Here is a 51,952-nt window from a genome sequence, read left to right on the forward strand (position 1 = left end):
ATCTTCTTCCGCAGCGGCTGCGGGTCGACGCCGTGCTCCTCGTTGTACGCGATCTGCTTCGCGCGCCGCCGGTTGGTCTCGTCGATCGCCAACTCCATCGACGGCGTGATCTTGTCGGCATACATGAACACCTGGCCGGACACGTTCCGCGCGGCCCGTCCGATGGTCTGGATCAGCGACCGGCCCGACCGCAGGAAGCCTTCCTTGTCCGCGTCCAGGATCGCGACCAGCGACACCTCGGGCAGGTCGAGGCCCTCCCGGAGCAGGTTGATGCCGACGAGCACGTCGAACTCGCCCATCCGCAGCTCCCGCAGCAGCTCGACCCGGCGGAGCGTGTCGACCTCGCTGTGCAGATACCTGGTCCGGATGCCCATCTCCAGCAGGTAGTCGGTCAGGTCCTCGGACATCTTCTTGGTCAGCGTCGTGACCAGCACCCGCTCGTTGCGCTCGACCCGGACCCGGATCTCGTGGATCAGGTCGTCGATCTGGCCCTTGGTCGGCTTCACGATCACCTCGGGGTCGACCAGACCGGTCGGCCGGATGATCTGCTCGACGAACCCGTCGGACTTGTCCTGCTCGTACTGCCCCGGGGTGGCGGACAGGTAGACGGTCTGGCCGATCCGCTCCAGGAACTCCTCCCAGCGCAGCGGCCGGTTGTCCATCGCCGACGGCAGCCGGAACCCGTGCTCGACGAGCGTCCGCTTCCGCGACATGTCGCCCTCGTACATCCCGCCGATCTGCGGGACGGTCACGTGCGACTCATCGATGACGAGGACGAAGTCCTCCGGGAAGTAGTCCAGCAGGCAGTGCGGCGCCGACCCCGGCTCCCGGCCGTCGGTGTGCCGCGAGTAGTTCTCGATCCCGGAGCAGGTGCCGATCTGCCGCATCATCTCGATGTCGTAGGTCGTGCGCATCCGCAGCCGCTGCGCCTCCAGCAGCTGCCCGTTGCGCTCGAGCTCGGTCAGCCGCTCCGCGAGCTCGGCCTCGATCGAGGTGATCGCCCGCTCCATCTTCTCCGGCGCGGTCACGTAGTGCGTGGCGGCGCCGATGTAGACCTCGTCCTCCTCGGACAGCACCTCGCCGGTCAGCGGGTGCAGCGTCATCACCCGCTCGATCTCGTCGCCGAAGAACTCCACCCGGACGGCGAGCTCCTGGTAGACCGGGAACACCTCGAGCGTGTCGCCGCGGACCCGGAACGTGCCGCGGGTGCCGGCCAGGTCGTTGCGTGCGTACTGCACGCCGACGAGCTTGCGGAGCAGGCCGTCGCGGTCCATCTCGGTGCCGACCTTCACGTGGATCATGCGGTTCAGGTACTCGTCGGCGGAGCCCAGGCCGTAGATGCAGGAGACGGTCGCGACCACGATCACGTCGCGGCGGGTCAGCAGCGACCAGGTCGCCGAGTGCCGCAGCCGCTCGACCTCCTCGTTGATCGAGGAGTCCTTCTCGATGTAGGTGTCCGTCTGCGGGACATACGCCTCGGGCTGGTAGTAGTCGTAGTACGACACGAAGTACTCGACGGCGTTGTCGGGGAAGAACTGGCGCAGCTCGTTCGCGAACTGGGCGGCGAGGGTCTTGTTCGGCTGCAGGATCAGCATCGGGCGCTGGATCCGCTCCGCCAGCCAGGCGATGGTCGCGGTCTTGCCCGTGCCGGTAGCGCCGAGCAGGACGACGTCCTGCTCGCCGGCGTTGACACGTCGCTCGAGGTCCGCGATCGCCGCGGGCTGGTCACCCGCCGGGTCGAAGTCCGACACCACTTTCAGCGGGGCGACCATCCGCTGGAGATCCGAGACCTGTCTCATGCCCCCCACCGTACGGCCGCCCGCCGACAGTTTCTAAAACCCCAGGTCAGAAGCTCTTGACGACGCTGTTGTTCATGTAGACGAGCTCGTTCACACGCCGTGCGTAAACGCGGGTCTCGAGGGCCGCGTCGGTGGCGGTGGTGCGGTCGAACTGGTCCTGGTAGGCGGTGACGAAGCCCTGCATCGCGATCTTCTTGCCGTTCTTCGCGACCCACACGCCGGTGTAGGTGACCGCGTAGCACGCCTTGATGTTCGGGTTCGCCGGCTTGCACGCGGTGCCCTTGCCGATCTTGACGCCCTCCATGCCGTTCGACTCGACGTCGACCAGGTGCTCGGCGAAGCCCTTCGCGTCGTACAGCTCGGTCTGCCGGACCCAGTAGTACCCGTCGATCAGGCCGCGCGCGTTGAACTGCTGGAGGATGTAGTTCTTCCCGCTCCTGGACTTGTCCGGGTCCGGCAGCCAGCCCTTGGACGGCGTGAACCAGACACCCCAGCCGACCTCGACGCCGACGTCGTTCGCGCCCTTGGAGTCGTTCGGGGTCGGCGTCGGCGAGGGCGTGTACATGGTGCGACCCACGCCCGACGACGGCTCGGCGGTGGGCTGGTCGCCCTTGTCCTTGCCGTTCACCAGCAGCACGACCCCGACCGCGACCAGCAGCACCGCCACGATCGCCCCGGCCATGATGATCCACGGCGTCTTGCTCGACCGCTGCGGGTGGTTCGGCCGCTTCGGTCCGGGACCCCAGCCGCCACCGGCGGGACCCTGCGGACCCCGGGGGCCCAGCGGGCCCTGGGGCGCCTGCGGCCCTGGGCCCCAACCGCCGGGAGCGGGGGCCGGCGGCGGGCCCGGGGGTGGACCGTACTGCTGACTCATAGTTGTTCCTCGCGGTAGTTCCGGGGATCCGTCACAGGCTGTCGATCACGGACTTCTTCATGGTCGCCGCGTCCGCCTCGGCCTTCGGGGCGAAGTCGGCCATGGTCCGGAAGTCCAGCGCGGTGACCACGTTGTCCTTGCGCCGGTACACCTCGACCCACCCCTTGATCTTCGACTCCGTGCCGTCGGCGGCCTTGTAGCTCGAGCTGTAGTCGATCGCGACGCACTCCACCAAGACGTCCTTCGGGCACGGCAGGTTCCGTACGTTGCCCAGCTGCGCGATCTCCTTGTCGACCTCGCCCTCGACGATGCCGAGCAGGTACGCGTTCGCGGTGACGTTCTGCTTCTGCCGCACCCAGAAGAACGTCCGTGCGGCGGCGTCCGGGGCCGGCTTCGTGCCCGGCGGGAAGATCGCCACCTGCTTTCCGCTCTTCTCCCAGGTGACCACCGCCCAGCCCTGGACCGGGACCAGCGAGACCCCGAAGCCGACCGGAAGCGCGTTCGGCGGCGGCTGGTACGACGACTGCGGCGCGGTCGGCGTCGCGGGCGGCGGACTCGGCGACCGGCCCGGATCGGCCTTCTTGTCACCGCCGGACAGCGCCACCAGCACGACCGCGACCAGCGCGACCACCAGCAGCCCGGCGCCGATCGGGATCAGCAGCGGCGGGAACGAGGGCCGCTTCTTCTCCGGCGGCGGCCGCCGCAGCGACGGCGGCCCGACCTTGTCGCCCCACGCCGACGACGTCTGCGTCGCCGGACCGGAACCAGGTCCGGGCCCCGCCCCCGGTCCGGCACCTGGACCGGCGCCGGGCGTACCGCCGTCGCCCCACGGCGACGGCGGCGGTGGCACCTCCAGGTCCCACGGTGACGGCGGGAGCTGTTCTTCCTGCTCGTCGGTGTCCGGCTCCGGTCCGGGCTTGGCCACCCAGGGGTTACCGGCGGAGCCCTTGTCGCGCTTTCCGCTCACTGACTCTTGACCACCGACCGCAGCATCGCCGTGGAGTCGCTCTGGATCGAGGACATCTTGTCCTTGCGTCCGTACACCCGGATGATCGTGATCACGCCGTCGTTGCGCTCGATCACGCCGACGAAGCCGACCACCGGCATGCTGCCGTTCTGGGTGGTCGCGACACCGCCGAAGCTCTGGGTGGTGACGACCTTCACCGGGGTGTCGTCGTCCGGACCGGGCTTGGTCTCCTTCGGCGTGCCCTTCTGCACCGACGACAGCTGCTTCGTCTCGGCCGTCAGCAGCTTGGGCAGCACACTGGCGGTGTTCTCACCGGCCCCGGCCTTCCAGCTGGCCACCATGAAGTACGCCTCGCCCTGCTTCAGCAGGTACACGCCGCTGAAGCCGTCGATGCTCTTGCGGACGTAGCCCGGCTGGGGCTTCACGTACACGCCCTCGGCGACCTCGATGCCCTCGTCGCCGCCGCTGTTCGACGGCTCGGTGCTCGGACTCGGGCTCGTGCTCGGCTCACTGCTCGGCTCGGAGCTGGGCTCGGAACTCGGCTCGCTGGTCGGTTGCGAGGTCGTCGGCGTCGGGTCCGGCCCTGCCTTGTCGTCGTCGCCGCCCTTGAAGACCAGTGCCAGGACCACGCCGATGATCGCGACCACCGCGAAGGCGCCGCCGGCGATCAGCAGCGTCTTGCCGCCACCACCGCCACCACCGCCGCCGCGGCGCTGCGGCTGCTGGCTGTACTGGCCGCCCCACTGCTGCTGGCCGCCGCCGTACTGCTGCTGCTGTCCCTGGTAGCCCTGCTGGTATTGCTGCTGGCCGGGATACCCCTGCTGCGGCTGCTGACCGGGGAAGGTCTGCTGCTGCTGCTGCGGGTACGGCGACTGCTGGCCGTACCCCGGCTGCTGCCCGTATCCAGGCTGCTGACCGGGCTGCTGCCCGTACCCAGGCTGCTGCCCCGGCTGCGGTCCAGGCTGTTGTCCATACCCGGGCTGCTGCCCGTAGCCCGGCTGCTGCCCTTGCTGACCAGGCTGCTGGCCCGGCTGACCAGGCGGCTGGCCGTACGGCTGCTGTCCACCACCGTACGGCGGCTGCTGGTTGCTCATGCCTGGGTCTCTCCAGTCGTCGCTTCGTACCTACTGGCGCCGGTCGGTGCTGCCACTCCGCGGGCGGACTTCGGTACGGACCGCACCGAGTTGCCGCAGGCCGAACAGAAGTCGGAGTGCGGGAGCAGCGGCATCTCACAGCGCGAGCAGAACGCCAGGTCGCCGGACGCGTGGTTGGACCCGCCCCGGGCGGCCGACTCCAGCGCCGCCTCGAGCAGACCCTTGTGGAGCACCGTCCGGACCCTGATGATCAGCGCGCCGAGCAGCAGCAGGCCCCAGACCACACCGAGGACCGCGCCGATCGTCGAGCCGTGACCGCCGACGAAACCGAGCAGGTAGACGCCGCCCTGGAACAGCGCGTTCACAGCCATCGCCTGGATCAGACCGGCCACCCAGCGCGGCGTGAAGCCGTCGTACCCCTCGCCGAGGCCGGAGAACTCCGCCCCCGCGAGACCGGTCGCCGAGCCGTACACCAGCGGCTTGATGAAGCCGTGCAGCAGCACGATCGAGATCCACGTCCCGGCACTGCTGCCCGGACCGGCGAAGCCGCCGCTGATCCAGCCCCAGTGCAGCACCAGCGTCTCGAAGCACGCGTAGCCGACACCGGCCACCACGCCGAACGTGAAGCCGTCCATCAGGTCGTCGTAGCGCGGCCGCGAGGCCAGGTAGAGCGGGCCGATCTGACGGATCAGCTCGGACACCACCGGCACCAGCAGGAGCAGGATCAGCAGGTCGCGGCCGGACGGCCCGGCGCTGTTGGCGCCGATCGTGTCCAGCGACAGCGCCAGCTTGTCCTTCCACAGCCAGGTGAAGACGGCCGCGAGGACGCCGGTCAGCACGAAGGCCGCGGCGACCACCGGGATCGGCTCGTCCTCCCAGAGGTTCACGTCGTACAGGTAGATGATGTAGACGATCGGGATGGCGAAGGCCGCGATCATGATCGCCACCGGCAGCGCGCCGAGCGCGGCCGTCACCACGGTCAGCAGCAGGGCGATGCCGAGCGCGACCTTGTAGGTGTACGGCTGCTTGCCGGATCCCTGCGGCATGATCGTCGAGACCAGTTTGAACGACGCCACCGGCTCATCGGGCCTGGCGGCGTACGCGTTCTTCCGCTCGGCGTCCCCGGTACGCATGTCGTTGCCACAGTGGTGGCAGTAGTGCGAGACCTCGGGGACGTCAGAGCTGCAGCGCGGACAGACCACGCCATCCTCCCAACCTCGGACGTCCGGACCGGCGCGGGTCGCGCCGTCGGTGGCCGGCCCCGGATCGACCGGGCCGGACCGGGACAGATTCTCGTACAGCCGGTCCCGGGATCATCATTTACCGCGCAGGGGTCACCTTTTCGTGTCCGGACCGTGCCCTGAACGCCGTTCGAGTGTGGCCCACACCTCGTCCAGGCGGCGCTCCAGGTCGGCGAGCGTGCCCGCGTTGTCGACCACGACGTCGGCGGCCGCGAGCCGGTCCTCCCGCGACGCCTGGCTGGCGATCCGCCGCTGGGCTTCCTCGGCAGCCATTCCGCGCTGCGCGGTCAGCCGCTCGACCTGGACCTCGACCGGTACGTCGACCACCAGCACCACGTCGAAGCCGCCCGCCTGCCCGGTCTCGACCAGCAGCGGGATGTCGTGCACCACGATCGCGTCCGCGGCCGCTCCGGCCTCGATCTGCGCGGCCCGCGCCCGGACCCGGGGATGGATGATCGCCTCCAGCCGGCGCCGGGCGGCCTCGTCGCCGAACACGATCTTCCCGAGCGCCGGCCGGTCCAGCTCACCGTCGGCCGTCAGCACGCCGGGGCCGAAGGCCGCGACCACCTCGCCCAGTCCGTCGGTCCCGCGCGCGACCACTTCCCGCGCGAGCACGTCGGAGTCGATCACCACGGCGCCGCGCGCGGCCAGCCGCGACGACACCGCGCTCTTCCCGGCACCGATTCCGCCCGTCAGTCCCACTCTCAGCACCGTCGCAGCCTACCGACCCACCTCCGGAGAGCTGGTGAGCCCACGGCGGCGGACATCTGGAACGCCCGCCCCCGACCCAGCTGCAGCCCGGCTGAACAGCGACTGAACAGACGAGACCCCCGCACCCAGTCGGGTGCGGGGGTCTCGGGTGCTACGGCTACCGGGTCAGGATCAGCCCTGGCCGGTCAGCTTCTCGCGGAGCGCCTGCAGCGCCTCGTCGGAAGCGAGCGCGCCCTCGGCGGGAGCGTCGTCCTTCGGGGCAGCGGCCGAGGAGTACGACGAAGCCTCGCCGGCCTCGACGTCCGCCGTCTTGGCGTCCTCGATCTGCTTCTTGTGGGCCTCCCAGCGCGTGTGGGCCTCGGCGTACTGCCGCTCCCACTCCTCGCGCTGCGCGTCGAAGCCCTCGAGCCACTCGCCGGTCTCCGGGTCGAAGCCCTCCGGGTAGATGTAGTTGCCCTGGTCGTCGTACGTCGCCGTCATGCCGTAGAGCGTCGGGTCGAAGTCGTCCGAGACCGGGTCGACACCCTCGTTGGCCTGCTTGAGCGACAGCGAGATCCGGCGCCGCTCGAGGTCGATGTCGATGATCTTGACCATGACGTCGTCGTTGACCTGGACGACCTGCTCCGGGATCTCGACGTGCCGCTCGGCCAGCTCGGAGATGTGCACCAGACCCTCGATGCCCTCCTCCACGCGGACGAACGCACCGAACGGAACCAGCTTGGTGACCTTGCCGGGCACGATCTGGCCCATCTGGTGGGTCCGGGCGAACTGCTGCCACGGGTCTTCCTGGGTCGCCTTCAGCGACAGCGAGACGCGCTCGCGGTCCATGTCGACGTCCAGCACCTCGACGGTGACCTCCTGGCCGACCTCGACGACCTCGGTCGGGTGGTCGATGTGCTTCCAGGACAGCTCCGAGACGTGCACCAGACCGTCGACGCCGCCGAGGTCCACGAACGCACCGAAGTTGACGATCGAGGAGACGACACCCTTGCGGATCTGGCCCTTCTGCAGCTGGGTGAGGAAGTTCATCCGCACCTCGGACTGCGTCTGCTCCAGCCACGCCCGGCGGGACAGGACCACGTTGTTGCGGTTCTTGTCCAGCTCGATGATCTTGGCCTCGATCTCCTGGCCGACGTACGGCTGGAGGTCGCGGACCCGGCGCATCTCGACGAGCGAGGCCGGCAGGAAGCCGCGGAGGCCGATGTCCAGGATGAGACCACCCTTGACGACCTCGATGACGGTGCCGGTGACGACGCCGTCCTCTTCCTTGATCTTCTCGATCGTGCCCCACGCCTTCTCGTACTGAGCGCGCTTCTTGGACAGGATCAGGCGGCCTTCCTTGTCCTCCTTCTGGAGAACCAGGGCCTCGACGTGGTCGCCGACGTTGACGACCTCGTTCGGGTCGACGTCGTGCTTGATCGACAGCTCGCGGGAGGGGATCACGCCTTCGGTCTTGTAACCGATGTCGAGCAGGACCTCGTCCCGGTCGACCTTGACGATGGTGCCCTCGACGATGTCGCCGTCGTTGAAGTACTTGATGGTCTGATCGATCGCCGCGAGGAAGTCTTCCTCCGACCCGATGTCATTGACCGCTACCTGCGGGGTGTTGCGCACTGCGGGGTCGAGGGGAGCCTCGATGCTGGCCGTCATGTGGTGGGTTGCTCCGTGGACTGGTGGTGTCGTGCGGTTGCGCATGGTCCTTTGGATCGCACCAAACCGCGGGATTGCCTGACGACGACAGATTCACCACCGACTGCTGCGAGCACGAGCCTGCTCCGTCCGAGGTCGCGCGGGCCCATAGCGCATCTGACAGAATACCGGTCTTCACGAAGACAGCACAACCTGGGGCGCCCGGTGCCTACCGGGCGCCCGCCGAGGTCTCCCGACGTGCCATTGCTCTCAATGTACGACGCCGAGGCCGGAACGGCCGCCGGCCAGCGTGCCGGTGTCCGCCATCCGGGAGACCAGGCGGTGCGCGGCGGCCGCGATCTCGTGCTCGGCGGCCCGCTGCGCGAGGTCCAGCAGCGCCCACAGATCGGCCGCCCGGCCCAGCTCGACCAGGCGCTCCCCGAGGCCCATCCCCCGCAGCGGCTCCAGCACCGCCGCGGCCAGGACCGGGTCCTCGGCGAAGCGGAGCAGATTGCCGAGGTCGGTGTACGGCGATCCGGCGTGGGCGAACTCCCAGTCGATCAGCCCCGTGATCCGCGCAGTGTCCGGGTCGACCAGCAGATTCTTCGGGTTGAAGTCGCTGTGCACCAGGCAGACCCGGTCGGCGCCGCCTGCCAGCAGCTCCTCGGCCTCGTCGATCACGGCCGCGAACCCGTCGCCCAGCTCCAGGTCCAGGCCCCCGACGTACTCCGTGAGGTCGCCGAGGCCGAACGGCTCCACGGCCAGTTCGCCGCCCCGGAACATCCCGGCCTGCAGGAACGGCATCCCGCTCAGCCGCGCCAGCACCTCCCCCAGCTGGGTTCCGGCCGTACGGCGCTGGTCGTCCCCCGCGGTGTCCAGGAACACCTGCAGATTGACGCCGGGCAGCCGCTCGGTCAGCAGGTACGGCGGGTCCTCGTACGACCCTTCGCGCTTGAGGTCGAGCACCCGCGGCACCGGCAGCAGCCCGCGCACCAGCTCGAGCAGTGCGGCGTCCACGGGGGCCCGCTCCGGGTCCTTCGCGTAGAACTTGATGACCGCGTCCTCGCCTCCGGCGCTCACCGCGAAGGTCTGCCCGCCGTACCCGCCTGTCAACGGAACGGCACTGGCCGCGAAGTCAGTCATACGCCTGACACTAGAGTGTCCGGCGTGAACAGGCCGGTACGGGAAGAGCTCACCGAGGCTCAGACGTCACGTGCCAGCCGGACGTACTGGGACTCGGCGGCCCCGGAGTACCTGGCCGAGCACGGTGACTTCCTCGGGGACGACCGGTTCGTCTGGTGCCCGGAGGGTGTCGACGAGGAAGCTGCCCAGCTGCTCGGACCGGTCCGCGGCAAGCGGGTCCTGGAGGTCGGCTGTGGCGCGGCGCAGTGCTCACGCTGGCTCGTCGGCCAGGGCGCCGACGTGGTTGCCTTCGACATCTCGACCGAGCAGCTCCGGATCGCGCAGCAGCTCGACGTACGCACCGGCACCGCGGTCCGCACGGTGGCGGCCGACGCCGTCGCGCTCCCCTACCGTGACACGACCTTCGACATCGCCTGCTCGGCGTTCGGCGCGCTGCCGTTCGTGGCCCATGCCGGTACGGCGTTCCGCGAGCTGGCGCGCGTCCTGAAGCCGGGAGGTCTGCTGGTGTTCTCGGTGACGCACCCGTTCCGCTGGACGATGCCTGACGATCCGTCGGCCGCCGGCTTGCGGATCACCCACTCCTATTTCGACCGGACGCCGTACGTCGAGGTCGACGCCGCCGGTACGCCGGTTTACGCCGAGCACCACCGCACCACCGGCGACTGGATCCGCGAGCTCACCGGCGCCGGCTTCGTCGTCGACGACCTGCTCGAACCGGAATGGCCTGCCGGTCACGAGCTCGTCTGGGGCGGCTGGGGACCCGAACGCGGCCCTCTCGTCCCCGGCACCGCCATCTGGACCGCTCACAAGGGACAGCGCGCATGACCCGGTTCCCGGCAGTGGACGGGCTGCGGGTCATCGCCGCGCTCGCGGTGGTCGTGTCGCAGGTCGGGCTGCACACGCAGGCGCCGTTCGCCGGTGTCGTCTCCCGGCTGGATGTCGGCTGGGCGATCTTCTGTGCGCTGTCCGGGTTCCTGCTCTATCGGCCGCACGTGCTCGCCTGGTTCTCCGGCACCCTGCCGCCGCTGACCCTGCCGTACCTGCGCGGCCGGGCACTGCGCATCCTCCCGGTGCTGCTGGTCGCCGTGGTGCTGTCGATCGTTCTCGTCCCGGACCCGGCGTCCACTTACCTTCGCTGGGCCGTGCTGACGCCGCTCCCCTTCTACCTCCTGCTGCCCGGGCTAGGACGGCTGCTGACCGGGTACGAACGTCCCACCCGCCGCAGTGTCCGCTGGCGGCTCCTCGTCCTGGTCGGTCTGACCGCGCTGGGACCGGTCTGGATGGCTGCCGTCATGGCAACTGGTCACCCCGAAGCGGGCCTCTGGCTGCCCGGGTACCTCGGCTGGTTCGCGGTCGGCATGGGGATGGCGCTGTGGCAGGTCGCCCGCGCTACAGGTCGGCTCGGCGCGTCGACACTCGACACGCTGACCAGGGTCCCGGCAACGCTCTGGGGCATCGCCGCTGCGCTCCTGTTGATCACAGCAACCCCGCTCGCGGGACCGTACGACCACTCTGTGCCGACACCGGCGCAGGCGCTCCTCAAGAACCTGATCTACACCGTGGTCGTCGCCTGTGTGCTCTTTCCGGTCCTAACACCCACAGCAAGGACGGTCCGCGTGCTGGGCGGCCGGCCGGCGCGGCTCGCCGCACCGCTCTCATACGGCGTGGTGGCCTACCAGTTCGTCGTACTAGGGCTGATCGACGGCCCGTTCGCCGTACAACTGCTAGTGACGCTGCTGGCCTCCGTTGTGCTGGCGGCTCTGAGCTACCGCCTGGTCGAGCGCCCGGTCGTGCGCTTCGGGAAGAAGACCGCGACGGCCAAGACCCCGAGCAGGGCGACCAGTCCGAGCAGCAGCCCGGCGCGGTAGGTCCGGTCCGGCATGAAGCGAGCCGTGACGACCTGCTCCGGCCCAGCCGGCAGTACCCAGCCCTGCTGCCAGCCGCCGATCCGGATCGGCGTGAGCTTCTGGCCGCTGCCGTCGTACGCCTCCCAGCCCTCGTTGTAGTTCTGCGCGACCGCCAGCACGGACGGCCCCTCCGCATCCGGCACCTCGACCGTCAGCTCGGCCGGGTTCGGGCGCCACACGTCCACGCCTTGCACCGGCATCACGGACACGTCCCCGAATCCTGCCTTCGCCAGGGTGGTCTCGATCGGCACCACACCGCCGTTCGGCCGCACCTCCACCTGGTGGAGGCCGGACCGCAGCGGGATGGCCGACATCTGACCGCACAAGCTGAACGCGACCGGCCGTCGCCGCAGCAGGTCCTGCAAGGTCGGGGCGATCTGCGTCCGCGCCGGTACGCCGTCGATGCGCACCGCCGGCCCGTTCCCGCAGTACGCCGGGACCCGGCGCTGTGGATCGACCGCCTTCCGCAGCTCGTCCGCTCCCAGCACCTCGACCTCGGTCACACGGACCGGACTGGTCCGGGCGTCCTGCAGCGGCTTCGTCGCGGTGAAGTCGATCTTGAGGGTCCGCGCGTGCCTCGCCGCGAACCGGACGTACCCGGCGGCGTCGACCGTGGCCGGCAGCGGTGCGCCGCCGTCGAAGTGCAGGACGACGTCGGCGGGCCGCGAACCGTCCAGATACGCGTCGGCCCGGAACCGCAGACCCCGCACCTCCCATGCCATGGGCAACTTCAGGGTCAGGCTCGGCGCCGGGTCGTCCGGCGCCGCCAGCCAACCGGTTCCGAGGTCGCGGTCGACCGCGGCATCCGGCCGCCCCTCCGGCGCCGCCACCGCCCGGGACGACGCCGTCGCGGTGATCGCGCCCGGCGCCGAGAACAGACGCTCGAGCGCCTCACCCTCCTGCGACAGGGCTGTCCCCCGCAGTTGGTACGTCGCCGCTTGCGGGAGCTGGACACTCCGGGACAGGCCGTTCGGCTCGGCCGAGTCCTTGGCCTGATCCTGGCTGCACACGGCCCGCGAGCCGACGTGGAGGCAGGCCGACCGCCCGACCTGCGCGTTCCGGAGGACGATCGCACTCGGCTGCCGCTCTGTCTGCTGACCGCTGGTCGAGATGAGCGGCAGGCCGTCCAGCTTGCCCGTCGCGTCTGCGCTGAGCACCGCCGCGCCCTCGCCGCCGAGCGCGGTAACGACGGCCGGTACGTCGTCGGCGCTACCTCCGACCGCTACGAGCCGGGACCGCGGGATCAGCCGCCCCGGCGTGGTCGCTCCGACGTCGTAGATCTCCACACCCGGGTACGGCAGGCGGGTCGGTCCGGCGGGGCCGAAGTACGCGACCCGTCCGATGCCGGCGTCGGCCAGGCTCTCGTGGATCGCCAGCGCGGGCGTACGGTCCTGCCGGTCGTTGCGCACCACGACATAGCGGACGCCGTCGCGGCTCAGTTCCTGCTGCAGCGCCTGGTCGGCGACACCGGAGTCGATACGGTTCCGAGTGTCGTCCGTGAGCGCAGCCAAAGGACGCTTCACCAGAGCGGCGAGCGGCTCGTTGGAGTCGGACAGGACAAGGACACTGCCCGGCGCGGTCTGCTCGTCGAGCCAGCTGGCCGCGTCCTCCCAATGCGCCGGGATCGCAGGGAACGCCCCGTCCGGTCGTGAGAGCACCACGGGCAGCGCAGCAGCCACCGCGAGACAGGTGGCCAGCACAGGTACGACGCGGCGGTGGACGCCCCGCGACACGCTCACGTTGGTCAGACGACGCAGATAGTGCGCAACAGTGAGGGCAAGCGGTACGCCGACCACTATGCCGGCCACCGGCGCCCAGCGCGGTCCTGGCGGCGTAGCGCCGTACCGGAGCAGCATCAGCAGCGGGACCAGCCACCAGATCGACACAGCGACGACGAAGCCCAGCCAGACAGCGGCCAGCCTCACCCTGACGCGGACCAGCAGCCAGATCGCAGGTGCGACGAGCGTCGCGGCGCTCGCGACCGGATTGGCCGCACCGATCAGTGCGAACGCGACAGCCGACCAGCTGGCGCGCCACCAACCGGAGCGGGCTCGTGGTGAGACGAGCGGCAGGAGTATCCACGGAGCCATGGCCATCGGCCACGCCTCGGTGGGGAGCTCACCGAACGCCCGCAGCACCAGGGCGTACAGCAGGGCGACAGCGAGACGCGTCCACGGCACGCCGTACTGCAGGACGTTGCACAGCTTCCAGATGCCGAGGAAGGCAACGCACAGGACCAGCGACCACCACAGGCGCTGGGTGACCCAGTCCGGCACCGACAGCGCCTTCAGCAGCCAGTGAAACGGGCCGATCGGAAACAGGTAGCCGTAAGCGTCGGTCTGCAGCTGACCGAACGGACTGTGCGGATCCCACAGGTGCAGCGCCCGCGACAGGAACCCGCCAGGCCCGGCGGTCAGCTCCAGCCTGCGATCCGGAACGATCTGGCCGGGAGCATGCTGGAAGCACAGAGCGATCAGACCCAGGCATCCCAGGACGAGCCGTGCCCGCCAGACGACCTGCTCCGAACTACCCGCCCTCAGCCTCCTCACCGGCGGGACATTAACGGATCCTGCGGCCTCGAACCGACATCGTTACCTCTCGGTGATGCTTCGGTCTGAGGCGCGGATCACCCGGTTCCGACGGCGAAGACGTGGATGCGCCCGAACCCGCCGCTCGGAGGCGGAAGCTCGATCCCTGTCGGGGTCTTTCCCGGCAGCAACGCCCAGGTCGTCGCGTAGACATAAGTCACAACCTGCTCGCGGCCGACCGGGGTCCAGTTGCGGTACGGCATCTGGGCCACCACCGTGTTCCCGTGACCGATGGCCTGTGCGCCGCCGCCGCGGGTCCAGTCGGTGAATCCGAGCGTGACCGGCTGGCTGGTCCCGTCGCTGTAGGTGATGGTCGCCGCGCCGGACGCACCGGTCGGCCAGCCCTCGGCGGCGCCCAGGACGCCGAGCTTCGTCGCGCCCGGCGCCGCGGTCACCTTGATCGGCTGTCCCTGAGCGACGAAGTTGTCTCGTTCGCCTGCCGCCGTCGACGGCCACCGGTACGTGACGCCGCCGTGCAGGACCTGCGCTCCCGCAGTCAGTCCCGCCGCGGCCAGCGCCTGCCGCGAGTAGCTTGCGGCACCGTTGTCGAAGTCCGCCGTACCGATCTGGTTGTCGTCGCTCACGCCGGCGTTCGCGCGGTGCCCGGAGAAGCCGATGTCGAAGATGTGCAGCCGCCCCGAACCGGTGGTGACCGGCAGTGTGACGCCGACGACCGTCTTCGCCGGATCCACCGCGAACGATGCCGAGAACAGATAGGTCTGGACCTGCTCCGGCCCGCCCGCCCAGTAGTTGTTGCGGTAGGGCATCTGGGCAGCCACGACGTTGTCGGCCCGCTTGCCCACGGCTCCGCCCGCGAGTGTCCAGTCGCTGAATCCCAGCTGGACCTGCTGCTGCGTACCGTCGGCGAAGTTGACGGTCGCCGTTCCTATGACGCTGTCGAAGCCGCCCTCGCTGCTGCCGAGGAACCCGATCCGGTCTGCTCCCGGCGGGCTCGCGACCGTGACCTGCTGGCCCGCGGCGGCCACGTTGTCCGGACGACCGGCCCGGACGTTCGGCCATGTGTAGTCGACGCCGTCGGCAACCAGTTTGCTGCCCGGTACGACGCCCGCGGCCTGCAGAGCCTCGACGGAGTACCCGGAGCCGATCCCGTCGTAGTTCGCCTCGCCGGGGAGTGCGTCGTGGCTCGTGCCGTTGCTGTTGGCGGCTGCCACGGCATCGGCTGAATACGACGGCGGCGCCGCGTCCACCGCCGACCCCCACGCGGTGTTCGCGGCCGCCCCGAGCACCACGCTGACCGTGCCGCCCGACGTCAGCAGGCTCGGAGGAAGGAAGGACTTGTTCCAGTCCCCGCCGTTCACGGTCATGCTCTGGACGTACGGCGATCCGGCTGCCGCGGCAGGTGCGCTCACGGTGAGCGTCTTGCCGCCCTGAAGACGAATGACGGCCTCCGGGAAGACAGGGCTGCCGAGCACCAGGTCAGCGGTCCCCGGCACCGCGGGGTAGAAGCCCAGCGCGGACCAGACGTACCAGGACGACAACGAGCCCAGGTCGTCGTTGCCCGCCAGCCCGTCCGGCCGGTTGCCGAACAGCTCGGTCTGGATCCGGCGCACGACCTGCTGTGTCTTGTACGGCTGGCCGATGTAGTTGTAGAGCCACGGCGTTCCGAAGCTGGGCTCGTTCCCCATCCAGGCGTGCGGGCCGGCGATCTCGTTCACCTGCTGAAGGTGTGTGTCGAGGTAGTCGCCCATCGCGGCCGGTCCGCCCTTCGCGGCGACCAGCCCGGCCGCGTTGAACGGAACCATCGGCGTGTACTTCCAGGAGTTGCCTTCGGCCCAGTCGCCGTACGAGAAGTCGGTGGGGTCGAAATTCTCCTTCCATGCGCCGCTCGAGCGTCGCGGCTGGACGAAGCCGCTCTGCGGGTTCAGCAGGTACTGCCAGCCTTGTGCCCGCTCGAGGAACCTCGCCTGGTTCGCGGTGTCACCGCGGGCGCCGGCGAACGCCGCCAGCGCGAAGTCGGCGATGTTGTACTCCAGCGAGGTCGACACCGTCCCGGTGTGCTCGCAGCAGTCGTAGCCGCCGTCCGTCGGCAAATAGCCGTGCGTATCGAGGTAACCGTTGCCCGGTCGGATGTCAGAACGCCCGGTGGCCTGGTCGGCCATCGCCGTCAGGGCCTTGGCCGCGTCGAAGTTGCGCGCGCCGAACGCGTACGCCGACGCGATAATCGGCAGCGCCGGATCGCCGACCATCATGTAGGTCTCGCCGTTGGCGACCGGCCACTTCGGAAGCCTGCCCGACTGGTCGTAGGCGAGCAGCAAGGACCGGACCATGTCCGAGGTCTGGGCCGGTGCGACCAACGCACTCAACTGGATCTGCGACAGGTAGGTGTCCCAGCCCGAGAAGTTGGCGTACACCGCCGACTGCCCGGCCGGAACCGTCCGGACGACCTTGTCGAAGCCGATGTACTGGCCGTTGGAGTCGCTGAACACGTTCGGATGCAGCAAGGAGTGGTACAGCGCGGTGTAGAAGGTCTTCTGGGCGTCGAGCGTGCCCCCGCCGATCTGTACGCCGGTGAGCAACCCGTTCCACGCCGACTTGGCGGCTTGCTCGACCACCGCGAGATCCCAACTGGCCAGGGTGTCCCGGTTGGCCTGGGCGTTCGCGACACTGACGAACGAGATGCCGACCTTCGCCTTCACCACCGAGCCGGCCGGGAAGGTGAGCGCGATCCCGCCGTCGCCGGTGACCCACGGCCACTGCCCGGTCCACTTGGACGACGCCGTGAACGCCTTGTCGAACTTCACCGCGTAGTAGAGCCGGTAATGGTTGCCCCGGGCGCAGAACGCCCCGGCACCCGTCCAGCCCGTCACCTCGGTGGTGCTGACCGCGGAGATACCCGCTTCGGATGCCGCGGCACCTCCGGCGGCCTTGATCAGCAGGGTGGATGCCGTCCCCGCCGGGAACGCGAACTTGCCGAGGCCCGCCCGCAGGCCGGTCGTCAGTTCGACGCGGACGTTGTTGGCCAGCGTCAGGCCGTAGAAGCCGGTTCGCGCGGTTTCCGTTGCATGTGTGAAACCGACCGTCGCGTTGTTCTTGTCCGCGGGCACCGTACCGGTGACGGGCAGGAACGGCAGATCGCCGTACGCACCGCAGCCCGCGCCGCTCATACGTGTCATCCCGAAGCCGGCCAGGGCAGTCGCCCCGTAGTCGTAGTCACCTCCCGGCCAGCGCGGCGAGGTGTCCGGGCCCCACTGCACCATGCCGAACGGCATCGTCGGCCCCGGGAACGTGTTTCCGGCGTTGCCCTCCTGCCCCGCCAGCTGCTTGGTCCCGATCAGCGGATTGACCAGCGCGGCCGGATCGGTCACCAGCGTCGCAGCCTGGGCAGGAGCGGCGTACACGTCGACGCCCGGGACCAGTCCGGCCAGGACGGCCGCCAACACGGTGAGCAGCGTCAGCCCGGCGATGGACCGACGGCGCGGCGCCATCATCGGCGCCGGACGCAGGTGTCGGGAAGCTCCGGGTCCGTGACGTAGCCGCCCCACCAGAGGTTCGCGTCCACCTCGAACTTGTTCGGCCCGCCGTACTTGTTCGCGATCAACTGCGCGGCCCCGTACATGGCCGCGAACGTCTTCCACCCCCATCTTGCCCACTGCTCGGAATGCACGGCCTCGTGTTGTGGAAGATGCGGTCCGTACTGGATACCGGCCGCTGAACCTCTCAGCTGCGCAAGCCCCGCGGCGTCCTGGGCATCACACTTCAACTGGTAGTCCCACGTACCCTCGCCCCACGGATAGCCGAGGAAGTCGCCCAACGTCATCGGCCGCTGCTGGTGGTTGGTCAGATCGGTGTTGAAGCAGACGATCTGCCGTGAGGACGTCTTGCACTGCCGGCCGCTGACGAGGTCCAGGGCGATCGCGTTCACCTCGTAGTTGCCTGGACGTTGGAACCAATAATTCGGGAACCAGCGCGTCTTCGAGACCGCCTTCTTCGGCGCCGACCACGGGCCCCAGCCGCGCGAGTTCCGGCTCCGCACCAGGATCTCGTACTCCTCGACCGGCGTGCTGTACTTCGCCCGTTTCTCCATCAAGGACCACCCACTGGTGATCTCTCCGGTCAGGCGATTCTTGTAGCGGATCTCCCACAGGTTCGGCTCGACCGTCGCATCATTCCAGTAGAACTCGAAGTAGCCGTTGTACTCCGTCACCCAGGAGATCGCCGGCGCCACCGGAACGGGCGGGATCGGAGTCACCGCCGCGACCGGCGACGGAGCCGAGACCCCGGACTCGTTCGCCGCCCTGATCCGGAACTCGTAGCGCTTGTTGTTGATCAGCGGCCCGTAGTTGATCCACGTCTGGCCGACGATCGGCCACCCGGCACGGGTCCACTGCTGTCCGGACAGCCGGTACTCGAGCCAGTAGTACACGCCGGACACGCTGCTCGCCGACCAGTCGAGCTTGACCGTCCGGTCGCCTGCCGTTGCGACCAACGACGCCGGAGCGGTCGGGAACGGCGGCATCGGGCGGGCACTGGCCACCGGCGACATCGCCGAGTTTCCGGTCATGTTGTTGGCGTAGACGCGGAACTCGTACCTGACCGTGTTACGCAGCCAGTACACCTGCAGCGAGGTACCACTGACCGGGTACGGCATCCGGCTCCAGTTTCCGCCCGCGGGGCGCATCTCGACGAAGTAGAAGACGTCCGACGGGGTGCTCGCGGACCAGTCGAGGAACGCCGTGCCGTTGCCCGCGGTCGCCGTCAGGGTCGCCGGTGCTGTCGGCAGCGGCGGCATCGGCCGGGCCTGCACGGTGTTCGTCCCACCGCTCTCACCGATCCCGTTCTGTGCGGTGACGCGGAACGCGTAGGTGTGACCGTTGACCAGATAGCCGGCCGTCATCGAGGTTGTGGTGATCGGCAACGGCAAGCGGTCCCACGGATCCCCGGACGTCATGTCGCGCTGGTAGACGATGTACTGCACACCTGCCGTCGCGCTCGCGCTCCAGGTCAACTTCACCTTGCCGTCCTGCGCCACTGCCGACAGGTTCGTCGGCGCCGCCGGCAGACCGCCGTACGACGTTGCGGAGGCCACGTTCGAGAACGGGCTGGTACCGCCCTGGTTCTGGGCCGCGATCTTGAACTCGTACTTGTGCCCGGCCTTCATCAGCCCGAGCTCCGCGGTCTTGTCCAGGCTCGGCAGACCGAGCTTGGTGAAGGTCGCCTCCCCGGCCGTGACGTCGCGCTGGTAGACCCAGAACGTGACTCCGGCCGCGCCGTTCCAGTCGAGCCGGATGGTGGCGTTGCCCATCGCCCGTGCGACCAGACCGGTCGGCGCCGGCGGCGGGGCGTACGTCGACTTCGCCGAAACGGCGGCACTGATCGGGCCGTCCTGGCCGTACGCGTTCGGCTGCACCTTGAACTCGTAGACGTGCCCGTTCGTCAGCTGGGTCGCGCTGAAGCTGGAACCCTGCGTCGGGTACTGCAGCTTGACGAACGATCCGCCGGCGGTCACGTCCCGCTGGTAGACCCAGAAGTAGGTGTCGGCACGGTCGGTCCAGCTGACCTTGATACTGCCGTCGGTCTGGGCGGCCGCGGTCAGGCCGGTCACCGCAGCGGGCGGTGGATACTTCGGGGTCGCCGATACCGCCGCCGACGACGGGCCTTCACCGCCGGGCCCGAGGGACGACACCTTGAACTCGTAGACGTGGCCGTTGGTCAAGTACCCCGCGGTCATCGACGAACCGGACGAGATCGGCAACGGGAGCTTCGTGAACTCTGTCTCCCCGTCGGTGACGTCGCGCTGGTAGACCCAGTACCAGATGTCCGCGCCGAGCGACGTCCACTTGAGCGCCACCTCAGCGTTGCCGGCGGTCGCGACCAGCCCGGTGGGTGGCGGCAGCTCCGGATAGTCGGAGGTGGCGGTCGCCACCGCGGTACGCGGCGACTCGCCGCCGTTGTCGTAGGCAGTGACGGCGAACTCGTAGACATGTCCGTCCGCGAGGAACCCGGCCTCCATCGAGGTGCCCTGCGAGATCGGCAGTGGCAGCTGGACGAACTCCGACTCCTCGGCGGTGACATCGCGCTGGTAGACCCAGTACCAGACACCGGGTGTCGTCGACGCGGTCCAGTTGAGCGTGATCGTCCCGTCGGTCTTCGCGGTCGCGGTCAGGGCCGCCGGTGCCTGTGGCGGTACGCCGACCGGGGTCGCCGTGACCACAGTCGACCGCGCAGACTCGCCACCGCCGCCTCTCGCCGTCACGTAGAACTCGTGCGGGTGGTCGACGTTCAGGTCGGTCACGGAGAACTCGTGGACGTCGGCGCCGACCATCGTCGCGGACTTGAAGCTGCCGTCGCCCTCGGTCGTGTCGCGGTAGTAGACCTCGTAGTTCCACGCGTTCTGTACGCCCTGCCAGGACACCCGGATCCCTCCGGTCGCCCCGCTCGGCACGGCCGTCACACCGGCCGGCGCCGCGGGCGGAACGATATGGGCCACCAGGCTCGCGGTTTCCGACGCCGTACCCTCACCGGCGTCGTTCGCAGCCGTGACCTTGAACTCATACGTCTTCCCGTCCCGAACCAGCGACGCCGACGCCGAGGGTGAGGTCACAGCGACCGAGTCCCGGGCGAAGTGGGTCTGCCCGTCGGTGACATTGCGCTGATAGAGCCAGTACTTCGTCGCGCCTCCGACCGGCTGCCACGACAGGGACACCCGGCCGTCGTCGGCCTGCGAGGTGGTCAGCCCGGTCACCTGCCCCGGCACCGCCGCCGGGTCCGGAGCCGGCACCGGCCAAGTGGTCTCCACGAACCGCGGCCGGTAGATGTGGGCATCCGCCGTGTTCGCGCCGCCGTCGAGACTGTTGACGTTGTAGGACCAGAGCAACTTTCCGCCGGCCGCGGACTGCGGATGGACGTGTGCGTCGTACACGATCCTGCCGGTGCCGTCGGCACCCTCCGGCGCCTGGTACAGGACCACCGGATCGGCGAACGGCCCGGTCGGCGACGGCGCGCTGTAGGCCACCATGTCCGGATGGAAGATGCCGTTGCCCTGTTGCGTGACCAGCACCCAGCCGGAGTCGGCGCGCTGCACGCCGAAGGTCGTCCCGACACCGCTCAGGATCCGCGCGGAGGAAGCTTCGTCGGAGACCCACGCCGATCCGTTCCAGTACTCCAGCGGCGCGGACAGGTCCGCGTTGGTACGGGCCAGGTGGGCGAACCGCAGGCCCGTCTCGTCGACGTACTCCGAACCGTAGACGTAGGTCACCGGACCGTCCTCGACGACTTCGACGCCCCACGCGATCTTGTCGCCGACCGGTAGCTCGACCACCGACTCGCGCACGAAACCGGTTTGGTCGAACGTCGCCACACTGGTGCCCTCGAGCTTGACGTCCAGGGCACCCTGACCGGAGCGGCCGTACCGGCTGTAGAAGACTCGCAGCTTGCCACCGGCGGAGAGGCCGTCGCCGACCCAGAAGAACTTCCCGTCCGCGGTCTGCGGCATCACAGCGACCGGATTGGCCGCCGTACCGCCGAAGACCGTGTCCTGGAGACCTTCACCGGTCTGGACGACGATCGAGTTGTTGATCAGCGGCGTGTTCGCCGGACGGCTGCCGTCGGCGTTCACCGTGCCGATGTAGGTGTCGGAGAACAGCCACGCCACCCGCCCGTCGGACAAGGGAACGGACGCGGTTCCGTCGCCGCCGCTCCACTCCCCCGAAGTGTCGCCGTACTGCTTGAAGGCGTCGTTCAGCTGCGCGGCCGTCAGAACCCCGACCGGAGTCGCGGCGCTCGCACCGGACGGCGGCACGACAGCCAGTCCGAGAACCAGGGCGCACAGTACTGCGAGTGTGATCGGTGCCCGGTGCCGCACAGGCCGACGATCCTTACGACGAGAGACCAGCAGACGCACCGACATGCCCCCACCCCTCTAACGCACAGTCAGGCCCCCGCCCCATTGAGTTTCAAAGAATCGTGACCGATCGCAGATCTCGCCCACAAGCGTCACTAGCTGCAATCGCGAGCGCTTGACAAAGGCCCGTGCAGGTGCGGGGGCGGGTCTGTTGTGACGGCGGGCCGGACACGCCGTACGGTGAGGTCGAGCACCGTCACACACCGATCCGAGGCAGCGCGAATGACGTCTGGCACCACACCGGCCAGTGCACCGAAGGCCAAGCGCCTGGCCTTCCTGCGGCGGGCCACTGTGGTCGCCGTGGCCATGGCGATCATGAACGTGGCCGCCTACGGCTTCACGCTGATCGGCACCCACCGGCTCGCCCCGGAGCAGTTCGGCGCCCTCACCGCCCTGCTGGGGCTGCTGCTGATCGGCAACGTCGCCTCGCTCGGCCTGCAGGCGGCCGGAGCCCGGCAGCTCGCCACGCACTCCGGTGCCGGCGCCGGAGCTTTGTCCGACACGATGTTGAAGGCGGGCAACCGCGCGGCGCTCGTACTGACCGCGGTCTGTCTCGTGCTCACGCCCGTGTTCATGTGGCTGCTGCACATCGACTCGGTGGTCTCGATCGTGCTGCTGGCCCCGACCCTCGGCTGCCTGACGGTCATGGGGGCCCAACTCGGCGTCCTCCAGGGCAGCAAACGCTGGACCGAACTGGCCGTCATCTACACCTTGACCGGTGTCGGCCGCCTCGTCCTGGGCGGCGGCGCGCTGCTGGTGCGGCCGACGCTCGACGCGGCGATGATCGGTCTCGCGCTCGGCGCCGCCGTACCGATCATCGTCGGCCGCTGGGTGCTCCGCGGATCGACGGGTGCGACCAAGGAGCAGATCAAGACCGTGCTGCGGGAAGCGGCATTCGGCACCCACACGCTGCTCGCGTTCTTCGTCATCGCCAACGCCGACGTGCTGTTCGCCCGCGCCCTGCTCGACGGCACGGACAGCGGCTACTACGCGGCCGGCGTGATCATCGCGAAGGCCTGCCTGTTCCTGCCGCAGTTCGTGATCGTGCTGGTGTTCCCGACACTCGCACAGTCCCCGGGTGACACCCAGCGGCTGCGCAAGGCGATCGCGGCCGTCGCGGGGCTCGGTGTGTGCACGGTCATCGGCACGCTGATCCTGCCCGATCTCGTCGTCGCGGTCATCGGCGGCGCGGACAAGTACGCGCCGCTCGGTCCGTACACCTGGCTGTTCGCGGTCTCCGGTTCCGCGTACGCCGTACTGCAGCTGGTCGTGTACGCCGCGATCGCGCAGCAGGAGAAGCGCGCCGCGCTGGGCATCTGGATCGGGCTGGTCGTGCTCGCCGCAGCCGCCGGCATCGTGCTCGGCACCGGCATCGCCACCGGCCTCAACGGCGTGAAGGTGCTGGTCGCGATGACCAGCACCTGCGCGCTGCTGCTGTCGGCGGTCCTGGCCGCGGGTCTCCACCGCCAGGCCGCCGGCTCACCACAGGCTTGACTTCGCGAACCGCCGGGCGAACGTGTTCGCCACGACGAGCAGCACCAGCCCGATCACCGATCGGAACAGGCCGATCGCGGTCGCGTAGCTGAACTGCGGAACCGCGGACGCCAGGCCGATCTTGTACACGTAGGTGTCGATCACCTCGGCGGTGTCGAGGTTCAGGTTGTTCTGCATCAGCAGGACCTTCTCGAACCCGACGGACAGGATCGAGCCGATGTTCAGGATCAGCAGGATCACCGCCACCGGCACGATCGCGGGCAGGTCGATGTGCCACATCCGCCGCAACCGCGACGCGCCGTCCACGATCGCCGCCTCGTGCAGCTCCGGCGGCACACTGGTCAACGCGGCCAGGTAGATGATCGCCGCGAACCCCATGGTCTGCCAGGCGCCCGACCAGACGTAGAGATGCCGGAACAGCCCGGCGTCCCCGAGGAAGTCGACCGGGCCGAGTCCGAACAGACCGATGATCCTGTTCGCCACGCCGGTGCTCGGGTTCGTCAGCACGACGATGAGACCCACCACGACCACGGTCGAGATGAAGTGCGGCGCGTAGGTGATCAGCTGCGCCGACCGGCTGAACCACTTCTTGCGAACCGTGTTCAGGCACAGCGCCAGGACGATCGGCAACGGGAACGTCGCGACCAGCTCGTACACGTGCAGGAACACCGTGTTCCGGATCAGCCGCCAGAACTGGTACGACTCCACGAACCGGTCGAAGTGCTTGAGTCCCACCCACGGGCTGCCGAGGATCCCGGACACGACGTTGTAGTCCTTGAAGGCGATGATCACGCCGTACATCGGCCAGTAGGCGAAGATCGCCAGCCAGATCAGCGGCAGCGCGAGCATCACGTACAGCTGCCAGTGCCGCCGCATCCGGAGTCCGAGTCCGACGGAGGACTTCGCCGAGCGGGTCCGCTTGTGGGCGGCGTCGCGGACCGCCGGACGGGCTTGTGTCGAGGTCGTCATGTGCTCATCCCTTCAGCGAGCCGACCATGGCCCCCTTGACGAAGTGCTTCTGCACGAACGGGTAGACCAGCAGCGGCGGGATCATCCCGATCACGATCAGCGAGTACTTGAGCTGCTGCTGGAGTTCCTTCAGCTGCGCGAGCTTGCTCGTGTCGGGCATCTGCGACGGGTCGACCTTGCTCTGGATGAGGATCTGCCGCAGCACCACCTGCAGCGGGAACAAGTGCTCGTTGGTCAGGTAGATCAGCGCGTTGAAGAACGTGTTCCACTGGCCGACGGCGTAGAACAGCAGGTTCACCGCGATGATCGGTTTGCTCAGCGGCAGCACGATCCGCCAGAAGAACCCGAAGTCGCTGCAGCCATCCACCCGCCCGGCCTCGACCAGTTCCTCGGGGATCGTCACCATGAAGTAGGTCCGGGTGATGATCACGTTCCAGACCGCCATCGCGGTCGGCAGGATCATCGCCCAGCGGGTGTTCAGCAGGCCGAGCTGGTCCACGACCAGGTACGTCGGGATCAGCCCGCCGCTGAACATCATGGTGAACACGAACGCCGCCATGATCAGCCCCTTGCCCGGCAAACCCTTACGGGACAGGGGGTACGCCGCGAGCAGCGTGAGGACCGTGGCGACACAGGAGCCGGCGACCGCGTAGAACACGGAGTTGCCGAAGCTGCTGACGATCGCGTCGTAGTCGAAGATCGCCTTGTACGCGTCCAGCGTGAAGCCGACCGGCCACAGCCACACCTCGCCGGCCGACACCTTCTTGGTGTTGCTGACCGAGGCGCTGAACACGTAGACGATCGGGTACAGGATCGCGAGGCAGAACAGGCCGAGGGCCGTGTAGATACAGGCCAGGGCGATCTTGTCGCCGCGGGTGTCCTGGATCGGCGCGCCTCCGCCCAGCCGCCGCTCGTCCGGCGGCAGGGTTCCGGCGGCGCTCATCCGTTGTAGGTCTCGTAGGCGGCCTGCTGCAGGTCCAGGTACGGTTTCACGCCGATCTTCTCGACCCGGTCCTTGAAGTCGTTCCAGGCGCCGTCGTCGTTCGGGTCCAGCTGCCCGGTGACGAACTTCGAGAACGACAGGCTGACCTCGCTCTTCAGGTTCGTCTTCAGCTCTGCTTCCTGCGCGGCCTGGTCCTGGTCCAGCGTGACCGGCGGGAACTGCATCTCCTGCGGCTGCTTGTAGGGGAAGTAGTTGTCCACGGTCTGCTGGTACAGCGGCTTCTCGAAGGTCAGGTCCTTCGGGTTCACCCGCTCGGCGAGCCGGAAGTCCTGCGAGCGGTACATCGTGTTGTCCTGGCTCCAGCTGATGTTCTTCTCGGTGTTCCAGGTCGCCGAGAAGCCGTACACCGCCTGCTTGCCGTTGATCCCGAGCTCACCCTTCTTGGCCCACTCGAACTTCGGGCCGCCGTACCCGCGCAGGATCGCCTCCAGCTCCATCTGCGCGTCGGCCCACTGGACCAGCAGCTCCGGCTTCGCGCACTTCTTGGTGATCACCAGCTTCGCCACCTCGACGCCGACGCCGAGGTAGTTCCAGGCGGCGTACCGCACGCCGTTCGGCCCCTTCAGCGGCGGGACCGCGAGGTACTTGCGCCAGCGGGCGTTCGGGTCCTTCTGGTCGATGTCCAGGAAGCCGCCCCAGTAGTACGAGCGGGCGCCGCCGATGATCGGCTTGCCCGGCGCGTTGCCGTAGCGGTCCATCTGGTCCTGGTCGGCCGTGAACACGTCCTTGTTGATCAGGCCCTCGGCGTACATCCCGTGGATGAACTTCAGGCCCTCGCGCCACTCGTCCTTGGTGAAGGTCACGTCGACCTTGCCGTCGTTCACCACCAGCCACGGATCGCCGGGGTTGTAGAGGAACGAGTTCATGAAGAACGTGTCGAGCGGCGCGTCCTTGTAGCCGCAGAACGGGATCGTCCGGCCGTTGCCGCCGAGGTCGGCCTTCTTGAACGCGCGCAGCAGCTCGACGAACTCGTCGGTGGTCTCCGGGACGTCCAGCCCGACCTGCTCGATCCAGTCGGTGTTCAGGAACGTGCGCCCGTTGCTCGCCCGGCAGTGGTAGCAGTCGTTGACGTTCGGGAACGAGTAGATCTTCTTGTCCGGCGCCTGGACCAGCTTGCGGGCGTCCGGGTAGTCCTTCATCGCCTGCTGCAGGTTCAGCGCGTACGAGCCGATGTACTGGTCGACATCGGTGAACAGGCCCTGCTGGCCGTACAGGAACAGCTGCGACCGGGTGAAGTGGATCCCCATGAAGGCGTCCGGGATGTCGCCGGCGGCGATCATCGCGTTCACCTTGGTCATGATGTCGTCGTCGGTACCGCCGATCTGGTTCCACTCGATGTGGATGTTGGTCTTCTGCTCGAGCCACTTCGTGAAGGCGTTGGTCCGCCAGTCGCCGATCGTCACGTCCTGCGGTACGACGATCTTGAACGTGACCTTCTCCGAGGAGATCGGCTTGAGCTCACGGGCGACCGGACCGACGTACCCCTCCGGGTACTGCACGGTCGTCAGCTTCGGGCCGAGAGTGACGCTGGGCGCGGCCTGTCCGGCGGCGCCGGTGCCGCTGCTCGCACTGCTCGAGCCGCTGCACCCGCTGAGCAGACCGCCGCCGGCTGTCGCCGCGGTCAGTCCGATCGCCCCCGCGATGAGTGATCGACGGCTGAGTCCTTTGCGCGCGTCGTCGTTCGGCATGGTTCCTCCTGGCGGCTGGTCGGAACGAAGTCGATACGAGATCCGATACGAATATCCAATAGGATCTCGGATCTTTGCCCGGGAGAATGACATAGATCAGGACGCTACGGAAGAGCTCGCCGCCACTGAAAGAGATCGACCGATCACTGTTCGTATCTTGCGCCGCAAGCGGTTACCGCTTGCGCGCGGGCACCCAAATTCCTTGCGCTGAAGAAAGGTCGCTGGACCGGCCTGGGTAGGGTGCTGGGCATGCCGACGCCGAAGTTCATCCGCGAGCTGCGCCAGAAGATCGGGCACGACCTGCTGTGGCTGACCGGGATCACCGGGGTGGTGCTGAACGACGCCGACGAGGTCCTCCTGGTCCGGCGGGCCGACACCGGACGCTGGGCCCTGGTCGCCGGAATCCTCGAGCCCGGCGAACAACCGGCGACCGGGCTGGTCCGCGAGATCCAGGAGGAGACCGCGGTCCAGGCCGTCGTCGAACGCCTGGTCAGCGTCGAGTCACTGCCCCCCAGCAGCTACCCCAACGGCGACCAGGTCCAGTTCCTCGACCTCTGCTTCCGCTGCCGCCCGATCAGCGGCGCCCCCCGCGTCAACGACGACGAGTCCCTCGAGGTCCGCTGGTGGCCCCTCAACGCCCTCCCAGACCTCCCCGACCGCGAACAGGCCTGCATCAAGAACGCCCTCTCCCCCGACCCGGCCCCGGTCTACGCCACGTCGTAGTAAGCGGCCTAGTGGGCGGCCTCGTGCCAGGTGCGGCCGATGCCTACCGAGACGTCGAGGGGGACGGCCATGTCGACGGCGTGGCCCATGTCGTGGCGGACCAGTTCCTCCAGGGACTCGCGCTCGCCCGGGGCGATCTCGAAGACCAGTTCGTCGTGGACCTGGAGCAGCATCCGTGACTTCAGGCCGGAATCGTGCAGGGAGCGGTCGACCTTCAGCATCGCCATCTTGATGACGTCGGCGGCCGAGCCCTGGATCGGGGCGTTCAGCGCCATCCGCTCGGCCATCTCCCGGCGCTGGCGGTTGTCGCTGGTCAGGTCCGGCAGGTAGCGCCGGCGGCCCAGGATCGTTTCGGTGTACCCGGTCTTGCCGGCGTCGATCACGATCGACCGCAGGTAGTCCCGGACGCCGCCGAAGCCCTCGAAGTACTCGTCCATCAGGCCCTTGGCCTCGTCGACGCCGATCTTCAGCTGCTGGCTCAGCCCGTACGCCGACAGGCCGTACGCGAGGCCGTAGTTCATCGCCTTGATCTTCGCGCGCTGCTCCTGGGTCACCGCCGACGGCTCGACCGAGAACACCCGGGACGCGGTCACCGAGTGGAAGTCCATCCCGGAGTTGAACGCGTCGATCAGGCCCTGGTCCTGCGAGACGTGCGCCATGATCCGCATCTCGATCTGGCTGTAGTCCGCCGACATCAGCGACTCGTAGCCCTCGCCGACCACGAACGCCTGCCGGATCCGGCGGCCCTCCTCGGTGCGGATCGGGATGTTCTGCAGGTTCGGCTCGGTGGAGCTCAGCCGCCCGGTCGCCGCGATGGTCTGGTTGAACGTCGTGTGGATCCGGCCGTCGCGCGGGCTGATCGTCTTCAGCAGCCCCTCGACCGTCTGCCGCAGCCGGGTCGCGTCCCGGTGCGCCAGCAGGTACGCCAGGAAGGGATGCTCGGTCTTCTCGAACAGCGCCTGCAGCGAGTCGGCGTCGGTGGTGTAGCCGGTCTTGGTGCGCTTGGTCTTCGGCATCTGCAGCTCGTCGAACAGCACCACCTGCAGCTGCTTCGGCGACCCGAGGTTGATCTCCTTGCCGATTACCTCGTACGCCGCGGTGGCCGCCTCCCGGACGCCGGTGGCGAACCGGTCCTCGAGCTCCTCCAGGTACGGCCGGTCGACCGCGATGCCGTCGCGCTCCATCCCGGCGATGACCTGGATCAGCGGCAGCTCGACGTCCGCGAGCAGCGCCGTACCGGCCTGCTTCTCGAGCTCGGCGTCCAGGGTGTCGGCGAGGTCCGCGATCGCGCGCGCCCGCAGCATCGTGTGGTCCGCGGCCGGACCGCCCTCGACGTCGTCGAAGCTGAGCTGACCGTTCTCCGCCTCCTCGTTGCGCAGCTCGCGCTTGAGGTAACGCACCGTCAGGTCGGCCAGATCGTAGGCCCGCTGGTCCGGGCGGACGAGATACGCGCTCAGCTGGGTGTCCGAGCTGAGGCCGGCCAGCGTCCAGCCGCGCTCCAGGAACCCGAGCAGCGGGCCCTTCACGTCGTGCAGCGCCTTCGGCTGCTTCTCGTCGGCCAGCCAGGCCTGCCACGCCGAATCGTCGTCCGGCGTCATCGTGGTCGGGTCGAACCAGGCCGCCGCACCGGACGCGTTCGCCAGCGCCAGCCCGGTGATCTGACCGGTGCCGCCGCCCCAGCTGCCCTGCACCGCGACGCCGACGCGCTCGCCGCCGCTGACGTGCTCCTTGAGCCAGGCGCCCACCTCGCCCGGCTTCAGCTGCGCACCGTCCAGCTCGAACCCGTGGTCGACGGTGGCGTCGACCTCCTCGTGCTCGGCGACCAGCCGCTCGCGCAGCACCCGGAACTCCAGGCTGTCGAACAGCGTGTGCACCTTCTCCCGGTCCCATGGCACCCGGGCCAGGTCGTCGACCGCGACGTCCAGGGTGAGGTCGCGGACCAGCTCGTTGATCTGCCGGTTCCGGATCACGTCGGCGAGGTGCTCACGCAGCGACTCGCCGGCCTTGCCCTTGATCTCGTTCACCCGGTCGACGACGTCGTTCAGCGAGCCGAACTGGTTCAGCCACTTGGCGGCCGTCTTCGGCCCGACACCGGGCACGCCCGGGAGGTTGTCGCTCTGCTCCCCCACCAGCGCGGCGAGATCCGGATACAGCCGGGGGCCGACGCCGTACTTCTCCTCGATCGCGGCCGGGTCCATCCGGGCGATCTCGGACACGCCGCGCTTCGGGTACAGCACCGTGACGTTCTCGTTGACCAGCTGGAACGAGTCCCGGTCACCGCTGCTGATCAGCACCTCGAAACCCTGCTCGGACGCCTGGGTGGCGAGCGTCGCGATGATGTCGTCGGCCTCCCAGCCGTCGATCTCCGTGGTCGGGATCCGGAGCGCCTCCAGCACCTCCTTGACCAGCGAGATCTGGCCGCTGAACTCGTCCGGCGACTTCGACCGGCCGGCCTTGTACTCCGCGTACTGCTCGGTGCGGAAGGTCTTGCGGGAGACGTCGAACGCGACGCAGACGTGCGTGGGCTGCTCGTCGCGGAGCATGTTGATCAGCATCGAGGTGAACCCGTACACCGCGTTGGTGTGCTGGCCGGTGGTGGTGGAGAAGTTCTCCACCGGGAGCGCGTAGAACGCCCGGTAGGCCAGCGAGTGCCCGTCCAGCAGCAGGATCCGCGGTCGCCCGGCGCCCGGGGTCGCGGAATCCTTGGTCATCGTCGTCGTATCCGTCTCTGCAGCCACATACCGACTCTAGTGGCTCCCGGGGACAGTTCTGACACACTGCTTCCGTGACAGATGAATCGAACCTCGGACCGGGCATGGCCCTGGAGGGCACCCTCCTGCAGACGATGGGAATCGTCGTCGCCGAGGCGACCGCGGAGCGGGTCGTCGCCACCATGCCGGTGAAGGGCAACACCCAGCCGTACGGACTGCTGCACGGCGGCGCGTCCTGTGTCCTCGCCGAGAGCCTCGGCTCGATCGGCTCCGCCCTGCACGCGGCGACGTACGGCAAGGTCGCGGTCGGTGTGGACATCAACGCGACCCACCACCGCGCGGTCCGCGACGGGGTCGTCACCGGCGTCGCGACCCCGATCTACCTCGGCCGCACGACGACGTCGTACGAGGTGATCGTCACCGACGACCGCGACAAGCGCGTCTGCACCGCCCGGATCACTTGCCAGCTGATTCAGGCTCCGCCCGGGAGCTGACCGCGCGGCGGGCGATCGCCGAGCGCCGCGACGACAGCAGGGCGAGCAGGTTCGGTGCGTGCTCGGCGTTGAGCCGGCGGCGCACGGTGTGCGTGTTCGCGAACCGCAGTACGCCGGCCTGCCCGAGCCCGAGCCGGGCCAGGAACCGGTTCGCCTCGCGGGCGATCGCGGGCGCCACCACGGCCAGGTGCAGGCAGCTCTCGTGCTCGGCCCAGGCGACCGCCTCCGCGATCAGCGCCTTGCCCAGGCCGTGCCGGCGGGCCGAGTCGCTGACGTGCAGGTACTCGATCGTGACCGTGGTGTCGTCGTGCAGCGGGCTGATCGCGGTCCGGCGCAGGTAGGCCATCCCGTGCACCTGGCCGTCCAGCTCGCCGACCAGCAGCCGGCCGAACGGATCGTCCAGGTGCTTGCTGACGGCAACCTCGGCGGCGGCCTCCGACGGCGGCGCCGGGAGCCGGGACGGCAGACCAGCGGCGGTGCTGAGCTCACGCCACATCGCCACCAGGGCGGCGGCATCGCCCGCACGGGCGTCCCTCACCTCGACGGCAGCCACCACAGCGACCTCCCGGTCCGGTCCACCCCCGAGGTGAACAGACGGGCCGATACGCTCGTCCTCGCGCAACAGTAGGCCCTCGGGGGTCACATGCAAAGCTGACAACAGCGGTCTGGAGAGCAGTTTGTTCATCGGAATCGGGACCGTCGTGAACGTCGCGACGGTGCTCGTCGGCTCGGTACTCGGCGTACTCGTCGGGCACCGCCTCAGTCACCGCACCCGCGACCTGGTCACCGACGCGCTGGGACTGGTGACGCTCCTGATCGCGATCAGCGGGGCACTGACGGTGAGCGACGACGTGCTCAGCGACGCCGTCGGCGACAGCGCACCGATCCTGATCGTGCTCGGCGCGATGCTGATCGGCGGGATCATCGGTTCGCTGCTGCGGATCGAGCAGCGGCTGGAGGACTTCGGCGGCTGGCTGCAGCGCCGCTTCGACCGCGGCGAGGGTCGCAGCACCTTCGTCGAGGGGTTCGTGTCCGCCTCGATGGTGTTCTGCGTCGGCCCGCTCACGTTCCTCGGCTCGTTGTCCGACGGGCTCGGCCGCGGCGCCGACCAGCTGTTCCTGAAGGCGGTGCTGGACGGCTTCGCGTCGATCGCCTTCGCCGCGTCGTTCGGCTGGGGCGTGGCGGCGTCCGCGCTGGTCGTCCTGGTGGTCCAGGGATCGATGACCGCGGTCGGGGCGATCCTCGGCGACGTCCTGCCCGACGCGCATGTGACCGCGCTCGGCGCGACCGGCGGCGTGATGCTCATCGGTGTCGCGCTCAGACTTCTGAAGCTCAAGCAGGTCGCCGTGGCCGACCTGCTGCCCGCGCTGCTCGTCGCGCCGTTGCTGGTTCAGCTGCTCGTTGTCATCCGCAACTGAACCAGCAACGCCTGTGTCGATCCCGGGTCAGTCCTCGCCCAGGTAGGCCTTGCGGACCGAGTCGTTCACCAGCAGGTCCCGGCCGGTGCCGGACAGCACGATCTTCCCGACCTCGAGCACGTACCCGTAGTCGGCCCGCTTGAGCGCGGCCTGGGCGTTCTGCTCGACCAGCAGGATCGTCGTGCCCTGCTGCTGCAGCTCGGTCACCGTGGTCATGATCCGCTTCATCATGATCGGTGACAGACCCATCGACGGCTCGTCCAGCATCAGCAGCTTCGGCCGGCTCATCATCGCCCGGCCCATCGCCAGCATCTGCTGCTCACCGCCGGAGAACGTCCCGGCCGGCTGCTTGCGCCGCTCCCCCAGGATCGGGAAGAGGTCGTACGCCGCCTGCAGGTCGCCCCGCACACCTCCCGGGTCCTTGCGGGAGAACGCACCCAGCATCAGGTTCTCCTCGACCGACAGCCGCGGGAAGATCCGCCGGCCCTCGGGCGAGTGCGCCAGACCCCGGGTGACGATGTCGTGCGCCGCCACGTGGTCGATCCGCTCGCCCTGGAACCAGATCTCGCCGCCGGTCGGCCGGAGCAGGCCGGAGATCGTCTTCAGCGTGGTGGTCTTGCCGGCGCCGTTGGTGCCGATCAGCGACACCACCTGCCCCTGCTCCACGCTGAAGCTGATCTTCTTCACGGCCCGGATCTTGCCGTAGGCAACTTCCAGGTCCTTGACCTCGAGCATCGCGGTCATGGGGCCTCCCCTCCGGGTACCTCGTCCTCTTCGTCCTCGCCGGTGCCGATGTAGGCCTCGATCACCCGCGGGTCGGACTGCACCTCGTCGGGCGTGCCCTCGATCAGCGTCTGCCCCTGGACCAGGCAGAGCACCCGGTCGCAGAGGTTGAAGATGAACCGCATGTCGTGCTCGATCACCACGACCGACAGGCCGGAGTCCCGGATCTTGAAGATCAGGTCACTGGCCTGCCGGGTCTCCTGCGGGTTCATACCGGCCGTCGGCTCGTCCAGCAGGATGAGCTTCGGGTCGGTGGCCAGCGCCCGCGCGATCTCGAGCCGGCGCTGGTCGCCGTACGGCATGTTCCGGGCCAGGTGCTCGGTGAACCGGCCGAGACCGACGAAGTCGAGCAGCTCCTGGGCCCGGGCCCGGGAGGCCGCCTCCTCGCGGCGGAACTTCGGGCCGTGCAGCACCGAGGTGATCGCGCCCGAGCTGGTCCGGCAGTAGCGCCCGACCATCACGTTCTCCAGCGCGGTCATGTTCGCGAACAGCCGGATGTTCTGGAACGTCCGCGCCATCCCGGCCCGGACCACGGCCCGGGGCTTGGGCGGCAACGGCGTACCGGAGAACCGGACCTGCCCGCTGGTCGGCTTGTAGAGGCCGGTGAGGCAGTTGAAGAACGTCGTCTTGCCGGCCCCGTTCGGACCGATCAGGCCGACGATCTCCCCTTCGCGCACGGTCAGGTTGACGTCGTTCACCGCCAGCAGACCACCGAACCGCATGGTCACGCCGGAGGCCTCCAGAACCGGGGCGCCGATCGAACGCTCGGCCGTGTTCTGGGTGTCGGTCACCGTCATTTCGCCTCCTCGACAGCGAGCCGTTCCTCTTCGACCTCGACGGCCAACGCCTCGTCCTCCTCGTGGAACTCGAGCTGGCGCCGCTTGCTCGCCACCAGGCCCTCGGGGCGGAACCGCATCATCAGCACCAGCAGGATGCCGAACAGGAACAGCCGGTACTCCGAGAAGAACCGCAGCTTCTCCGGCAGCAGCTTCAGGATCGTCGCACCGAGCAGCACACCGGCGATGGTGCCCATACCGCCGAGCACGATCGCGGCGAGCAGGAACGCCGACTCCAGGAAGATGAACTGGTCCGGACTGACCGCGCCGTCCTGGTGGGCCTTGATGGTGCCGGCCAGACCGGCCAGGAAGGCGCCGACCGCGAACGCGAGCAGCTTCAGCCCGAAGACGTTCACGCCCATCGCCTCGGCGGCCTTCTCGTCCTCCCGGATCGCCACCCAGCCACGCCCGATCCGGCTGTTGTTCAGCCGGGCGAAGGTCAGGATGACGAAGCCGAGCAGGAGCAGCAGCAGGAAGTAGTAGTTCGAGAACCGGCCGAGCTCGATGCCGGCGACCGTGTGCGCGTCGCCGAAGTTGAACCCGAACAGTTCCAGGTCCGGGATGCCGGGGATGCCGTTCGGCCCGTTGGTCAGGTTCGGGCCGTTGTTGCCGTCCAGGTTGAACATCGAGAACCGGAAGATCTCACCGAACCCGAGCGTCACGATGGCCAGGTAGTCACCCGAGACCCGCAGTGTCGGCGACCCGATGATCAGGCCCAGCAGAGCCGCCACACCGGCGCCGATCAGCATCACCAGCAGGAACGGCGGCTTCCAGTTGATGGTCGCGAACGCCGACGTCGACAGCGTCGCGGCGACGTACGCACCGGAGCCCAGGAACGCGATGTACCCGAGGTCCAGCAGACCGGCCAGGCCGACCACGATGTTCAGGCCCATCGCGGTCGCGCTGAAGACCAGCACCGAGCCCGCGATCGACATGTTCGCGTCCGAACCGTTCTGGGTGAACGGGAACAGGAACGCCGCCGCGAACGCCGCCAGCGTGAGCACCTTGCGGTGCCGCTGCCCGGCGTGCGACATGAACGTCATCGCCCCGGTCCGGAACAGCCCGGTCGCGCCGGTCGCGACGAACACCAGGCACAGGATGAACGACCACGCGTCGCCCAGCCCGAGCGCGTACGCCGCGAGGAAGAGCACCACCGCCATCATCGCGGAGATCAGGAAGATCTCCAGCCAGTCCGGCAGGCGGGCGTGGCTCATGTCCCGCAACTGGTGCAGTGGCAGCAGGTACGCCGACACCGCGATCAACGCGGCACCGACGAGCGTGACGTACGCACCGGGGTTGACGTTGATCAGGCCGTCGGACTCCACCGAGATCGCGACGATCACCAGCACCATGTACAGCGTGAGGCCGACGCCGAAGGCCCGCAGGCCGAGCGTCGCGTCCAGCCAGGTGCCCAGCTTGGTCAGCGGCCCCCGCTCCGCCAGCAGCAGCACCAGCGAGAGCACGGCGACGATGATCGCGAGGATCTGCAGGCCGCCCGGATAGAAGTTGATCGAGAGGTCGTTCAGGATCGACCCGTCGTAGCTCCACGACAGGAACGATCCGACGATCACGAGCGCCACGCCGACCAGGCCCAGCGGCCACGCGATCGGCTTGCCCGGCTTCGCCACCGGCGCTTCGGCGACGTCGTCGACAGGAGCCTGTACGTCGGTCATGCGCGGTCCACCACCCTCGCGCCCAGCAGGCCCTGCGGCCTGAACACCAGAACCAGGATCAGAATGACGAAGGCCCACACGTCCTTCCAGGTACTACCGCCGAACTGGCCGGGGATGTACTGGGTGGCCATCGCCTCGATGACGCCGAGCACCAGACCACCGACGACGGCACCGAAGATGTTGCCGATACCGCCGAGCACCGCGGCGGTGAACGCCTTCAGACCGGCCAGGAAGCCCATCCGGAACTCGATGTTGGTGTTCTGCAGCCCCTGCGAGACACCGGCGATCGCCGCCAGCACCGCACCGAGGGCGAACGCGACCACGATGATCCGGTCGACGTTGATCCCCATCAGCCGCGCGGTGTCCGGGTCCTGCGACACGGCCTGCATGCCGCGGCCCATCCGGGTCCGGTTGACGAAGAACCAGAGCAGCACGGAACAGACCGCGAGCGCCCCGATCGTGAAGATCGCGGACCGCTGGATGGTCACCCCGCCGACCTGCAGGGCCGTGCCGGTCACCACATCGATCTGCGGGAACGGGATGCGCAGCTTGGCGCTCGGCCAGTCGACGTTGCTGATCAGCTTCTCGTAGAGCACCCAGCTGACTTCCGCGATCACGACCGCCCCGGCAGCGGCAGCGGCGATCGCCGGTACCGGCGTCTGGTTCCGGGCGCGACGGCGTACGGCCGCACCGGCCAGCCACCCGATCGCGGTACCGACCAGGGCGCCCAGCACGACCACGCCGACGATCAGCAGGGCGTTCAGGTCGGGGTTGACCAGCCGGACGACGACCCACACCGCGACAGCGCTGCCGGCGGCGCCGAGCAGCGGGGCGCGGTCGAACCACTTGGAGACCGGGTGGCTCAGGTCGATCTTGGCCACCCGCCCGCCGATCAGGTAACCGACGCCGATCGCCAGACCCGTGAGCACCACGACCGTCCACTGGGGCTGGTCGTAGAACAGGCGGACGAACTCCTGCAGGAACACGGAGATACCGATCGCCGTGATCAGCGGTGCGAGTCGTGGCGCGTTCCGCAGGGGACGGTACGCGACACGTTCCATGGCCACCGCGGTGCCGACCGACGCGATCATCGCGCCGGCGATCATCACCGGCAGGATCCACACACTGGTCTTACCGTTGAAGAACAACAGGTACGTCGTCAGTGCGCCGAACGCACCGATCATGAACACCTCGCCGTGGGCGAAGTTGATGAGCTGCACGATGCCGTACACAACGGTGTACCCGACCGCGATCAGGGCGTACAGCGAGCCCAAGGTCAACCCGTTGACGAGCTGCTGCAAGAACTGGTCCACGTCGACCTCCCATCTGCCTCGGTTTATGACACGCCACGGGGGTGGGAGGATCGCTCCCACCCCCGAGACATGAGGTCGACTCTGCTTACTTGCTCTCGAAGTCCTTGGTCTCCACGGTGGCCCACTTGCCGCCGGCAACCTTGTAGACGGTCAGCACCTTGGAGGTGGTGTCACCGTACTGGTCGAAGGCGACCTTGCCGGTCACACCGTCGAAGGAGACCTTGCCCACGGCATCGACCGTGGCCTGGCGCGCGGACTCGACGTCCTTGGCGTCCTTCAGCGACGTCTTCAGGGCGTTGATGATCGCGTTCGCAGCGTCGTAGGAGTAACCGCCGTACGCGGCGTACGGCTCCTTGTAGTTCTGCGCGTTGTAGTCCGAGACGAACTTCTTCGCCGACTCGAGGCTGTCGACCGGAGCACCGACCGAGGTGGCCAGGTCACCGTCGCTGGTCTTGCCGGCCAGCGTGATGTACTTCGGGTCGAAGATGCCGTCGCCGCCCATCAGCGGGACGTTCAGGCCGGCGGCCTTCATCTGCTGCGACAGCGGACCGGCGTTCGGGTACTCACCGCCGTAGTAGACCGCCTGCGGGTTGGACGGCTTCACCGCGGAGATCACGGCCTGGTAGTTCGAGTCGTCCGGGTTGATCGTCTGCGCCGACACGACCTGACCGCCGAGCTTCTTGAACTCCTCGGTGAAGGTGCCGACCAGGCCCTGGCCGTACGCCTTCTTGTCGTGGATCGTGGCGACCTTGGTGATCTTCGCGGTCTCGTACAGGTACCGCGCCGCGAACGGACCCTGGACGGCGTCCGTCGTGCAGGTGCGGAAGTAGGTCGGGTACGGACGCTTCGGGTCCGTCTGCCACTTCGCGCCCTGGGTCAGGCCCGGGCCGGTGTTGGCCGGCGAGACCTGGACGATGTTCTTCGGCGCGAGCACCGGCTGGACCTGCTGGCTGACGCTGGTGTTCAGCGTGCCGACCACGCCGATCACGTCCTTGTCGCTGGCCAGGGCCGTGGCGGCGTTCTTGCCCGGCTCGGTCTTGGCCTCGTCGTCCTTCGCGTCCACCTCGAGCTTCCAGCCCGGGATCGCGTTGGAGTCGTTGGCCTGCTTCACGGCCAGCTCGACGGAGTGCTGGATACCCAGACCCAGGGCGGACAAGTCTCCGGACAGCGGCGCGATGACGCCGATCTTCGCGGTCTTGGTCGAGCTTCCGGAGTTCCCCCCGGAGTCGTTGCCACTGCGTGAGCCGCAGGCAGTCAGGGCCAACGACGCAACGATCAGCGACGCGCCGACCCGTACTACGGAACGCTGGTGCACTGTTCCTCCCATGTCTGGATAGTCCCAGCGAATCCGGGACTCTCGCGCATTTGCCACGAGCACCGGCAGGTTAGACCCCGCGATGGTTCCAAGCGAACAGCGCATCGGCTGTGTTGTGAGGTCGTTACCCCGGTAAGCATCGTCCGTTGACCTGATTACTGTCCGACCGGGTGTGGCGGTGACATAGCGTCAGCGAATGGCTGTGCTCGGTGAGAATCGCTCTCGACCGCCGAGCCGACGGCCACGGTTCGTCACGAATGCCCGCCGGCGTTCAGCAGACGGTTACGACACACCGGAAATGCAGACAGATGACGTAATTTCCTCACCGGAAAGGCAGCGGCGGCTGCCCGATCAGGAATCGCCGGCTTCGTTGACGACCAGCTCGGCGACCTGACGCATCGAGACCCGCTTGTCCATCGCGGTTTTCTGGATCCACCGGAACGAATCCGGCTCCGACAACCCGAACTTGGTCTGCAGGATCGACTTCGCGCGATCCACCAGCTTGCGCGTCTCCAGCCGCTCGGCCAGGTCCGCGACCTCCCGCTCCAGCTCGGCGAGCTCGACGTACCGCGAGGCGGCGATCTCGATCGCGGGCAGCAGGTCGGCCTTGGAGAACGGCTTCACCAGGTACGCCATCGCGCCGGCGTCCCGCGCCCGCTCGACCAGCTCCCGCTGCGAGAACGCGGTCAGCATCAGCACCGGCGCGATCCGCTCCCCCGCGATCTTCTCCGCCGCACTCAGCCCGTCCAGCTTCGGCATCTTCACGTCGAGAATCACCAGATCCGGCCGCTGCTCGATCGCCAGCCGAACAGCCTCCTCGCCGTCCCCCGCCTGCCCGACGACGTCATACCCCTCTTCCGCGAGCATCTCAGCCAGATCCATCCGAATCAGAGCCTCGTCCTCAGCGATCACCACACGCTTAGCAGTCACACCCGACACCTTATCGATCCCCCCTCACGACTTAGGACCCACAAAGGTGTCGAGCGCGGCAACAGCCTCCTTCCGGCTGACCGCGATGGTGTCCCACCGTGGGTGCCGCCAAGGGATCCCCAACAGATCCAGTGCATCCGTGAGAATCTTCCGGATGTCATCGGACCGGTTCGAGAACTGGTAGCGGACGTAGAAGTAGCGCTTCTCCCGTCCCGGCCTACTCGCCCAGTTCACAACTCGGCACCCGTCCGAGTGGAACAACCCACGCAGCAGCTGCTCGGGGTACCTGGCAACAATCTCTTGCTGCCAGTCGGCCAACTCGATCTTGCGCAGATGCTTCCGTCCCGGGCCGTGCTGCGGGAACACACACGGCCAGTGCTTCCACCGGGCTTCGACCCTGATCGCGCCGCCGCCTCCCCGTAGGCAAGGACTCGCATGCGGCTTCACCCGCTTGATCGTCTCCGCGATCTCCTGGTTGAGCTCCACGTACCGCTCGTCGTTGATGATCTGCAGCGTGAACACACCCCGCCGCGCTCGCGCGATCGACCCGTCCCCCAGATACCACCCGAGCAACAACGCGTACGCTGCCTCGTCCAGCTCAGCCCCGTCACACCGCGGACACGGCGTTGCCGGGCGGCTGCCCCCACGAGGCATCCCTCGACGCTGATAGAGCCGCCGCCACCGCCGGATCGTCTTGATCCCCACACCATGGATCTCGGCATTCGTCTTGTCGCTGACGCCGTTGTCCGACATCCGCAACGCGGAATCCACCGTCTCCTGCGACCTGATGTGCCCCATGCCACAGGGTCTCGGCGACCACCGACATTTTGCGGATCGACCGATCCATTAGGCTAAGATCTTCGACGCGATGCCCTGGTATTCCAACCGGCAGAGAAGATGGTCTCAAACACCATACAGTGTGGGTTCGAATCCCACCCAGGGCACAGAAATCTGTCAGTGGTCCCAGTCAAGCTGGGGTCATGTACGACGAGCGGACGCGGGCGATCGCACTGGCAGCGATCGGCGACGGGGAGAGTCTGAACTCGATCAGCAAGCGGCTGGGGATCAGTCGGGCGGCGCTGCGTGAGTGGCGGGATCGCGGGGAGCGTTCGGCGCGGCCGAGCGGGTGTCCGCGGTGTGGGAGTGGATCGCTCGACAATCCGTCGTACTCACATCTGCTGGGTCTGTATCTGGGTGACGGGTGCCTGTCGCGGCATCGGCGGGATGTGTACGCGCTGCGGATCGCGTGCGACGACGTGTACCCGCGGCTGATCGACGAGGCTGAGTCCGCCGTACGGGCTGTCCATCCGAGCAGGCCGGTGCATCGGGTGCAGGCGGTCGGGTGTACGTCGGTTGTCTCGTACTGGAAGCACTGGCCATGTCTGTTTCCTCAGCACGGCCCCGGCCCGAAACATCGCCGTACCATCGCGCTCGCCGGCTGGCAGCGGGAGATCGTTGCCGATGACCCCGAACTGTTCCTCCGCGGCCTGTTCAACTCCGACGGCTGCCGGGTAGCCAACTGGGCCACGCGAACGGTCGCCGGCCAACTGAAGCGGTACGAGTATCCGCGCTACATGTTCTCCAACGAATCCCCCGACATCATGGGTGTCTGCCAGTGGGCACTCGACCTGCTCACCGTCCCCTGGCGCATGCCCCGCCCCAACGCCCTCTCCGTAGCCCGCCGAGAAGCCGTCACCTACCTAGACACCTTCATCGGCCCAAAGTCCTGAGCTCCGCCCGCTCGGATCTCCCGGCTTGAACGTGGTTGAGGCGGACGGTCAGCTGACCGTCCGCCTCAACCCCTGCTCTTCTTCTGTGTTCTACGGGTTGGGGTTGCGGTAGGCGGGGGCGATTCCTTCGATGGCGTCGCCCATGCGGTGGACTCGGAGGGCGTTGGTGGAGCCGGGGATGCTGGGTGGGGAGCCGGCGACGATGACGACCAGGTCGCCCTTGCTGAGTTTGCCGAGTTCCAGGAGGCGCTGGTCGACCTGGCGGACCATTTCGTCGGTGTGGTCGACGGTCGGGACGATGTGGGTCTCGATGCCCCACACCACGCTCAGCCAGGAGCTGACCGACGGGACCGGGGTGAAGGCGAGCAGCGGGACCTCGGTGCGGTAGCGGGCCAGGCGGAGGGCGGTGTCGCCGGACTGGGTGAACGCGATCAGGTACTTCGCGTCCAGCCGCTCCGCGACGTCCGCGGCCGCGCGGGCGATCACGCCGCCCTTGGTCTTCGGCTCCCACTCGATCTCGTGGACCCGGCCGAGGCCCTGCTCCTCGGTGGCCTCGACGATCCGGGCCATCGTCTTGACGGTCTCGATCGGGAAGCGCCCGACGCTGGTCTCGCCGGACAGCATGACCGCGTCGGCGCCGTCGAGGACGGCGTTGGCGACGTCGGACGCCTCGGCCCGCGTCGGCCGCGGCGCGGAGATCATCGACTCGAGCATCTGGGTGGCGACGATCACCGGCTTCGCGTTCAGCCGCGCCTGGTCGATGATCAGCTTCTGGACCAGCGGGACGTCCTCGAGCGGCAGCTCCACGCCGAGGTCGCCGCGGGCCACCATGAACCCGTCGAACGCCTCGATGATCTCGTCGAGGTTGGCGACCGCCTGCGGCTTCTCGATCTTGGCGACGACCGGGATCCGCAGACCCTCCTCGTCCATGATCTTGTGCACCAGCTGGATGTCGGCCGCGTCCCGGACGAACGACAGCGCGATCATGTCGGCGGGCAGGTGCAGCGCCCAGCGCAGGTCCTCGGCGTCCTTCTCGGACAGCGCGGGCACGCTGACCGAGACGCCGGGCAGGTTGATGCCCTTGTGGTTGGAGACCGGCCCGCCGACGGTGACCCGGCAGATCACGTCGGTCTCGGTGACCTCCTCGGCGACCAGGGCGATCCGGCCGTCGTCGATCAGCAGCTGGTCGCCCGGCTTCACGTCACCCGGCAGACCGTCGTACGTCGTACCGCAGATGGTCTGGTCGCCGGGCACCTCCCGGGTGGTGATCGTGAAGCGCTCGCCGTAGGTGAGCGTTGCCTTGCCCTCGGCGAACTCGGCCAGCCGGATCTTCGGGCCCTGCAGGTCGACCAGGATGCCGACGTTGCTCCCGGTCTCCGCCGCAGCGGTGCGGATCCGCTGGTAGATGCGCTCATGCTCGGCATGGGCACCATGGCTCAGGTTGAGCCTTGCGACGTCCATGCCTGCTTGGACGAGTTCCGTGATGCGCTCCGGGGCGGCCGTAGCCGGGCCGAGCGTACAAACGATCTTTGCGCGACGCACGTCACAAAACCCTACTCCTGCAAACCACTGGGCCTGCTGGTCCGCCCCCGTTACTGGACAGTTAACAGTAGAAGACAACCGGCGGCAGTGCCTGAATCGTCAAGAAGGCAAGGGGGTGTAGGCCCCGACGGTGATCACCCCGGTCAGCTCGGCCGTGACGCTCTGCAGGCCGATCGGCTGCCCTTCCTTGTCGTAGGTGATCAGCGTGACCTGCCCCGGCCGGCGCAGCGTGTAGCCCAGCGCGAAGGCGTACGCCGCTCCCCCGGTCGTCCCGTTCGTGTACGTCGTCACCGACCGCCCGTCGACCACCCGGCTCTCCGGCCCCACCTGCCGGTGCAGATGGCCGGACAGCACCAGTCGCGCGCACCCGCGGGCGGCGGTGTCGGCGCCGGACGCCGGGTCGTGGACCACGAATGTCGAGATCCGCTTGTTCTCGGCCTGGTCGCAGGCGATGTCCGCGAGCCGCTCGGACTGGTGCTCGATGGTCTCGTCGCCGGGGCTGTCCGCGCTGCCGAGCCCGGTCTTGGTCGGGTCGCTGTCGCCCAGGAACCGGATCCCCTCCACCTCGACCGGCTTGCTGTCGAGCACGGTGAACCCGTTCTTGCGCATGGCGTCCTCGATGTGGCCGCCGGCGTCGTGGTTGCCGGCCACCGCGACGACCTTGAAATCCTTGAAGTGCTGCCGCAGCGAGTGGATGCTGAAGACTTCCCAGCCCTGGCCGGACGACGTGTCGTCACCGGCGTCGATGAGGATCTTCGCCCCGCCGGCCTTCGCCACCTCGGCCGCGAAGCCGTCGATGCCGATGTTGTCGTGCCGGTCGTTGACCTGCAGTGCGACCTTCTGCCCCTCGGCGGGCTGGTGGATCTGGGTGGCGACATCGGCCACCGAGTCCTTCAGCTGACCGTAGAACCGGGACGACCGCTGGTACGTCTCGACCGCGGACCGGATCACGCCGACGCCGCCCGTGGTGGAGAACCCGGAGGCGACCTCGACGCCCTGCAGCTGCTCGTCGAGCGGGATCTCCGGCAGCAGGTCGGCGAGTGGCTTCCACTCGGTCGGCGGTACGTCGACGGGCCGCATCCGTCCGGGGCCGAAGATCGAGGCGATCGTGATCAGCATCGCGACCAGGACGACGATCGCCCGGTGCTCGAGCCGGCGCTCGTGACGGTGTACGAGGTGCCACAGCTCCTGGCGGCGGCGGGCGCCGATCATCGCCCAGACGGTCGCCACCACGACGACCACCAGCAGACCGGAACCGGCCCCGGCCAGCGCGTCGTCGACGGCCATCTCCTGGACCACCTGCTGGATCCGCCCGATCTCACCGTCGGGCTGGGCCGCGATCAGGGCGTCGCGGTTGATCAGGTCGGTGAGGTTGGCGGCGTCGGTCTCCTGGACGTCGACGTTCACGCCGAGCCCGAGCGGGTTGTCGCTGGCGATCCGCAGCCGCGGCAGGACGGCGCCGAGGTCCACCGTCGCGTGCCCGTCGAAGGTCGGCGAGACGGTCGCGGCGTGCGCACCGATCGTGACGCGCTCGGAGTCGTTGGCGAACGCAACCAGGCCGATCGTCACCGAGGTGACCAGCCAGAGCACGACGAGCGTGGCCCACGGCGCGATCGCGCGGAGCCGGGCCTTCGTCACCAGGCGCGTTGCCACACTTCCAACCTATCGACCCTCACCACTTTGAGCACCGACCAACCAGATCGCGGGGTGTTTCATGGTTGGCCGGTGCCCAAGGACGGTCAGACCGCCAGCGGGCGGGCGGTGGGCGGGATGGGGGTGGGCAGGGTGGACGAGCCGGTGAGGTGGGTGTCGACGCCGTTGGCGCACGAGCGGCCCTCGGCGATCGCCCAGACGATCAGGGACTGGCCGCGGCCGGCGTCACCGCAGGCGAAGACCCCCTCGACCGACGTGTGGTAGTTCTTGTCCCGCTGCACGTTGCCGCGCTCGTCGAGCTCGACGCCGAGCTGCTCGAGGAAGCCCTCGCGCTCCGGTCCGACGAAGCCCATCGCGAGCAGCACCAGCTGCGCCGGGATGTGCTTCTCGGTGCCCTCGACCGGCGCGAACCGGCCGTCCTTGAACTCCACCTCGACCAGGTTCAGCCCGGAGACGTTGCCGGCGGCATCGGCCTCGAAGTTCACCGTGGAGACGGCGTACACCCGGTCGCCGCCCTCCTCGTGGGCGGAGGCGACCCGGTAGATCATCGGGTACGTCGGCCACGGCTGGTGCCCCGGGCGGTCCTCGGACGGCCGCGGCATGATCTCCAGCTGGGTGACCGAGCGAGCCCCCTGGCGGTGCGCCGTACCGAGGCAGTCGGCGCCGGTGTCGCCGCCGCCGATGATCACCACGTCCTTGCCGGTCGCAACAATCTGGTCCTCGACGTTCTGGCCGAGCGCGACCCGGTTCGCCTGCGGCAGGTACTCCATCGCCTGGTGGATGCCGCCGTGCTCACGGCCCGGCACCGGCAGGTCGCGGGCCGCGGTGGACCCGGTCGCGATCACCACGGCGTCGTACCGCTGCTTCAGCTGGGTGCCCGTGACGTCCACGCCGACGTTGACGCCGGAGCGGAAGACCGTGCCCTCCTCCTTCATCTGCTGGATGCGGCGGTCGACCTGTTCCTTCTCCATCTTGAACTCGGGGATGCCGTAGCGCAGCAGGCCGCCGGGGGCGTCGGCGCGCTCGTACACCGCGACCGTGTGACCGGCGCGGGTCAGCTGCTGCGCGGCGGCCAGGCCGGCCGGGCCGGAGCCGACGACGGCGATCGTCTTGCCGGTCAGCCACTCCGGCGGCTGCGGCTTGACGTCACCGGTCTCCCAGGCCTTGTCGATGATCGCGACCTCGACGTTCTTGATCGTCACCGGGTCCTGGTTGATCCCGAGCACGCACGCGGTCTCGCACGGCGCCGGGCAGAGCCGGCCGGTGAACTCCGGGAAGTTGTTGGTCGCGTGCAACCGCTCGATCGCGCTCGTCCAGTCGTCCCGCCAGACCAGGTCGTTCCACTCCGGGATCAGGTTGCCCAGCGGGCAGCCGTTGTGGCAGAACGGGATGCCGCAGTCCATGCAGCGGCCGGCCTGCTTGGTGATGATCGGCAGCAGCGCCTTGCCGGGCCCGCCGGGGTAGACCTCTTTCCAGTCCTGCACACGCTCGGCGACCGGCCGCCGGTCGGCGACCTCCCGTCCGGTGGTCAGGAATCCCTTGGGGTCAGCCATCAGATGGCCTCCATCATCGCTCGCGTGGTGGCGTCCTCGTCCAGGCCGTCGCGCTCGGCGGCCGCCTTGGCCGCCAGCACCCGGGCGTAGTCGCGGGGCATCACCGTGGTGAACCTGGCGGCCGCTGCGGGCCAGTCGGCGAGCAGCTTGGCCGCCCGTTCCGAACCGGTCTCCTCGTGGTGCCGCCGGACCAGGTCGTGCAACAGGTCGGACTCGTCCTCGGTGAGCGGGAGCAGGTCCACCAGCTCCGGGTTCACCAGGGCGCGGTCCAGGTCGAGCACGTGGGCCACGCCGCCCGACATGCCCGCGGCGAAGTTCCGGCCGACGGCGCCGAGGACGACGACACGCCCGCCGGTCATGTACTCGCACGCGTGGTCGCCGACCGCCTCGACGACCGCGGTCGCGCCGGAGTTCCGGACGCAGAACCGCTGGCCGGCGCCGCCGCTGATGAACAGTTCGCCGGACGTCGCGCCGTACGCGATCACGTTGCCGGCGATGATCTGGTCGGCGGCGTCGAACCGGGCGTGCCGGTCCGGCCGGATCACGACCCGGCCGCCGGACAGGCCCTTGCCGACGTAGTCGTTGGCGTCGCCCTCGAGCCGCAGGGTGACCCCGCGCGGTACGAACGCGGCGAACGAGTTGCCGGCCGACCCGGTGAAGGTCAGGTCGATGGTGCCGTCGGCCAGGCCGGCCGCGCGGTACCGCTTGGTGATCTCGTGGCCGAGCATGGTGCCGACGGTCCGGTTGACGTTGCGGATCGCGAGCTGTGCGCGGACCGGTTCGCCGTTGTCCAGCGCCGGGGCGCAGATCCGGATCAGCTCGTTGTCGAGCGCCTTGTCCAGGCCGTGGTTCTGCTCGGTGGTCCGGTGCCGCGACGCGCCCTCGGGCAGCGCCGGGACGTGCAGGATCGGCGTCAGGTCGAGCCCGTCGGCCTTCCAGTGGTCGACCGCGCGCTCGATGTCGAGGACCTCGGCGTGCCCGATCGCCTCGTCCAGCGTGCGGAAGCCGAGCTCCGCCAGGTACTCGCGGACCTCCTCGGCGATGAACTCGAAGAAGTTCACCACGAACTCCGGCTTGCCGGAGAACCGCTCGCGGAGCACCGGGTTCTGGGTGGCGACGCCGACCGGGCAGGTGTCCAGGTGGCAGACCCGCATCATGATGCAGCCCGACACCACCAGCGGCGCGGTCGCGAAGCCGTACTCCTCCGCGCCGAGCAGTGCGGCGATGACGACATCCCGGCCGGTCTTCAGCTGGCCGTCGGTCTGGACGACGATGCGGTCGCGCAGCCCGTTCAGCAGCAGGGTCTGCTGGGTCTCGGCGAGGCCGAGCTCCCACGGACCGCCCGCGTGCTTCAGCGAGGTGAGCGGCGCCGCGCCGGTCCCGCCGTCGTGACCGGAGATCAGAACGACGTCCGCGTGCGCCTTGGAGACGCCCGCGGCGATCGTGCCGACACCGACCTCGGACACCAGCTTCACGTGGATGCGGGCGGCCGGGTTGGCGTTCTTCAGGTCGTGGATCAGCTGCGCCAGATCCTCGATCGAGTAGATGTCGTGGTGCGGCGGCGGCGAGATCAGGCCGACGCCCGGCGTCGAGTGCCGGGTGCTGGCGACCCACGGGTACACCTTCGGGCCGGGCAGCTGCCCGCCCTCACCGGGCTTCGCGCCCTGCGCCATCTTGATCTGGATGTCGTCGGAGTTCGTCAGGTACTCCGCAGTGACGCCGAAGCGGCCGGACGCGACCTGCTTGATCGAGCTCCGGCGGGCCGGGTCGTACAGCCGCTCGGCGTCCTCGCCGCCCTCGCCGGTGTTCGACTTGCCGCCGAGCTGGTTCATCGCGATCGCCAGCGTGGTGTGCGCCTCCGCGCTGATCGAGCCGTAGCTCATCGCGCCGGTGGAGAACCGCTTGACGATCTCGCTCACGGGCTCGACCTCGTCGATGGAGATCGGCTCTCGGTCGGACTTGAACCCGAACAGCCCGCGCAGAGTCATCAGCCGCTCGGACTGCTCGTCGACCTTCGACGTGTACTGCTTGAAGATGTCGTACCGACCGGTGCGGGTGCTGTGCTGCAGCCGGAAGACCGTGTCCGGGTCGAACAGGTGCGGCTCGCCCTCACGGCGCCACTGGTACTCGCCGCCGATCTCCAGCTTGCGGTGCGCCGGCAGGATGCCGTCGGCCGGGTAGGCGCGCAGGTGGCGGCGCCGGACCTCCTCGGCGAGCGTGTCCAGGCCGATGCCGCCGAGCTTCGACGACGTACCGGTGAAGTACTGGTCCACGAGCTCCGGGGACAGGCCGTTCGCCTCGAAGATCTGGGCGCCGGTGTACGACGCGACCGTCGAGACGCCCATCTTCGACATCACCTTGAGGACGCCCTTGCCGAGCGACTTCACCATATTGCGGATCGCCTGCTCCGGCGCGACGCCGGGCAGGTACGTCCCCTGGCGGCACAGGTCCTCGACGGACTCCAGCGCCAGGTACGGGTTGATCGCGGCCGCGCCGTACCCCATCAGGAGCGCGACGTGGTGCACCTCGCGGACGTCACCGGCCTCGACGACCAGGCCGACCTGGGTGCGGGTCTTCTCCCGGACCAGGTGGTGGTGCACCGCGGCGGTGAGCAGCAGCGACGGGATCGGCGCGCTGTCGGCGTTCGAGTGCCGGTCGGACAGCACCAGGATGCGGGCGCCGTCGTTGATCGCGGCGCTCGCCTCGGCGCACAGCTCGTCGAGCCGCGCCTTCAGCGCGTCGCCGCCGCCCTCCACGTCGTACACACCGCGCAGGACCGTGGTGGCCAGGCCGGGCATGTCGCCGTCGAGGTTGATGTGCCGGAGCTTGGCCAGCTCGTCGTTGGTGATCACCGGGAACGGGATCACCACCTGACGGCAGGACGCCGGGCTCGGGTTCAGCAGGTTCGACTCCGGGCCGAGGCTGGACGACAGCGAGGTCACCAGCTCCTCGCGGATCGCGTCCAGCGGCGGGTTCGTGACCTGGGCGAACAGCTGCGCGAAGTAGTCGAACAGCAGCCGCGGGCGGTCGCTCAGCACCGCGATCGGCGTGTCGGTGCCCATCGAGCCGATCGGCTCGGCGCCGGACTTCGCCATCGGGGTGAGGATGACCCGCAGCTCCTCCTCGGTGTACCCGAAGACCTGCTGGCGCCGGGTGACCGAGGCATGGCTGTGGACGACGTGCTCGCGCTCGTGCAGGTCCTCAAAGCGGATCAGGCCCGCGTGCAGCCACTCGTCGTACGGGTTCTCGGCGGCGAGGGCGTTCTTCACCTCGGCGTCGGTGATGATCCGGTGCGCGTCGACGTCGACCAGGAAGATCCGGCCGGGCTCGAGCCGGCCCTTCTCGGTCACGGTGGCCGGGTCGATGTCCAGCACACCGGCCTCGGAGGCCAGGACGACGAGGCCGTCGTCGGTCACCCAGTAGCGCGAAGGGCGCAGGCCGTTGCGGTCCAGGACCGCGCCGACCTTGGTGCCGTCGGAGAAGACCACCGATGCCGGGCCGTCCCACGGCTCCATCAGCGTCGAGTGGAACTCGTAGAACGCGCGCCGCTTCGGATCCATGGTGGCGGCGTTCTCCCACGCCTCCGGGATCATCATCAGCATCGCGTGCGGCAGCGAACGGCCGCCGAGGTGCAGCAGCTCGAGGACCTCGTCGAAGGACGCGGAGTCGGACGCTCCCGGTGTACAGATCGGGTAGAGCTGCTCCAGGTCGCCCGGGATCAGGTCGCTGGCCAGGAGGGCCTCGCGGGCGCGCATCCAGTTCCGGTTGCCCTGGACGGTGTTGATCTCACCGTTGTGGGCGATGTACCGGTACGGGTGCGCCAGCGGCCAGGACGGGAACGTGTTCGTCGAGAACCGGCTGTGCACGATGCCGATCGCGGACGCGAGGTCGGGGTCGGTCAGCTCGGGGAAGAACTTGTCCAGCTGGTCGGTGGTCAGCATCCCCTTGTAGGTGATCGTCCGGCCGGACAGCGACGGGAAGTAGGTCTCGGTCTCCTTCTCGGCGCGCTTGCGCAGCCGGAAGGCCATCCGCTCCAGCGCCAGGCCGAGCACGCGGCCCGCCTTCGCGGTCACGAACAGCTGCTTGAACGTCGGCATCACCGAGCGCGCGGTCGCGCCGAGCAGCTCCGGCGTGGTCGGGACGTCCCGCCAGCCGACCACCGTCAGCTGCTCCTCCGCCGCCAGCTCCTCGATCCGGGCGATCGCCTTCGCGGCGTCGTCGGCCTCGGCCGGCAGGAACGCGATACCGGTCGCGTAGCTGTGCGGCGCCGGCAGCTCGAACGCGCACACCTTGCGGTAGAAGGCGTCCGGGACCTGGATCAGGATGCCGGCGCCGTCACCGGAATCGGGCTCCGCACCGGACGCACCACGGTGCTCGAGGTTCCGCAGGGCGGTCAATGCCTTGGCCACGATGTCGTGGCTCGGTTCACCGGTCAGGGTCGCGACGAAGGCGACACCACAAGCGTCGTGCTCGTGGGTTCCGTCGTAGAGTCCCTCGCGCGGGAAAGGCGGGCTACCAAACATTCAGGAGCTCCCGTCGTCCTACGGTCAAATACAACTGGCCGCGGGACAACACTGGCCCAAGCCGGGAGTCCCGAGACTACCTCATGACGCCCGCCAGTCGGACTTCCTGTCCACCGCGAAACGCCCTGTTAACCCTACGTAAGCAAGCGCTCACTACTAGCTTCCTATCTTCCCAGCCACCCGCTCGGGGAACCACCAACAGCACCTGAAATTCACTTGCTGAGACTGATAGGCCGGTCTTATGTCGTGGCAGCCCTCCCCCGCCTGGACCCCGCTCACCGCCGGCACCGGGCAAGCGACAGGCGGGGTCTGGCGGACACCGGACGGCGAGGTGGTGAAACGCCTCGTTCCGGGCGTGACCGATCCGCGCCATCACGCCTTCTGGGAACGGCAGGCGCTGGTGGCCGAGTCCGGTGTCGTCGCTGGTACGCCGGGGCTTCGCACGCCCGCTTGCCTGGGCGTCGAGCGGGACGATGACGGCATCACGCTGCGGACCGCGTACACCTCACCGGTCGAGTGGGCCCCGGAGGCCTTGGCTGCGGCTCTCGGGCGGTTCGGAGCGTGTTCCGTGGCCGAGCCTGCCTGGGGTGCCCGGGGCGTACTTCGTGACCGTCTGAGGACCGTGGAGCGACGTGGCGGGTTCCGGGCGCTGGGCCGGGCCGGATTCGGCTCGGCGGCGATCGAGGAGCTGTGGGCGAGGCGCGAGGCGGCGCTGGCGGCGCTCGACGGGCTTCCTCGGGTGCCGACGCACGGCGACGCTCATCCGGTGAATCTGATCGGCCGCGACGGCAGCGACGTCGTCGCGATCGACTGGGAGCAGTTCGGCCTTGGCCCGGCCGGCTTCGATCTCGGGTATCTACTGCTGGCCGTGGACGTACCGCTGGAAGATCTCCTGCAGGCGTACGGCGACCCAGGGCGGCGTGGGCGCTGACGCAGCCCGCTCCCGGAGATCATCTGTCGCGGCTGGCCAAACAGTCGGCGGTTGTGGACGAGGCTGTCAGCCACGCTTCGTAGAGCGCCTGGTAGTTGGGGAAGCGGGTTGTGGTTGCCTCGAGCAGTACGGCGTGTATGGCGGGTGGCGGTTCTGGTAGCAGGACCTGGGCGGTGCGGGCCATGACGTATGCCGTCGTGCGGGTGTCTATCGGCGCACCGAGGGCGTGCTCCTCGGGGGCCATGAAGCGCTCGGAGCCGAACATGCGGCCCATCGCGTTGCGGTGCGGGCCGCGGTGGTACATGTCCAGGTCCATCACCGTCAGCCGGTGCTCGTCGAAGTCGTAGATCAGCGCGCCGTCGTAGAAGTCCCCCTCGACCCAGCCGGCAGCGTCCAGCGCGGCGTGCAACTCGTACAAGGCGTCGAGCGCGGCCAGGATCTCCGCGGTGGGCAGCGCCCGGAAGCGCTCGCGGGCGGCCGGGTCGTGCAGCAGGTCGCCGTCGCGCCAGTCGTACACGAGGACGGGTCCGGCCGGCGACTCGATCACGGTGTGCAACACCGGCAGCGTGTGATGCGTGACCGACCGCGCCAGCTCGGCCGCGGTCCGGAGGAGGGCTACTCGGCCGTCGAAGTCCAGGTACGGCCGGGTGTCCGCGGGATCACCGGCGGTCTTCACGAAGTACCGCGCGTCGGCGGTCCCGACGCCGTACGAGAAGTTGCCGGAGTCCTGGGTGGTGAAGCGAGCGAAGATGGTGCCTAGCTGTGATGTCCAGGGACGTTGGTTAGTCGGGTGATGGGTGGCTGGCCGCCGATTGCGCTGTGGGGTCGGTGATGATTGTAGAAGTGGAGCCAGCCG

General features: G+C 68.7%; 37 protein-coding genes and 1 tRNA gene (1 of these 38 running past the window's edge). 9 read left to right on the forward strand and 29 right to left on the reverse strand.

What is annotated here, in order from left to right; translation table 11 throughout:
* From uvrB to AB0I12_RS15925, 8 genes are all read right to left on the reverse strand, one after another.
* A protein-coding gene (gene uvrB / locus AB0I12_RS15890) for an excinuclease ABC subunit UvrB (RefSeq protein ID WP_359929683.1) crosses the window boundary here: on the reverse strand, positions 1–1,799 show its 5' portion. Its footprint begins 304 nt before the window's first position; the window shows 1,799 of its 2,103 coding nt (coding positions 1–1,799); its start codon is at positions 1,797–1,799; its stop codon lies off the left edge, out of view.
* A 46-nt stretch (positions 1,800–1,845) separates the two neighbouring features.
* Positions 1,846–2,673: a hypothetical protein gene (locus AB0I12_RS15895; protein WP_359929685.1), complete on the reverse strand. Its 828-nt coding sequence runs from the start codon at positions 2,671–2,673 to the stop codon at positions 1,846–1,848.
* A gap of 31 nt (positions 2,674–2,704) precedes the next feature.
* The gene (locus AB0I12_RS15900) at positions 2,705–3,640 is read right to left on the reverse strand and encodes a hypothetical protein (RefSeq protein ID WP_359929687.1); all 936 of its coding nucleotides are present in this window, start codon (positions 3,638–3,640) and stop codon (positions 2,705–2,707) included.
* Positions 3,637–4,734 carry a hypothetical protein gene (locus AB0I12_RS15905; RefSeq protein ID WP_359929689.1) on the reverse strand — a complete coding sequence of 366 codons (1,098 nt, stop codon included), beginning with the start codon at positions 4,732–4,734 and terminating at the stop codon, positions 3,637–3,639. Before AB0I12_RS15905 ends, AB0I12_RS15900 begins: the two co-directional genes overlap by 4 nt.
* Positions 4,731–5,867: a PrsW family glutamic-type intramembrane protease gene (locus tag AB0I12_RS15910; protein WP_359929691.1), complete on the reverse strand. Its 1,137-nt coding sequence runs from the start codon at positions 5,865–5,867 to the stop codon at positions 4,731–4,733. Before AB0I12_RS15910 ends, AB0I12_RS15905 begins: the two co-directional genes overlap by 4 nt.
* Positions 5,868–6,068: 201 nt before the next feature.
* Positions 6,069–6,686, reverse strand: a complete 618-nt coding sequence (coaE, locus tag AB0I12_RS15915; protein WP_359929693.1) for a dephospho-CoA kinase — start codon at positions 6,684–6,686, stop codon at positions 6,069–6,071.
* A gap of 171 nt (positions 6,687–6,857) precedes the next feature.
* Positions 6,858–8,336 (reverse strand): 30S ribosomal protein S1, encoded by a 1,479-nt coding sequence (gene rpsA / locus AB0I12_RS15920; protein ID WP_355479721.1) that lies wholly within the window; start codon positions 8,334–8,336, stop codon positions 6,858–6,860.
* Between the two features lie 249 nt (positions 8,337–8,585).
* A complete protein-coding gene (locus tag AB0I12_RS15925; RefSeq protein ID WP_359929695.1) occupies positions 8,586–9,458 on the reverse strand; it encodes a phosphotransferase in 873 nt (290 codons plus the stop codon).
* 24 nt (positions 9,459–9,482) lie between these two features.
* Between AB0I12_RS15925 and AB0I12_RS15930 the strand changes: the two genes are divergently transcribed.
* Together AB0I12_RS15930 and AB0I12_RS15935 are read left to right on the forward strand one after the other, a co-directional pair.
* Positions 9,483–10,283, forward strand: a complete 801-nt coding sequence (locus AB0I12_RS15930) for a class I SAM-dependent methyltransferase (RefSeq protein ID WP_359929697.1) — start codon at positions 9,483–9,485, stop codon at positions 10,281–10,283.
* Entirely contained in the window at positions 10,280–11,326 is a 1,047-nt protein-coding gene (locus tag AB0I12_RS15935) for an acyltransferase (RefSeq protein WP_359929699.1), read from the forward strand. The genes AB0I12_RS15930 and AB0I12_RS15935 overlap by 4 nt, the downstream gene beginning before the upstream one ends.
* On the opposite strand, the gene AB0I12_RS15940 is transcribed toward AB0I12_RS15935, so the two are convergent.
* The 3 genes from AB0I12_RS15940 to AB0I12_RS15950 form a co-directional block, all read right to left on the reverse strand.
* Positions 11,224–13,914 carry an alpha-(1->3)-arabinofuranosyltransferase family protein gene (locus AB0I12_RS15940; RefSeq protein WP_359929701.1) on the reverse strand — a complete coding sequence of 897 codons (2,691 nt, stop codon included), beginning with the start codon at positions 13,912–13,914 and terminating at the stop codon, positions 11,224–11,226. The genes AB0I12_RS15935 and AB0I12_RS15940 overlap by 103 nt on opposite strands.
* A gap of 77 nt (positions 13,915–13,991) precedes the next feature.
* Positions 13,992–17,354 (reverse strand): GH92 family glycosyl hydrolase, encoded by a 3,363-nt coding sequence (locus tag AB0I12_RS15945; protein WP_359929703.1) that lies wholly within the window; start codon positions 17,352–17,354, stop codon positions 13,992–13,994.
* 44 nt (positions 17,355–17,398) lie between these two features.
* Positions 17,399–21,775 carry a fibronectin type III domain-containing protein gene (locus AB0I12_RS15950; protein ID WP_359929705.1) on the reverse strand — a complete coding sequence of 1,459 codons (4,377 nt, stop codon included), beginning with the start codon at positions 21,773–21,775 and terminating at the stop codon, positions 17,399–17,401.
* A 261-nt stretch (positions 21,776–22,036) separates the two neighbouring features.
* Here AB0I12_RS15950 and AB0I12_RS15955 point away from each other — a divergent pair, with 261 nt between their 5' ends.
* Positions 22,037–23,308 (forward strand): polysaccharide biosynthesis protein, encoded by a 1,272-nt coding sequence (locus AB0I12_RS15955; protein ID WP_359929706.1) that lies wholly within the window; start codon positions 22,037–22,039, stop codon positions 23,306–23,308.
* Here AB0I12_RS15955 and AB0I12_RS15960 read toward each other — a convergent pair.
* The 3 genes from AB0I12_RS15960 to AB0I12_RS15970 are packed head-to-tail and all read right to left on the reverse strand — an operon-like array spanning position 23,294 to position 26,968.
* The gene (locus AB0I12_RS15960; RefSeq protein ID WP_359929708.1) at positions 23,294–24,277 is read right to left on the reverse strand and encodes an ABC transporter permease subunit; all 984 of its coding nucleotides are present in this window, start codon (positions 24,275–24,277) and stop codon (positions 23,294–23,296) included. The genes AB0I12_RS15955 and AB0I12_RS15960 overlap by 15 nt on opposite strands.
* A 4-nt stretch (positions 24,278–24,281) precedes the next feature.
* Positions 24,282–25,220 (reverse strand): carbohydrate ABC transporter permease, encoded by a 939-nt coding sequence (locus AB0I12_RS15965; protein WP_359929710.1) that lies wholly within the window; start codon positions 25,218–25,220, stop codon positions 24,282–24,284.
* Positions 25,217–26,968 carry an extracellular solute-binding protein gene (locus tag AB0I12_RS15970; protein WP_359929712.1) on the reverse strand — a complete coding sequence of 584 codons (1,752 nt, stop codon included), beginning with the start codon at positions 26,966–26,968 and terminating at the stop codon, positions 25,217–25,219. The genes AB0I12_RS15965 and AB0I12_RS15970 overlap by 4 nt, the downstream gene beginning before the upstream one ends.
* A 249-nt stretch (positions 26,969–27,217) precedes the next feature.
* On the opposite strand from AB0I12_RS15970, the gene AB0I12_RS15975 reads away from it, so the two are divergent.
* Positions 27,218–27,691: an NUDIX domain-containing protein gene (locus AB0I12_RS15975; RefSeq protein WP_359929714.1), complete on the forward strand. Its 474-nt coding sequence runs from the start codon at positions 27,218–27,220 to the stop codon at positions 27,689–27,691.
* 8 nt (positions 27,692–27,699) lie between these two features.
* Here AB0I12_RS15975 and polA read toward each other — a convergent pair whose 3' ends face one another.
* Positions 27,700–30,402 carry a DNA polymerase I gene (polA, locus tag AB0I12_RS15980; protein ID WP_359929773.1) on the reverse strand — a complete coding sequence of 901 codons (2,703 nt, stop codon included), beginning with the start codon at positions 30,400–30,402 and terminating at the stop codon, positions 27,700–27,702.
* A gap of 74 nt (positions 30,403–30,476) precedes the next feature.
* Between polA and AB0I12_RS15985 the strand changes: the two genes are divergently transcribed.
* A complete protein-coding gene (locus tag AB0I12_RS15985; protein WP_359929716.1) occupies positions 30,477–30,896 on the forward strand; it encodes a hotdog fold thioesterase in 420 nt (139 codons plus the stop codon).
* On the opposite strand, the gene AB0I12_RS15990 is transcribed toward AB0I12_RS15985, so the two are convergent.
* Positions 30,859–31,449 carry a GNAT family N-acetyltransferase gene (locus AB0I12_RS15990; protein WP_359929717.1) on the reverse strand — a complete coding sequence of 197 codons (591 nt, stop codon included), beginning with the start codon at positions 31,447–31,449 and terminating at the stop codon, positions 30,859–30,861. The genes AB0I12_RS15985 and AB0I12_RS15990 overlap by 38 nt on opposite strands.
* Positions 31,450–31,573: 124 nt before the next feature.
* Here AB0I12_RS15990 and AB0I12_RS15995 point away from each other — a divergent pair, with 124 nt between their 5' ends.
* Positions 31,574–32,314 carry a DUF554 domain-containing protein gene (locus AB0I12_RS15995; RefSeq protein ID WP_355479745.1) on the forward strand — a complete coding sequence of 247 codons (741 nt, stop codon included), beginning with the start codon at positions 31,574–31,576 and terminating at the stop codon, positions 32,312–32,314.
* 27 nt (positions 32,315–32,341) lie between these two features.
* Here the strand turns inward: AB0I12_RS15995 and AB0I12_RS16000 are convergent, their stop codons facing one another.
* From AB0I12_RS16000 to AB0I12_RS16030, 7 genes are all read right to left on the reverse strand, one after another.
* Positions 32,342–33,058, reverse strand: a complete 717-nt coding sequence (locus AB0I12_RS16000; RefSeq protein ID WP_359929719.1) for an ABC transporter ATP-binding protein — start codon at positions 33,056–33,058, stop codon at positions 32,342–32,344.
* Positions 33,055–33,894, reverse strand: a complete 840-nt coding sequence (locus AB0I12_RS16005) for an ABC transporter ATP-binding protein (RefSeq protein WP_359929721.1) — start codon at positions 33,892–33,894, stop codon at positions 33,055–33,057. Before AB0I12_RS16005 ends, AB0I12_RS16000 begins: the two co-directional genes overlap by 4 nt.
* Positions 33,891–35,606 carry a branched-chain amino acid ABC transporter permease gene (locus AB0I12_RS16010; RefSeq protein WP_359929723.1) on the reverse strand — a complete coding sequence of 572 codons (1,716 nt, stop codon included), beginning with the start codon at positions 35,604–35,606 and terminating at the stop codon, positions 33,891–33,893. The genes AB0I12_RS16005 and AB0I12_RS16010 overlap by 4 nt, the downstream gene beginning before the upstream one ends.
* Positions 35,603–36,919: a branched-chain amino acid ABC transporter permease gene (locus tag AB0I12_RS16015; protein WP_359929725.1), complete on the reverse strand. Its 1,317-nt coding sequence runs from the start codon at positions 36,917–36,919 to the stop codon at positions 35,603–35,605. The genes AB0I12_RS16010 and AB0I12_RS16015 overlap by 4 nt, the downstream gene beginning before the upstream one ends.
* Positions 36,920–37,004: 85 nt before the next feature.
* Positions 37,005–38,246 (reverse strand): branched-chain amino acid ABC transporter substrate-binding protein, encoded by a 1,242-nt coding sequence (locus tag AB0I12_RS16020; protein WP_359929727.1) that lies wholly within the window; start codon positions 38,244–38,246, stop codon positions 37,005–37,007.
* A 339-nt stretch (positions 38,247–38,585) separates the two neighbouring features.
* Complete coding sequence (locus AB0I12_RS16025; protein WP_359929729.1) at positions 38,586–39,173, reverse strand: response regulator; 588 nt, start codon at positions 39,171–39,173, stop codon at positions 38,586–38,588.
* Between the two features lie 15 nt (positions 39,174–39,188).
* The gene (locus AB0I12_RS16030; protein WP_359929731.1) at positions 39,189–39,962 is read right to left on the reverse strand and encodes a transcriptional regulator; all 774 of its coding nucleotides are present in this window, start codon (positions 39,960–39,962) and stop codon (positions 39,189–39,191) included.
* Between the two features lie 72 nt (positions 39,963–40,034).
* Here AB0I12_RS16030 and AB0I12_RS16035 point away from each other — a divergent pair.
* Together AB0I12_RS16035 and AB0I12_RS16040 are read left to right on the forward strand one after the other, a co-directional pair.
* Positions 40,035–40,108 (forward strand) — tRNA-Leu (locus tag AB0I12_RS16035).
* Positions 40,109–40,144: 36 nt separating this feature from the next.
* Positions 40,145–40,894 (forward strand): helix-turn-helix domain-containing protein, encoded by a 750-nt coding sequence (locus AB0I12_RS16040; protein WP_359929733.1) that lies wholly within the window; start codon positions 40,145–40,147, stop codon positions 40,892–40,894.
* Between the two features lie 90 nt (positions 40,895–40,984).
* On the opposite strand, the gene pyk is transcribed toward AB0I12_RS16040, so the two are convergent.
* The 4 genes from pyk to gltB all read right to left on the reverse strand — a co-directional run bounded on the left by pyk (position 40,985) and on the right by gltB (position 50,165).
* Positions 40,985–42,436, reverse strand: coding sequence for a pyruvate kinase (pyk, locus tag AB0I12_RS16045; protein ID WP_359929735.1), 1,452 nt, complete (start codon positions 42,434–42,436; stop codon positions 40,985–40,987).
* Positions 42,437–42,535: 99 nt separating this feature from the next.
* On the reverse strand, positions 42,536–44,089 hold the full coding sequence (locus AB0I12_RS16050; protein WP_359929737.1) for a metallophosphoesterase: 1,554 nt from the start codon (positions 44,087–44,089) through the stop codon (positions 42,536–42,538).
* An 86-nt stretch (positions 44,090–44,175) separates the two neighbouring features.
* The gene (locus tag AB0I12_RS16055) at positions 44,176–45,642 is read right to left on the reverse strand and encodes a glutamate synthase subunit beta (RefSeq protein ID WP_359929739.1); all 1,467 of its coding nucleotides are present in this window, start codon (positions 45,640–45,642) and stop codon (positions 44,176–44,178) included.
* Positions 45,642–50,165, reverse strand: a complete 4,524-nt coding sequence (gene gltB / locus AB0I12_RS16060; RefSeq protein WP_359929741.1) for a glutamate synthase large subunit — start codon at positions 50,163–50,165, stop codon at positions 45,642–45,644. The genes AB0I12_RS16055 and gltB overlap by 1 nt, the downstream gene beginning before the upstream one ends.
* A 241-nt stretch (positions 50,166–50,406) precedes the next feature.
* Between gltB and AB0I12_RS16065 the strand changes: the two genes are divergently transcribed.
* Entirely contained in the window at positions 50,407–51,096 is a 690-nt protein-coding gene (locus tag AB0I12_RS16065) for a phosphotransferase (protein WP_359929742.1), read from the forward strand.
* Positions 51,097–51,115: 19 nt separating this feature from the next.
* Here the strand turns inward: AB0I12_RS16065 and AB0I12_RS16070 are convergent, their stop codons facing one another.
* Both AB0I12_RS16070 and AB0I12_RS16075 read right to left on the reverse strand, forming a co-directional pair.
* A complete protein-coding gene (locus AB0I12_RS16070; RefSeq protein ID WP_359929744.1) occupies positions 51,116–51,772 on the reverse strand; it encodes a hypothetical protein in 657 nt (218 codons plus the stop codon).
* An 80-nt stretch (positions 51,773–51,852) separates the two neighbouring features.
* A partial coding sequence (locus AB0I12_RS16075) for an integrase core domain-containing protein (RefSeq protein ID WP_359929774.1) occupies positions 51,853–51,952 on the reverse strand: 100 nt, incomplete at its 5' end.

This window comes from Kribbella sp. NPDC050459 (assembly GCF_040655315.1).
In the GTDB taxonomy this organism is placed as follows: Bacteria; Actinomycetota; Actinomycetes; order Propionibacteriales; family Kribbellaceae; genus Kribbella.

Coding starts and splice junctions, on each gene's coding strand:
- AB0I12_RS15895 (WP_359929685.1), bottom strand. CDS start 2,673: ATGAGTCAGCAGTACGGTCCACCCCCGGGCCCGCCGCCGGCCCCCGCT.
- AB0I12_RS15905 (WP_359929689.1), bottom strand. CDS start 4,734: ATGAGCAACCAGCAGCCGCCGTACGGTGGTGGACAGCAGCCGTACGGC.
- AB0I12_RS15910 (WP_359929691.1), bottom strand. CDS start 5,867: ATGCGTACCGGGGACGCCGAGCGGAAGAACGCGTACGCCGCCAGGCCC.
- rpsA (WP_355479721.1), bottom strand. CDS start 8,336: ATGACGGCCAGCATCGAGGCTCCCCTCGACCCCGCAGTGCGCAACACC.
- AB0I12_RS15925 (WP_359929695.1), bottom strand. CDS start 9,458: ATGACTGACTTCGCGGCCAGTGCCGTTCCGTTGACAGGCGGGTACGGC.
- AB0I12_RS15935 (WP_359929699.1), top strand. CDS start 10,280: ATGACCCGGTTCCCGGCAGTGGACGGGCTGCGGGTCATCGCCGCGCTC.
- AB0I12_RS15955 (WP_359929706.1), top strand. CDS start 22,037: ATGACGTCTGGCACCACACCGGCCAGTGCACCGAAGGCCAAGCGCCTG.
- AB0I12_RS15960 (WP_359929708.1), bottom strand. CDS start 24,277: ATGACGACCTCGACACAAGCCCGTCCGGCGGTCCGCGACGCCGCCCAC.
- AB0I12_RS15965 (WP_359929710.1), bottom strand. CDS start 25,220: ATGAGCGCCGCCGGAACCCTGCCGCCGGACGAGCGGCGGCTGGGCGGA.
- AB0I12_RS15970 (WP_359929712.1), bottom strand. CDS start 26,968: ATGCCGAACGACGACGCGCGCAAAGGACTCAGCCGTCGATCACTCATC.
- AB0I12_RS15975 (WP_359929714.1), top strand. CDS start 27,218: ATGCCGACGCCGAAGTTCATCCGCGAGCTGCGCCAGAAGATCGGGCAC.
- polA (WP_359929773.1), bottom strand. CDS start 30,402: ATGACCAAGGATTCCGCGACCCCGGGCGCCGGGCGACCGCGGATCCTG.
- AB0I12_RS16000 (WP_359929719.1), bottom strand. CDS start 33,058: ATGACCGCGATGCTCGAGGTCAAGGACCTGGAAGTTGCCTACGGCAAG.
- AB0I12_RS16005 (WP_359929721.1), bottom strand. CDS start 33,894: ATGACGGTGACCGACACCCAGAACACGGCCGAGCGTTCGATCGGCGCC.
- AB0I12_RS16010 (WP_359929723.1), bottom strand. CDS start 35,606: ATGACCGACGTACAGGCTCCTGTCGACGACGTCGCCGAAGCGCCGGTG.
- AB0I12_RS16020 (WP_359929727.1), bottom strand. CDS start 38,246: ATGGGAGGAACAGTGCACCAGCGTTCCGTAGTACGGGTCGGCGCGTCG.
- AB0I12_RS16030 (WP_359929731.1), bottom strand. CDS start 39,962: ATGGGGCACATCAGGTCGCAGGAGACGGTGGATTCCGCGTTGCGGATG.
- AB0I12_RS16040 (WP_359929733.1), top strand. CDS start 40,145: ATGTACGACGAGCGGACGCGGGCGATCGCACTGGCAGCGATCGGCGAC.
- AB0I12_RS16055 (WP_359929739.1), bottom strand. CDS start 45,642: ATGGCTGACCCCAAGGGATTCCTGACCACCGGACGGGAGGTCGCCGAC.
- gltB (WP_359929741.1), bottom strand. CDS start 50,165: ATGTTTGGTAGCCCGCCTTTCCCGCGCGAGGGACTCTACGACGGAACC.
- AB0I12_RS16065 (WP_359929742.1), top strand. CDS start 50,407: ATGTCGTGGCAGCCCTCCCCCGCCTGGACCCCGCTCACCGCCGGCACC.